The organism is Ectothiorhodospira lacustris (assembly GCF_022227845.1).
GTDB classification, from domain to species: domain Bacteria; phylum Pseudomonadota; class Gammaproteobacteria; order Ectothiorhodospirales; family Ectothiorhodospiraceae; genus Ectothiorhodospira; species Ectothiorhodospira lacustris.
In genome coordinates this window covers 56,860-112,396 of record NZ_JAJNQN010000007.1, presented here as the reverse complement: position 1 = coordinate 112,396, position 55,537 = coordinate 56,860, and the positions used below count along the sequence as shown (strand labels likewise).

Genomic DNA, 55,537 nt, shown 5'->3' with positions numbered 1-55,537 from the left:
ACGAGCGAAACCCTCGTTCCCTGGGTTTTCAATTGGCGGCCCTGGAGTGCCACGGGGCGGCCATGCCGCGCACTGAGCGGGACGAGCGCCTGACCCCGGCGGAGCGCCTGATCTTGGAGGCTCGCACTGAACTGCGTCGCCTGCAGTTGCGCGAATTGACGCAGCCGGATGCGCAGGGGGGGCATCGTCAGGCACTGGATCAGTGTCTGGCACGCCAGCAGCACCTGCTCGGCAGCGCCTCTCAAGCCCTGAGCCGATCCTATTTTGATTTCACACGCAGCCAGCATCTGCTGGTCTCCAATCTGCCGGTACCGGGGATATGAAGTATCGTATCCGGCATGTCACCCATTACCACTATCCCGGTCCCGTGAGCCTGTGCCACAACGAGCTTCATCTGGCACCCCGGGACACGGCCGTTCAGTCCCTGCAGTCGCTGGAAATCCAGGTGTCACCGCTACCGGGTTACCAGGCGGAGCGGCTGGATTTTTTCGGCAACCGGGTCCATTGCTTCAGTATCCGGCAGAGCCATCGCGAACTGGAGATCACGGCCGGCAGTCAGGTGATCCTGCAGCCCTCCGGGGCGGAGCCACGGGGTCTGCAGGCCTGGGAAACGGTGTGCGATCGGCTGTTGCAGGAGAACACGTCCGAGACCCTGGACGCCCGTCAATATGTGCTGCCTTCGCCCCAGGTGCCGCTGTTATCGGAGTTGCATGACTATGCGGCCCGCTCCCTCTTGCCGGGGCGACCCCTGCGCGAGGCGGTGGAGGAGTTGATGGGGCGGATTTTTCAGGATTTCGAATATCGGCCGGGGTTTACTTCCGTGAGCACGGAGCTGTCCATGGTGATGCGTCATCGCTGCGGGGTCTGCCAGGACTTTGCCCACCTGGCGCTGGGCTGTCTGCGCAGTCATGGCCTGGCGGCGCGCTATGTGAGCGGCTATCTGGAAACCCTGCCGCCGCCGGGGCAGAAAAAGCTGGAAGGGGCCGATGCTTCCCATGCCTGGTTTTCCGTGTACATCCCGGGCGAGGGCTGGCTGGACCTGGATCCCACCAACAACCTGATCCCCATGGATCGGCATATTACCCTGGCCTGGGGACGGGACTATACGGATGTGACGCCGGTCAAGGGCGTGCTGTTCGGCGGCGGCGATTCCCACGCCCTGGAAGTCCGGGTGGACGTGGTGCGGGAAGGGTAAGACGGGCACAAAAAAGCCCTTCTCCCCGGAGCGGGGAGAAGGGCTTCATGGTGGCCGCCTTAGTGCTGCGAGGCCTTGTCGATGCCGATACCCGTCTGGGCACGGATGTACTGAGCTTCGAACAGCGCCTTGTCCACCGCCGCCCGCTTGGACTTGTCAAGCAGGGAGAAGATCCAGATGCCCAGGAAGGCAATGGTCACGGTGAACAGCGCCGGGTTGCTGTAGGGCACGATGGCCTGTTCATTACCCAGCACCTGCACCCACACGTTCGGACCCAGGACCACCATCACCACGGCCGAGATCAGGCCCAGGGTGCCGCCCAGTACCGCGCCCAGGGTGGTCATGCCGCCCCAGTACATGGACATGATCAGCACCGGGAAGGTGGTGGAAGCGGCAATGGTGAATGCCAGGCCCACCAGGAAGGCGATGTTCTGGCTCTGGAAGGTGATTCCCAGCAGCACCGCGATCACGCCCAGCACCAGGGTGGCCACGCGGGACACCCGCATCTCCTGCTGACTGGTGGCCTTCTTGTTGATCACGCTGGCGTACAGGTCATGGGAGATGGCCGAGGCACCGGCCAGGGTCAGACCGGCTACCACCGCCAGGATGGTGGCGAAGGCCACGGCGGAGATGAAGCCCAGGAACAGGTCGCCGCCCAGGGCATGGGACAGGTGAACCGCGGGCATGTTGGAACCACCCAGCATGTTGCCGGCTTCGTCGAAGTAGGCCGGGTTGCCCATCACGAAGGCGATGGCACCCATGCCGATGATGAAGGTCAGCACATAGAAGTAGCCGATGAAGCCGGTGGCATAGAACACGGACTTGCGGGCTTCCTTGGCGCTGGGCACGGTGAAGAAGCGCATCAGGATATGCGGCAGGCCGGCGGTACCGAACATCAGGGCGATACCCAGGGAGATGGCGGAGATCGGGTCGCTCACCAGGCCGCCCACATCGAAGATGGTTTCACCTTTCTGGTGGGTCTCCGCTGCGGTACGGAACAGGGTCTCCAGGCTGAAGCCGGACAGGTACAGGGCCATCACCGCGATGAAGGTGGCACCGGAGAGCAGCAGCACCGCCTTGATGATCTGCACCCAGGTGGTGGCCAGCATGCCGCCGAAGGTCACGTAGGCAATGATCAGCATGCCCACGATGACCACGGCCACTTCAAAGCTCAGACCGAACAGGGTCTGGATCAGGGCGCCCGCGCCCACCATCTGGGCGATCAGGTAGAGCAGGACGATGGTGATGCCGGCAAAGGCCGAGAACACGCGGATCGGGGTGCGCTGAAAGCGAAAGGACACCACGTCGGAGAAGGTGAACTTACCCAGGTTGCGCAGGCGTTCGGACATGATGAACATGATCACCGGCCAGCCCACCAGAAAGCCGATGGAGTAGATCAGGCCATCGAAGCCGGAGGTATAGACCAGCGCGGTGATCCCCAGGAAGGAGGCTGCGGACATGTAGTCGCCGGCGATGGCCAGGCCGTTCTGGAAACCGGTGATGCCGCCGCCCGCGGTGTAGAAGTCGGAGGCGGTCTTGGTGCGCCGGGCCGCCCAGTAGGTGACGCCCATGGTGGCGACCACGAAGACCAGGAACATGATGGTGGAGGCATAGCTGATGCCATCCCCCGCGTAGGCGTTGGCCGAAGCCATGAGCAATGCCGCGAAAGACAGGGCTAGCAGGACTTTCATTTGGCAAGCTCCCTTACTTTTTCACTCAGTTTGTCGAACTCGGTGTTGGCCTTGTAGACATAGATGCCGGTGAGCAGGAAGGCAAACACGATGATGCTCACGCCCATGGGCACGCCCAGGGTGACGATGCTGTCACCGAAGGGACGGATGGACAGCACGGACGGTGCAAAAGCCACCAGCATGATGAAGGCGTAATACACCAACAGCATGAGTGCGCTCAGTCCCCAGGCCAGCCTTGACCGCTTCTTGACGAGCTGCTGGAAATTGGGATCCGCCTTGATACGATCGATCGTACTTTGGTCCATGGACCTCCCCTCTATCAGGTTGACTTTGGTTATGATCAAATAACTTTTTGTTGCAGCGCAAAAAGTCTGCTGCGCAGTTTACCCACATGCCGTCGACATGCGAAATAAAAACGGTGCGGATGACAGCGAAAATAGCCGATCAACGCGGGTTTGAACGGATATAGGTCAGGATTTCAGCAAATTGGGGGAGGTGTTGACCGAACGCGGTGCGTCTCAGGACTTTTTCCCGGGCTTCTTGCCGGGTTTGCCCGTGGTGGTCAACTGGCTGCCCCGGTGTCGGCTGCGGCGGGAGGCCTCCCAGTCGAACCGGGGCAGATCCTGGAAGGCGTGCCGGATATTGTCATCCCAGGCGCGTTTGAGATCCATCAGATACTCGTCGTCCGCGTCCAGGCACAGATAATGTTCGAACGTCAGGGCATCGCGCTCGTAGACGATCATTTCGATGGGGGGACCCACGGTGACATTGGAGCGCATGGTGGAGTCGATGGATACCAGGGCGCAGCGTGCGGCATCCCCCAGCGGGGTCTCCCGGGCGATGATACGGTCCAGGATGGGCTTGCCGTACTTGCTTTCGCCGATCTGCAGGAAGCGGGTGTGGCTGGAGGTGGTGATGAAGTTGCCTTGTGGATAGACGAGGTAGATCTCCGGTGTCTGCCGCCCGATCTGTCCGCCCAGGATGAAGGACGCATCGGCGCTGAAACCCGCCTTGGTCAGGGTCTCGTCATGCTTTTCCCGTTCTTCCCGATTGATGCGCCCCAGGTAGGCGGCGGCATCCGACAGACCCCGTACCGAATGCAGGCTTTCCTCGGCTTCGTCCTCAATGTCCCGCTTGATACGGGACAGGACTGCCTGGGAGGTGGCCAGATTGCCCGCAGTCAGCAGTACGAAGACGCGTTCCTTCTCCAGTTCGAAGGTGTGCATCTTGCTGTACATGGAGACCTGGTCTGCTCCCGCATTGGTGCGGGAATCGGAAGCGAATACCAGTCCGTCGTCGAGGGTGATGGCAAGGCAATAGGTCATGAAGGAAGGGAATCCGGCGCAATCGTCGGTAGGCATAGTAGGCGGGGGGGGGGACGGGCGTCAATCACGGCGGTCATGGGCCGGGACGACGGTTTCAGTCGTGGATCACGTCCACGCGCACGAAGAGCGGCATATCCTGCCAGTCCTGCTGACGTCGGGTGCCGGTGATGCGGGCGGCGTCCTCTCTGCCGCTGGTGCCGGTATGGGTCAGGGATATCCATTCGCCCACCGGGCCGGAAAGCGTGCTGTCGACGGCCTGCAGATCCAGACGCCCGCCGCCGGTCGGGCTTTGACGCTCGAATACGGTGCGGATGTCCAGGTGAACCCTACCTGCGGACAGCAGCCGAGGACGGACCAGAAAGCCTCGCCCCAGGTCCCGGTATTCCACCGTTTGCTCCAGGGCAAGGCCGCCGGGCATGGAAATCAGGCGCTGACTGCCCACGGGTATCGACTCGCCGCTGCGAATGAAGGCGACATGCCCTTCAAGGACCCTCAGGGTCTGGTAGTCCCCGCCCCGGTCGGTGGTGGTGCGGCGGGTGATGCGGGCGGTGTCACTGCCGTGACCGGCCTCTCCCCTGCGGACGCTGATGTACAGATTGCGGGGTGGCGTGTCCAGGTCGGCGACCACCTGACGGATCTCCGCCAGGGTCTGGGTGCGGGCACGGACGATGAGCTGAAAGCCGCTGCCGGTGACCACATCCCGGGGTCCCAGCAAGGGCTTGATGAGGGGCAGGATCTCCTCGGCCGAACGATGTTCCAGGGCAATCACCCGGGCGGTGGGGACGCCGGCCCCGGTGATGCCGGGCAGGAGCAGGGCCAGCGCCAGCACCAGGGCTTTGCGCAGTCGTCCGGCGGACGGTGGTGTCATTGGCGGGTCTCCGGGCAGGGCAGTCTGTCTGTTCCGACTGCTCCGGGGCGGGAAGATTCCCCGAAAACAGAAAGACCCGCACGGGGCGGGTCTTTACTGCATGGCGCCCTGCAAAGGTCGCCTACACCATCAACAGTCGTGGCCTGATCAGCCGCGAGCCACGTAGGCGGTACACCAGCCGTTGGCGTTCACCAGCTTGTTGGGGAACACGGCGCAACCGCCCCACTCGGTGGCGGTGGGGTCGGTGTACAGCAGGCAGTTGATGCACTTCTGGCCAGCGGCGTGGGAGGGGTGATCCACGCTGGCGCCGTCGTGCTTGTAGTTCAGGGCCTGGGCCTCGGGGGCACTTTCATCCAGGCGCTCGGCAGCAGCAGCGGTGCTGATACCCATGCTTACGACAGGGATGGCGGCCAGGCCGGCGGCACCGAACTTCAGAAAGCTTCTGCGGCTGAGGTCTTGTTTTTTCATTCCGGTCTTCTCCTAACGTCTCGCGATGGTTACATCATGGGGCGCAGCCGCGGGTACATGGCCCGATCCTGGTCTGTGCCTCAGGAGGTGGCGGAAACCAATTCGCCACCCAAGATCCCGGCAAGAATGTGTGTCGCCATTCCTGATGGGCTTACAAATATAACGGAATATAACGGGCGGTAGTATCCAACATTGTGGTGCCAAGGGCTAGCCCGGAAGCTTGGTCTGTGTCAAAAAAACCGTGGATGTTCCGGATCGGTCATTCCCGCGAAAGCGGGAATCCAGGTGGTGGGTTGAAAGAGTCTGGGCTCCCGCTTTCGCGGGAGCGACGGCACAGAGGGAGCGACTGCGCGGTTTTTCCATTTCACGCAGATTCCGGTTCCCTGTCCTGCTTCTGGAAGAACAGCGTTACTTCCCCCAGGCGGATGCCGAACTTGCTCATCACGGCCCGGTTCACCATTACTCCGTCCTCGTGCATGAACATCCAGTCGTCAAAGTTCACCTTCACCACTCGGGTGCCGATGGGCAGGTTCAGCACGTAACGGAAGTTGAAGGCCTGACCGTAGAGCTTGCCGACGGCCACCCCCTCCACATCGGCGGCGCGCCCTTCATAGGTGTGCTCGTCAAGACGTCGCAGACGCCAGACCCGCCGGTCCTTTTCACCGTCCAGGTAGACGAAGTCCTCTTCCAGCACCAGTTCGTCATCTTCCACATACCCCCGGATATCCACCGTGAACTGTCGCCTGACCTTGCCGAAGCGATCCTGGAACAGTCCCCAGGCGCGCACGTCGCCGGTGAAATAGGCCTCCAGATTCAGGGCCGGTGTGGTGTTCGCATAGTCTTCGGGTTTCATGCTGCACCCCGTCAGTGTCAGAAGGAGAATGAGAAGGGCGATTGCTCGCCCGCACCGGGCCGCAAAACCCTGCCGCGCCATGTCATCGGGCCTCCAGGACGGCGTGCATCAGGTCCGTGTTGCGGGAGCGGAACCCGGCTTCGCAATAGGCCAGATAGAAACACCAGGTGCGCAGGAAGCGCTGGTCATAACCGCCCAGGCCCAGGATGACCGGTGCCTGCTCGCAGACCTGTTGGTACCAGCGGTGCAGGGTATCTGCATAGTCCTGACCGAAGAAGGCGGACTCCCTGATCTGCAGGCCTGCATCGCTTGCGGCCTGCTCGAACGCCGGCACCGAGGGCAGCATCCCCCCGGGGAAGATGTAGAGCTGGATGAAGTCCGCATGGCTGCGATAGTAGTCGAAGGCCTTGACATCGATGGTGATGATCTGGACGGCGGCTCGGCCGCCGGGACGCAGGCATTGCCGCACGGTCTGGAACCAGGTGGGCCACCAACGTTCCCCCACGGCCTCGAACATCTCGATGGAAACCACATGGTCAAACTGTTCGTTCAGGTCACGGTAGTCCTGCAGCCGCAGTTCCACCCGGTCCGACAGCCCGGCCGCTTGCATGCGTCGGCGGGCGTAGTCCAGTTGTTCCCGGGACAGGGTGATGCCGGTCACCCGGTAGCCCTGCCGGGCCGCATGTTCGGCAAAACCGCCCCAGCCGCAGCCGATCTCGAGGATATGCGCGCCGGGCGGGGCCTCCAGGCGCTCCAACAGTCGGGCGTACTTGCGTTCCTGGGCTGTCTCCAGGGACTCTTCCGGCTGCTCGAACAGGGCCGCGGAGTAGGTCATGGTGGCGTCCAGCCACAGCTGGTAGAAGTCGTTGCCCAAGTCATAATGAAAGGCGATGTTGCGGCGGCTGCCGGGACGGCTGTTGCCTCGCAGGCGATGGCGCAGGCTATCCCAGAGATGGGCCGGCCTTGACCCATTGACCAGTTGAGGAATGTGGGGTTGATTCACCGCCCCCATGTTGAGCAGGGCCGGCAGATCCGGGCTGTCCCAGTCGCCCACCATGTAGCCTTCGCCGAATCCCACCAACCCCCGGGTGATCATGCGTCGCACCAGCGCGAACGGACGGTGAATACGGATCTCACCGCTGCCCCCGGGGTGCCTGCCTTCGATGGTCCAGCGATGACCATCCGGTGTTTCGATGGTCAGATCCCCCAGATGCAGGTGCCGAAGATGGCGCAGCAGCAACCGCAGCCCCAGGGAGGGGACGCGGGACGCGAGAGTGGTACTGCCTTGGGTGGGTGTCTGTTCCAGGGACATCGGTGCTTCTCCTCTTCAGGACGGCGTCGGCTTGCTGTAGTACTGTCCGCCCTTCCACCAGATTTTCAGGGCATGCCAGTGGATGGCGGCGAGCACCTTCAGCGTCATGAAGGGGACGGCCGCCGTCGCCTTGAGCAGCTCACCATCGGTGAGGGGGCGGGCATGGCCGGTCTGGGCCGCGGACAGCATGAGTCGGGAATCCTGGTATTCGTGAATCAAGACATTCAATGCCTCATCGGGCTCCGACAGCCGGAACTGATAACGCGCATCCATTTCGATGAAGGGGGAGACGTAGAACAGCTTGTCCTGGGAGGCGCGCACCGGCCATGCCATGGGGGCGCCGTCGGCGTGCAGGAGATAATGGTGATGGTCACCGAGGGTATTGCTGACCTCGCAGATCACGGCCCGCAGGCTACCGTCCCGGTGCCGGCAGTACCACAGGCTCAGCGGATTGAAGGTATACCCGAGCACCCTGGGAAAACACAGGAGCTGCACCTGCCCCCCCTCAAGATCGATTCCGGCACGGCCCAGACAGGCATCTACCCACGGACGCCAGGGGGAACCGTCTCGTGGTCCGTGGTCGCGGGCATTCAGACCCAGCAGGTTGAAACGGTTGACCGAGAGCAGGCGCAGGGAGCGGTTCAGGTCGTCCAGTTTGTCCACGTCCACCAGCAGGCTAAAGACCCGATAGGTGAAACGGTATTCCACCGGGAACAGCCTCCGGTGCATGACCCGGGTACGGTAAAGACGGTCAGGTTGCGTCATGCCTCAGACTGCCTCGACCTGGGGCAAGGTACACACCGGCAGGGTATTTTCGGACTGGAGTGCCGTGGTCCAGGGCGGTATGACACCGAGCTGGCCCGCCACCTGCAGGGCGGAGCGCAGCCCGTCTTCATGGAAGCCGTAGCCGGTCCAGGCGCCGCAGAACCACAGGCGGTCACGACCCTGGATCGTGGGCAAGGCCCGCTGAGCCGCCATGGCGCCCTGGTCGAAGACCGGGTGGTGATAGATGATCTCCTTTATCACCTTCTCCGGCAGGGGTTCTTCCAGGGGGTTGAGGCTGACCAGATACTCCTCCGGCTCATCCAGGGCCTGGAGGCGATTCATCCAGTAGGTGACGGAGACTTCGTTGACCGGCGCATCGGTCAGACGGTGGCGGGCCAGGTAGTTCCACGAGGACCAGACCTTGCGCAGCTTCGGCATCAGGCGGGTGTCGGTATGCAGGATGGCTCGGTTGGACTGGTAGTGGAAAGCATCCAGGATGCGGACTTCATCCTCCGTGGGCGCTTCCAGCATGCCCAGGGTATCGTCGGCATGGCAGCCGAATACCACCTGATCGAAGAAGGCCTCAGCGCCGTCATCGGTGATCAATCGGATCTGTGTCTCCTGACGCTGTACCGCCACCACCCGGCGGGCCACGTGGACATTCTCCGGCAGAGCCTTGAGCATCTTTCTCACGTATTCCCGGCTGCCTCCGGTGACGGTATGCCACTGGGGGCGATCGCGCAGATCCAGCAGGCCGTGATTGGCAAAGAAGTTCAGGAAGGAGAGTAGCGGGAAATCCAGCATCTTGTGGGTGGGACAGGACCAGATGGCCGCCGCCATCGGCAGGAGATAGTCATCCCGGAAGCCGGGTCCATAGCCCTCGTTGAGCAGATACCCCCCCAGCGTCATGTCCGTACTGCTGCCCGCCTGCAACAGGCGCTTGGCGGCTCGGTTGAAGCGCAGGATGTCCGCCAGCATGCGCAGGAAACGCGGATTGGTGAGATTGCGGCGTTGGGCAAACACGGAGTTCAGGTCCGAGCCGGCGTATTCCAGGCGCCCGTTGCCCACTGAGGCGGCGAAGGACATGTCGGTGGGCTGACTGGTGATCCCCAGATGCTGGAACAGCGCGGTGAGGTGAGGGTAGTTGCGATGGTTGAACACCATGAAGCCCGTATCCACGCCGCGGGGGCCATCGCGGCCCGGAATGTCCACTGTGTGCGTGTGTCCGCCGATGTAATCGTTCTTTTCGAACAGGGTCACATCGTATTGACGGCACAGCAGCCAGGCGGCGGCCAGTCCGGCAATGCCTGCACCAACAACGGCGATACGTTCATGGGCCATGGGTTCAGTTCCTCTGATCTGGAATTATTCTTATACATTATATGTACAAAGCTTGTAAAATACTGTACAAGCAATGACGGGGCGATTTTGCACGGCCTGGGCATTTTCCGGCAGGACCTGACAGAGAGGTTCGACATTCGGTGCTTCCGGATCGTTCCTGGTCAGTGCCGGCGACGCCCATACCGTCCATGCCCCCATGGTGCAGCATAGCTGCTAAAACACTGGAGGCCCGCATCAGCAAGGCCGGAAAGGGCAGCGTACCACCTCCTGCGGGGGTGGTCTTTCATGAATCATCAGGAGATCAAGACCATGAAGACAGTTGCACAGATCGCCGGAGACGGCGCCATGAAAGCCCCGCTCAAGCTGATGTCGGCCGATGCTCTGGCGGACCATTACCGCAAGATGCTGGTGGGCCTGGGGGAGGATCCCGAACGTGAGGGTCTCAAGGGTACGCCGCTGCGCGCCGCCAAGGCCATGCAGTACCTGACTCAGGGCTATCATCAGTCGGTGGATGAACTGGTCAATGGTGCCCTGTTCGCCTCCGGCAGCGACGAGATGGTGCTGGTGAAGGATATCGAGCTGTATTCCCTGTGCGAGCATCACCTGCTGCCTATCATCGGTAAATGCCATGTGGCCTACCTCCCGAACGGCAAGGTGTTGGGTCTCTCCAAGGTGGCGCGTATCGTGGACATGTTCGCCCGTCGGTTGCAGATTCAGGAAAGCATGACCCGGGAGATCGCTCAGGCCGTCATGGACGTGACCGAGGCCAAGGGTGTGGCCGTGGTGGCGGAGGCGCGCCATATGTGCATGATGATGCGGGGGGTGGAAAAGCAGAACTCCACTATGGTGACCTCGGTGATGTTGGGCACCTTCCGGGATGATGCCCGTACCCGGTCGGAGTTCATGGATCTGATCCGACGCGGCTGAGCAGACCCATCCTCACCCATGCCCTTCTCCTGCAAGGGGGAAGGGTATCCACGGGAAACACTGAACAATTCCCCCCCTTGCGCCACCCCCGGTTCCCTTGCGTCGCTCCCGGTTCCCTTGCGCCGCTCTCCGGTTCCCTTGCGCCGCTCTCCGGCTCCCCTTTCGTCACTCCCGCGAAAGCGGGAGCCCAGTATTTTCAGCCCATGACTGGATTCCCGCTTGCGCGGGAATGACGGGTTCAGGGCATCCCCGATATCCCGGACCGCGAGAGGCCCTTGAGCTGCTCCCATGCCGCCAGGGCCGCCTTGCGGCTCTCCCCCAGGTCAACCAGGGGGCGCGGGTAATCCTTCGGCACCAGGCCGGCAGGGGCGGTCCAGGGCGCCTGCAGATACCGCTCCGGCAATGTCTTCAGCTCCGGCACCCAGCGCCTGACATAGTCTCCCTGGCCGTCAAAACGCTCCCCCTGCAGCACCGGATTGAATACCCGAAAGTAGGGGGCTGCGTCGGCCCCGCAACCCGCGACCCATTGCCAGCCCAGGGTATTGGCGGCCAGATCCGCATCCACCAGGGTGTCCCAGAACCAGCGTGCCCCGACCTGCCAAGGAATACGCAGGTTCTTGACCAGCAGCGAGGCGGTGATCATCCGTACCCGGTTGTGCATCCAGCCGGTCTGCCACAGTTCCCGCATCCCGGCGTCGACCAGAGGGATACCGGTACGGCCCTGCCGCCAGGCCTCCAGATCCGCTGCGTAGTCCCGGATGTCACGCCAGGGAAAGTCCGCAAAGCGTCCATCCAGCGGCTGTTCGGGGGTATGAGGAAAATGAAACAGCAGGTGGAAGGCAAATTCACGCCAGCCGACCTCCCGCATGAAGGCCTCCACCGAGGCGGTGCCGACGGCGCCCGCTCCCTGGGCCGACAGGTGCCGGCAGGCCCGGATCACTTGTCTTGGGCCGATCTCCCCGAAATGCAGATGGGGAGACAGCCGCGAGGTGCCGGGTTGTCCCGGCAGGTCCCGGTCGGTCTTGTAGGTCAGGATGGGGCCGGTCAGGAAGGTTTTCAGTGCCTGGTGGGCACCGTCCTCGCCCGGCTGCCAGCAGGCGGCCATGCCCTGGTCCCAGGGGACGCGGGGCAGCAGTTCCAATTGATCCAGGGGCACGGTGTCGGGCCAGCGTGCCGGCGGTGTGATGGACCCCGCGGCGGCTTCCACGTCATCGTGCAACCCCATGGCGCAACAGGCCTTCCAGAAGGGGGTGAACACCCGGTAGGGTTCGCCGCTTTTGTTGCTGACCGTCCAGGGTTCGAACAGCAGGGCACTGTTAAAGCTCTCCACCTGCAGCCCCTGATCCTTGAGCGTTGCCTTGATCCGGCGGTCCCGTTCGATCAGGGCCGGTTCATAGCAGCGGTTCCAGATCACCTGATCGGCATCGGTATCGTCGATCAACTGGCGGAGGCTCGCAAGACTGGATCCCCGGCGCAGGATCAAGCGCGAACCCAGCCCCTCCAGGGATCGGGACAGGGCCGCCAGGCTGTGGTGCAGCCACCAGCGGGAGGCCGCCCCGGGGGGCCAGGGAGCCTCTTCCTCCGGTGCATGGATATAGACTGGGATCACCGGCCGCCCTGTCCGCAGGGCGTGGGACAGGGCCGGGTTGTCGGCCAGGCGCAGATCCCGGCGCAGCCACAGCAGGATGGGCTTCATGGGCCTTGCACGACCGAGTTCCGGGAGTGGAGTCGGCGGCTGATCTGTTCGGCGGCCGCCTGCGGGTCTTCGGGCAGCAGGTACACACTGAGGCCGCGCCATGTGTCCGGCCCTTTCTCGGCCCCTGTCGCGGCCAGGAAGACCGGGATATTCAGAGCGATGGCCCATGACTCAACTTGTGCGGTATTTTTTGGAGGCCGCCCCGACAGGACCATGCCCGCCAGGGCGGCCCGGTGGGATACCGTCCCCAGGGATGACAGTGACAGCGGGCCTGAAAACCTGACCACCTGCAGCCCCTGGATGATGAGCAGCAGGGACAGTATGAGCAGTTCCAGATGATCGGTTTCATGGGGGAGGGGGGCGATACCCAGCACGGGACCGGTGCCGTGGTGCAACTCATGACGAAGGCGGGTGCAGAGGGCATGGAAAGCCCAGGCCTGAAAGAACCGATGTTCCGCTTCTGCCGGGCCGCCCTGGTTCGTTTTCTGCGCCAGGTCCAGATGCAGCGGGTGTATCAGGCGGATGATCACGTGCTGGGGGGGGAACAAGGACACGGCATCACCGTAGACCTTTTCCAGGCCGCGGGTGCTGAAATGCCGTACCGCATGCTCCATCCGGTAGCGGTAATCCTGCCAGACATCCGCCGTGACCCGGGACGCCGGTGCCTTCAGGGCAACAGGAGGGGATGACGGTGGGGCGGCCGGGGGCGGGTCCTGTGACAGCACGCCATGAATCCGGCTGATGGAAATTCCCTGTTCCAGCAAGGCCAGTATCTGCTGGATGCGTTCGATGTCCTGCATGCTGTAAAGCCGGTGTCCCTTGGGTGTCCGCTGCGGCATGATCAACCCGTGGCGTCGTTCCCAGGCCCGCAGGGTCACCGCGTTGACACCGGTGACCGAAGACACGGTGCGGATGGGATAGAGTCCGCCTTCGTCGGAAGCGGGCAGGCGCAGGCGGGGGGGCGGAGCAAGGTTCATCTGCAGGATTGTACAACCGTTGTATAATTTTTGTGTAGACCTTTGGGCGACAGGAGAATAGCGATGACGCATCAGACTCGGACGGTAACCCCACAGTCGGTGGTCTGGCTGGTGGGCGCCAGTACCGGCATCGGCAAGGCCCTGGCCCTGCGCCTGGCTGCCACCGGTCGGCACGTGGCGGTGACCTCTCGCAGCGCCGAACGTCTGCAGGCGCTGGCGGACCAGTCTTCGGTACCCGGTGCCATCAAGGCCTTCCCGGGAGACGTCACCGATACCCGGGGACTGGCCGATGTGGTCGCCCGGATTGAATCCCGGATGGGTCCCATCCAGGTCGCCATCCTCAACGCCGGTGACTACGAGCCCATGGCGTTGGAGGACTTCGATCCCGCTCTGTTCCGTCGCCTCATCGAGGTCAACTACCTGGGCGTGGTGAACGGACTGGCGGCGGTAATGCCTTCCATGCTGTCACGTGCAGAGGGCCAGATCCTGGTGACCGCCAGCCTGGCCGGATATCGTGGACTACCCAGGGCCGCTCCCTATGGCGCTTCGAAGGCCGCGGTGATCAATATGGCCGAGTCCCTGCAGCCGGAGTTGGCCATGAAGGGGGTGCAGTTGCGGGTGATCAACCCCGGTTTCGTGAAGACGCCCATGACCGACAAGAACCGCTTCCACATGCCCTTTCTCATGGAGCCGGAGGCTGCCGTGGATGCCATCATGAAGGGGCTGGAGGGCAAAGGGTTTGAAATCAGTTTCCCGCGCCCCTTTGCCTTGATCATGAAAACCCTCAGAATGATGCCCCATCGCCTCTTTCTGGCATTGACCCGACGCATGGTGGACAGCCGATGAGCGAACAAATGGATGGATGGGCGCGGCGGTATGCCGATTTTTTTACCCAACTCAAGGAGCCGGATCTGCAGCGGCTGGATGAGTTCTTCGCGCCGGATGCCCGGTTCAAAGACCCGTTCAATGACGTGACCGGGCTGGAGCAGATTGCCGCGGTGTTTCGGCACATGTTCCGCCAGTGCCCGGCCCCTCGTTTCTATGTGCATTGCTGGGCCACGCAGGGCAATACGGCCTTTTTCCACTGGCGTTTCATGGATCGGGACGAGGGCGCCGACGGCCGGATGTCACTGGATGTGGACGGCATCAGTCGTGTACTGTTCAACGACGAGGGCAAGGTCTTCAGTCATATCGACTACTGGGATACGGCGGAATATCTCTACGATCAGATCCCTCTGTTGGGCGGCATGCTTCGGTTCGTGCGCCGTCGGATCGGGACCTGAAGCCGTGCGATGTTGAATTTTTGTCTTGAATCGACGTCTGAAAAGGCCATACCCTGCAGAAGAATCAAGCCTGAGGCCGGTATCATGTCTGACCGAATCCATTCCCGTTCCCATGCCCTGTCCGGTGACCGTTCCTTTCTGATGGGAGGTCTGGTCATGCTGACCGGACTGGCGCTGACCCTGCAGACGCCCGTGGCGCAGGATGCCATGGCCGATCTCGTCTCCGGCCTGGAGGCGCCCACCCTGGCCCGGACCCTGGAGATGTGGCCGGGCAATCCGCCGCCCTGGATGGATGGCGATCAGCTCATGACGGAAGAGATGGAAGAGCTGCCGGCGCTACTGGGGGCTGATCGCCGTGTCCCGGAGGGGGTTGCGGCCTTGCGTGAACGTCCCGTGAGATAGCCGCACGTCCCGAGCCGTAGCGGTTGCTCATGGGGGCAGTCGTTACGGCTCGTCGGAATGGGACGCTCCCGTTTCCGGGCTGAACAGCCTTTCGCACTGCTCCGGCGGTAGTGGTCGGCCGTAAAGGTATCCTTGCGCCTGCTGGCACCCTCGGGCCTTGAGCCAGGCGGCCTGTGCCGGGGTCTCGACACCTTCCGCCACGCAGATCAGAGACAGACTCCTGGCCATGGCCAACACTGCCTCGGCAACGGTTTCCCCTTCCTCATCGCCCCCTGATTCCAGGTCCTGCACGAAACGCTTGTCGAGCTTCAAGGTGTCCACCGGGAAACGTCGCAGATAAGCCAAGGACGAATAACCGGTGCCGAAGTCATCCACGGACAGCGAGATACCCAGTCCCACCAGTCGCTGCAGCACGGAGGCCGCGGTGTCCATATCTTCCATCAGGCCACCTTCAGTCAGCTCCAGTTCCAGGGCTGCGGCGGGCAACCCCGACTGTGCCAGCGCTTTTTCCACCCTTTCCAGCAGGTCTGCCTGGTAGATCTGTACGGTGGACAGGTTGACCGCCATGGTCAGTGTCGGGTGACCGTGTTCCCGCCAGTGCCGGGCCTGTCGGCATGCCTCGTGCAGAACATAATCCCCAATTTCAATGATGGTGCCGTTGGCCTCGGCTCTGGGGATGAACATGTCCGGGGGCACGTTTCCCCGGTCAGGGTGCTGCCACCGCAGCAGCGCCTCCACACTGACGATACGGCCGGTTTCCAGATCAATCTTGGGTTGGTAGTGCAGGCTGAACTGGCCTTCTTTAAGTCCTTTTTCCAGGTCCTTGTCCAACTGCTTGAGGGTGGTGTGATTGGCCAGCATCGCCGGCTCATACGACCGGATATTCCGGCGGTGGTCGGATTTGGCATGCTCCAGCGCGAAGGCGGCCAAGGCGAGCAGTTCCGCGGCATGTTCGGGGTAGGGGGGGCAGGTTATCAGGCCGGCCTTGCCGGTCACGTCGATCCGCCTTTGTCCCACCTGCAGGGGGGAGCCCAGTGCTTTAAGAATCTGTTCCGCAAAGGCCACCGAGTCCTGCGAACCCAAACGGTGCTCGATGAACAGGGCGAACTGGTCACCATAGATCCGGGCCAGCAGTGTCTCCGCAGGGGTGATGGCCCTGATGTTGTCGGTCACCTGAGTCAGCACCTGGTCCGCCACCGACTCACCCCAAATGCGGTTCAGGTCTGCAAATCCCTTGAGGTCCAGCAGGCAAAGGCTGCATGGGATTTGTGTCGACGTGGCGGATTGTAGCCTTTGCTCCAGCAGTTCGGTGAAGTAACGTCGATTGGGCAGGTCCGTCAAGGGGTCATGACGGGCCATATGAGCGATCCGATCCATGGACGCCTGATACATCCTGTATCGGTGGATGAGATCGCGGGCAATGGCGACCGATAGTCCCAGGCTCAGACCCATCAGCAACAGAATCGTGATCAGCAGGATAATCACCTCATGCTGAGCCCGCTTCCGGGCGTTCCCGGCCTTGGTCATGATTTCTCCGGTCAGAGTTATCTCGAGTTCCAGCAGGGCATTGATCCGTTCGGTGGTGATTCTGAACCAGCGGATGGCGCTCAGATATTCGGGTTTGGCCGCCACGCCGTAATTGAGGATGGCCGCGCGCGTGGCCAGCAATTCCTGATTGGCCGGCTGGGCCTCGATGGTGACGAGGAGGTCGGCCAGATGGGGTGGGGCGAGCGCCATGAACTGGCCGCGATGATTGCCCTGAATGGCAACCGCGCCGACATAATGCTGGAACACCAGCGAATCCGGTGCCCGTGCGCCCAGCCAGGCACTGCCCAGTGCCCGTTCAAGACCCGAATACTCTTTGAGGAGGAGCAATGGCCGGTACGCCGTGATGAGTTTGCGGATATCCGCGTCGGGCAGTGTCTCGGGGATATGGGTGGCGATCAGGATCATCGCCTCCACCAGGCGGTTGTAAAGGAGCAGCGCCTCGATAGGCTCCAGCCCGAGGTGGTCCACTTCGATGCGGTGGTTTTCCAGGTGATCCAGATCGGCCAGCAGCCTTCCCATCAGTTGCTGAAGGACGGGGTCTTCGATATCCGGGGATTGTCTTGCCAGGGGTATGAAACGCGCCATGACGGCATCCGTACTCTGACGCGCCTCTTCCAGAATGATCTGGAAATCGTTGTCCCGGGCGCTCAGAAAGCCCACGGAGCTGCCTCGTTCCGCCTGCAGCGCGTGAATCAGTCGCTTGCCTTCCAGGGCGAGACCGGCGGCAGCCAGGCCCTGGGACACATCATGGCTGAACTGTTGTCGGTCAAAGAGTGCCATCCCGGCTATCACCATGAAAGCGATGATGGGTGCGCCAATGGCCAGGCTGATGCGGGGGCTGAGCCGATCCATGAGCCCTCCGGAGGGGGGATCCAGTGATGCCGACAGTATCCGGTGCCGTTGCCCGACTGTCCATACCGACACCGCTTAGAACGCCAGCGCTTCCCGCACGATCTCGTCCAGCAAGGTATCCACCGCTTCCAGGGCCTCCCGGGATCGGGCGTCCCCCAGCAGGGTGGGACGCCGGTAGGCCAGGTGGATGGTGCCCGGCTCATCCGCCAGTTCGTACACGCTGATGACGTAGGGACAGAAGACGATGTGATGGGGTTCGGCCTCCATCATGCGCCGCGACAGCAGGGCACTGCAGAACTCCAGGGCCTCGGCGTGCAGAAAGATTGCTTCCCCCCCGATGTCCGCCCCGGTGCGGGAGAGCATGGGACCGATGTGGGCCACGTTGTTGATGACGATGCCCCGGTCGATGATGGCCATCTCCACGGCCTCCCGGTACAGGGCATAGTCACCCCCGATGCTGTAGACCTTCAGGTGCTCATTCGCGACCCTTGGTTCCACGGCCTGGGCGGGCAGGCTCAGGGCCGAAGCACTCAGCAGGACGAGGCACAGGGTACGGATGGATAGCGGCATCATGGTCGGGCGCTCCTTCAGGGTGAGTAGAAATGGCCGGCATGCAGGAACCGCCGGCTCCAGTAGGGATGATCCAGATCTTCCGTGGTGACGGGCCGTCCGCTGGAAGGGGCATGCACGAAGCGTCCGTCACCGATGTAGATGCTCACATGGCCGGGGCCGGCACGGCCGGTGCGAAAGAACAGCAGATCCCCCGGGGTCAGTGCATCTGTTGAAATCCGCCGGGCACCCTGACTCTGGGTGGTAGTGGTCCGGGGCACCGGAATGCCCGCGTTGTGGTGGGTAAACCATACCAGCCCGCTGCAATCAAAGCCCTTCTCCGGGGAGGTGCCGCCATACCGATAGGGCTTGCCCACCATGGACAGGGCATGAAACACGACCTGAGATCGCTGGGCATCCAGCACCTGGGGGTCCGCGGGCGGATGCGACGGTGTGGTGCCGCAGGCCCCCAGCAGCAGTGCGGCAAGGGGCAGGGCAAGGCGAAGCCATGGGCTCATCGGATTCGCCCCGTCAGTCCGGTAGGGTAATCAGCAGTCCCCGCATCTCATCCACCGGCGATGGCCGGTCCGCCAGGATGATGATGACAGGCTCATTCGGCTCCAGCGGGTCGTGGTGTTGCAGTTGCATCTCCAGCACCTCCAGATCGGCGTCCGAGGCATCATCGCCCGTAGCCGTGCGTCGGCTGATCCGTGCCCGCAGACAGTCCGGATCCGCCCGATAATCCAGTATTCTGAACGGGACGCCCAAGTGCCGGGCCAACTCGGCGAAGTGGTCGCGGGCGTTCGCCTTGAGAAAGGTGGCATCCACGATTACCGGATGACCGGCCCGGATCAGCAGGCCCGACAGTTCCGCCAGCCGATCATAGGTGCGCCGGGTCAGGTCTTGACCGTAAAGGCCCTGCTGGTAGCTGTTTGTACCTCGATCGGTGGCGGCCATGCCCGCCAGACGTTTGCGCTCCACGTCGGAGCGGATGCGAATGGCGCCGGTGGCTTCCAGCAGGGGCTGACTCAGAGTGGTCTTGCCGCTGCCGGAAAAGCCGTGGTTGATGAACAGGGCCGTCGGGCCGGGTCGGGTGAATCGTTCCGCCAGTTGCAGATACGTCCGGCAGGCAGCCGTGGCTGCCCGGGTCTCCGCTTCAGACAGATCCGACTGTCCCAGGCGGATGGCGGCCACCTTGGCCCGTACCATGGCCCGGTAGACCTGGTAGAAACGCAGCAGAGGCATACCTTCGTAGTCGCCCGTGGACTCCAGCCAGGCATTGAGAACCCGGTGGGCATGGGCCTCGGCACCCCGGTCGATGAGGTCCATGGTGAGGAAGGCCACTTCGCTGATGATGTCGATCCAGCGCAAGGCCGGGTTGAACTCGATGCCGTCGAACAGGGTGGGTTCCCCGTCCACCAGGGCGATGTTGCCCAGGTGGAGATCGCCGTGGCATTCGCGGATGAAACCGTCCCGGCGACGCTGTTCCAGCAGGGGGGTGAGGGCCTGGTGTCGTGACCGGGTCCAGGCTTCCAGCGGGTCCAGTGGCGCAAGGTCCAGCCCGGCCGGTTGCAGATGCCGGATGTGCTCGAAGTTCTGCACCATGGGCGCCAGTACCTGTAGCGGGTGGCCGTAGTCCGTGCTGGCCGGGATTTTGGCATGGAACCGGGCCAGCCGGGCGGCGATCGGATCCATCAGGTCCAGGGACAGCCGGCCCTGTTCCTGGAGGTGATCCAGGGTGTCGGCGGGATCGAAGCGGTGCATGCGTACCGCATATTCAAAGGCGAGGCCGGGGCCGTCGAAGACCGGGTGTTCCGGGCTGCCGGAAAAGGCGACGACGCCATCGTAGACCTTCGGGGCCAGGCGGGTGTTGAGGCGCACTTCTTCTTCACAGTAATGCCGTCTTTGTTCAAGGCTGGAAAAATCCAGAAACCCCAGGCTCACCGGTTTCTTGAACTTGTAGGCAAATTCGCCGGCCAGCAGCACCGTGGAGATGTGGGTCTCGATGCACTGCACCTCACCCACGGGATGGGGATAGGCCGCCGGATGTTTCAGGGTCTGGATGAGCGTCTGCTGCGTCGTCTGATCGGGGGGCATGAGGGTGTGAACAGGCTCCGGATGGGCGACTGGATTCAAGGGTATAGTGTAGGGCACAAAACCGCAGCCTTCCTGTCGATCAATGTCATGACCCAGACCCGCAAGCCTTCCACCTCCCGCCGCCCCGCCCGCGGCAAGACGCGTGCCCGCACTGCGCCCCGCAAAGGAGGCAAGTCCCGGCCGCCCCGGCGATTCCGGCTCTGGCCCCTGCTGCTGGTGATCCTGGTGTTCGGCGGTGTGGTACTCGGGAATCACGCGATGCAGCTGGATCGGCAGATCCAGGCCCAGTTCGAGGGCAAGCGCTGGGCGTTGCCGGCGCGGGTGTTCGCCCGCCCCCTGGAACTGTATGCCGGACTGCCCCTGGATGCCGATTCTCTGGTCAGGGAACTGAGCCTGCTGCACTACCGGGAAGGGGATCGGGAGGGGGAGTACCGGCGCCAGGGGAACAGTCTGGTCATCCGCACCCGGGGATTTCCCTTCGCCGATGGGCATGAGCCACCCCGCCGGGTCCGGGTGGGTTTCAGCGGCGGGCAGGTTTCGGTCCTGGAGGACCTGGAAGCCGGCGGCCCTCTCTCCCTGCTGCGGCTGGAGCCGGTACCGATCGCCAACATCTACCCCTCCCACGGGGAGGACCGGGTGCTGGTGCGTCTGGAAGATGTGCCGGCGGAGTTGATCCAGGCCCTGCTGGTGGTGGAAGACCGCAAGTTCTACCGGCACTTCGGGATCGATCCTATGGGCATCGCCCGGGCCGCCCTGGCCAACCTGCGGGCGGGGCGCACCGTCCAGGGGGGGAGCACCCTGACCCAGCAGCTGGTGAAGAACTACTTCCTCACCGACGATCGTACCCTGGCGCGCAAGTTCAACGAAGCCATCATGGCCCTGCTGCTGGAACGGCGCTATGACAAGAATGAGATCCTTGAGGCCTACCTGAACGAGGTCTATCTGGGCCAGGACGGCGGTCGCGCCATTCACGGGTTCGGGCTGGCCAGCCAGTTCTATTTCCAGCGTCGCCTCAATGAATTGGAAGTGCCGGAGATGGCCCTGCTGGTGGGTATCATCCGCGGACCGAACTTCTACGAACCCCGTCGCCGTCCGGAGCGGGCCATGAACCGTCGTAACCTGGTCCTGGGACTGATGGGGCAGGCGGGGTATCTGAGCGCGGAGGAACTGACCCAGGCCCAGGCCCGGCCGCTTCACGTCAGTGCCCAGGCCCCTTCCGGTGTCAGCCCCTTCCCGGCCTACATCCAGCTGGTACGGGAGCAGCTGCGCCGGGATTACCGGGACGAGGATCTGCGGGAAGAGGGGCTACTGATCTTCACCACCCTGGATCCGATGGCCCAGCTGGCGGCCGAGCAGGCCCTGACCCGGGAGTTGGACCGGCTGGAGCGGGAGCGGCGCCTGGAGGCGGGGAGCCTGCAGGGGGCGGTGGTGGTGACCAGTGCCGACAACGGCGAGGTTCTGGCCCTGGTGGGGGACCGGCAGATGCGTCAGGCCGCCTTCAACCGGGCCCTGCAGGCCCGTCGGCCGGTGGGGTCGGTGATCAAGCCGGTGGTCTACCTGGCAGCCCTGTCCCGGCCGGAGCGCTTTACCCTGGCCACCCTGCTGGATGATGAGGCCCTCACCGTGCGCCTGGAGAACGGCGATACCTGGACCCCGCGCAATGCCAACCGTCAATATCACGGCTGGGTCACCACCCAGGAGTCCCTGGTCCAGTCCTATAACATCGCCACCACCCGGCTGGGCCTGAATCTGGGCATTGCCTCCGTGGTGGATCAGCTCAACGCCCTGGGGCTGGAGCGTCGGGTGCCGCCGTTCCCCTCGCTGGTGCTGGGGGCGGTGGATATGACGCCCCTGGAGGTGACGGCGCTGTATCAGGGGCTGGCCTCCGGCGGCTACCAGGTCCCCTTGCGGGCGATCCGGGAGGTGGTGGACCGGGAGGGTCAATTGTTGCAGCGTTATCCCCTGTCTCTGCGTCTGGCGGCGGATCCCGAGGCGGTCTACCTGGTGACGGCGGCGTTACATGAGGTGACCCGCAGCGGTACCGGTCGCGCCCTGCAGCGGCGGCTGCCGGCGGATCTGCCGGTGGCGGGCAAGACGGGCACCACGGATGAGTTGCGTGATGCCTGGTTTGCCGGTTACAGCGGGGATGTCCTGTCCGTGGTCTGGGTGGGGCGGGATGACAACCAGCCCACCGGGCTGACCGGTGCCAGCGGCGCCCTGCCGGTCTGGGGTGAGGTAATGGCCCGGGTGGCCCGGCGGGGGCTGTCGCAGACGCCGCCGGAGGAGATCGAGTGGCTGCTGGTGGACCCGGCCTACGGTCTGCGGGCAGTGGAACAGTGCGAGACCGCGCGCTGGATGCCGTTCATCCGCGGCTCGGCCCCCCGGGAGTATTCCCCCTGCGGGATGATGCCATAGCCCCCGTTCGCCGGCAGGCCGGCTCCCACAGAGGCTCAATGTGCCATCTTGCGGTCAGTCGATGGCGGCCGGTAGTTGCATGGTGACGCAATGCAGGCTACCGAACTGGTGGATCAGGGGCCGGCAGTCGATACCCACGATCTCCCGGTCCGGGAAGGCCTGCGCCAGCCGGGTGAGCGACACTCCATCGATAGGGTCCCCATAGGTCGGCACCAGCACCGCCCTGTTGATGATCAGGAAATTGGCATGGGTCGCGGGCAAGCGGCGACCTTCCTCGTCGTAGATCGGGGCCGGTAGGGGCAGGGGGATCAGCCGGTAGGGCTCCCCATTCGCGGTCCGGAAGGCTTCCAGCTCTGCCGTCATTGCCGCCAGGGGGGCGTGGTGAGGGTCTTTGGGGTCATCACAGACTACATGGGCAATGGTGTCGGGGCTGCACAGCCGGGCCAGGGTGTCCACATGGCTGTCGGTATCATCCCCAGCCAGATGACCCCGGCTCAGCCACAGGACCCGCTCCACGCCCAGCTCCCGGCGCAACACGGCCTCGATCGCGGCCTCGTCCAGGTCGGGGTTGCGGGTGGGTGTCAGCAGGCACTGGCGGGTGGTGAGTAGGGTGCCCCGGCCGTCCGACTCGATGGAGCCGCCTTCCAGCACGAAATCCACCGTGGCCAGGGGCAGGTTGCCGAAAGCCCCTTGCTGGTGCAGCCGGCGGGTGACCTTATTGTCCGCCTCGGCCGGGTACTTGCCGCCCCAGCCGTTGAAAGTGAAATCCAGCAGCAACGGGGCGCCGTCGGCCAGCACGGTGATCGGACCATGATCCCGAGCCCAGGTGTCGTTGGCGGGAGCCAGCCCGGTGATCACCCGCGTCATGTCCACGCCCGCCTCGGTCAGACGCCGACAGACATGGGCCTCGTGGGCCTCATCCTGACAGGTGACCACCAGGCCCTGGCGCAGGGTGACTTCATGGGCGATCCGGCAGAAGACCGTTTCGGCTTCCTCCAGGATCGGTGCCCAGTCGGTGTCTTCATGGGGCCAGGTGAGCATCACGGCGCTCTGAGGCGCCCACTCGGGGAGCAGGGTGCGGGACATGAATGTATCTTCGGGTTTTATGCAGGGATCAGGGGTGCAGGGCGTCGGTCCGGCTGCCGCGCACCACGGTATGGACCACATGATGGCCCTCAAAGACCACGGCAAAGCCGTCATAGTCCCAGCGGGTGATGGGGGGGGCGCCCACGGTGGGGTGACGGACTTCCGGCTCACCATGGCGATGCAGCACCGTGTTCTTGTGCATGCCACGGGCAGGCTGCTCAGGTTGCTGCACGACCCGGGGTTCGCCGCTGGGCATGACGAGGACATCGGCGGTCGCAGTGGATACCATGAACAGGGCCCCGGCAAGGACTGCGCAGAAGGCGGGCATTCTTGGCATCATGGTCTCCGAACTAAACTATACGAGCTTGAATATAGCACCGCACCCAGGGTGAGGAAATACCGACTGTTCCCGCCCGTTCCCCCGATGGAGACCCTTCGTCCGATGATCTTTTCCCAGCCCCTGACATCCGGCATCCTGCAGCGGCGTTACAAGCGTTTTCTGGCCGATGTCCTGATGGATGACGGTGAGACGATCACCGCCCATTGTCCCAACACCGGTTCCATGCTGGGCTGCATGACGTCGGGGGCCCGGGTCTGGCTCAGTCGTTCCGACGATCCCAAGCGCAAATACCCCCATACCTGGGAACTGGTGGAGGCCGACGGGGTCTTTGTGGGCATCCATACCGGTCGCAGCAATGCCTTGGTGGAGGAGGCCCTCAGGGCAGGACGGGTGCCGGAGTTGGCACACTTCACCGGCCTGCGCCGGGAGGTGAAATACGGCCTGCATAACAGCCGCGTCGACCTGCTGCTGGATCTGAACGGGGTGGATTGCTACGTGGAAGTGAAGAACGTCACGGCGGCCGTACAGGGGGGCGTGGCCCTGTTTCCCGATGCCGTGTCCAGTCGCGGCAGCAAGCATCTGCGGGAGCTGATCGCCATGGTGGAGGCGGGACATCGGGCGGCCCTGATCTTCTGTGTCCAGAGGGAGGATGTCCATCAGGTCCGGCCTGCCGACGCCATCGATCCGGAATACGGGATCTGGCTGCGCCGGGCCCATGCGGCCGGGGTTGAGGTGCTGGCGCTGGGCGCCCGGGTCTCGCCTTGCGGGATTGAACTCATGCGTCCCCTGCCGGTGGACCTGTCGATTCGGGGGCCGTCATCGCCTCTCTGACATGGTGTTTCAGGAACGTCATTCCCGCGCAAGCGGGAATCCAGTCAGGGGCTGAAGATCCTGGACTCCCGCTTTCGCGGGAGTGACGGCAGGGGGGCGGGAGTGACGGCAGGGGGGGTGAGTAGTGACGGCAGGGCAGGGGATGGGGGGTGACGGCAGAGAGATTGTTCAGTGTTTCCACATATGAATTCACCTTGGCCTGTGATTTAATCCGCCCATGTTTCGACCCCTTGAGATCTTCGTCGGCCTTCGCTACACCCGTGCCAAGCGCCGCAACCACTTCATTTCCTTCATCTCCCTCATTTCCATGCTGGGGATTGCCCTGGGCGTCACCGCGCTGATCACGGTGCTGTCGGTGATGAACGGGTTCGAGAAGGAGCTGCGTGAACGCATCTTGGGCATGGCCTCCCACGCCACCATTGCCGAATTCGACGGGCGCCTGCGTCACTGGCCCGAGGTGATGGCCCAGGTGGAAGGGGCCGCCCGGGTCGTGGGCGTGGCGCCCTTCGTGGAGGCGGAGGGAATGTTTTCCAGCGGCCAGCAGGTCAGCGGGGCGATGATCCGCGGCGTCGTGCCCGACCTGGAAGCCCGGGTCTCCCGGGTGGGTGAACACATCGTCCTCGGCAGCATGGATGAATTGCAGCCGGGACGCTTTGGGGTGGTGCTGGGGCGGGAGCTGGCGCTGGCCCTGGGGGTGGGGGTGGGCGACAAGGTGACGCTGATCACTCCCCAGGCGGCGGTGACCCCCGTGGGCGTGCTGCCGCGTATGCGCCGTCTGGATGTGGTGGGGGTGTTCGAGGTGGGCATGTTCGAATATGACCGCAGCAGTGCCTTCATTCACCTGAACGATGCCCAACAGATCTACCGGATGGATGATGCCGTCACCGGCCTGCGCCTGAAACTGGATGACATGATGCGGGCACCGCTGATCGCACGGCAGGTAGCGTCGGAGCTGGAGGGGCGCTTCTGGGTCAATGACTGGACCCGCCAGCACGCCAATTTCTTCCGCGCCGTACAGACGGAAAAGACCGTCATGTTCATCATCCTGTCCCTGATCGTGGCGGTGGCGGCCTTCAATATCGTTTCCACCCTGGTAATGGTGGTGATCGACAAGCAATCGGACATTGCCATCCTGCGTACCCTGGGAATGACGCCGTTCTCGGTGATGCTGGTCTTCATGGTCCAGGGGACGTTGATCGGTGTGGTCGGTGCGGTGCTCGGGGTGCTCGGGGGGATCACGCTGGCCCTGAACGTGGAGACCATCGTCCCCGCCATCGAGTCCCTGCTGGGCCTCAAGTTCCTGTCGCCGGATGTGTACTACATCTCCGACCTGCCGTCCGACCTGAAGCTGCAGGATGTCACGCGGGTGGGCCTGCTGGCCTTCGGTCTGACGGTGATCGCCACCCTCTACCCGGCCTGGCGGGCCTCCCGCACCCAGCCGGCCGATGCCCTTCGATACGAGTAGCGGGAGAACGCATATGGTGGATTGGCAGATCGATACCCGAGGCCCGGTGGTCCAGTGCCGGGGCCTTGGCAAGACCTTCGATGAAGGGGGCCTCAAGGTGGAGGTCCTGAGTGCCGTCGACCTGGAGGTCCAGCCGGGGGAAAAGGTGGCCATCGTCGGTACCTCGGGCAGCGGCAAGAGTACCCTGCTGCATCTGCTGGGGGGGCTGGATCTGCCTACCCAGGGTACGGTGAGTATCTGCGGCCAGGATGTGGCCCGGCTCTCCGACGCCCGACGCGGCAAGCTGCGTAACCGGCATCTGGGGTTCATCTACCAGTTTCATCATCTGTTGCCCGAGTTCACGGCGCTGGAAAACGTGGCCATGCCGCTGCTGATCCGTGGCGAGAACCCGGGGATGGCGGCGGATCGTGCCCGCAGTCTGCTGGAGCGGGTGGGGCTGACCAATCGGGTCGCCCACAAGCCGGGGGAACTCTCCGGCGGGGAGCGCCAGCGGGCCGCTATCGCCCGGGCCCTGATCACCGAGCCCCACGCGGTGCTGGCGGATGAACCTACCGGTAATCTGGACCGTGGGCGGGCGGAGGAGATCTTTCAGTTGATGCTGCGTCTGAATCGCCAGTTGCGCACCGCCTTTGTGGTGGTCACCCACGACATGCAGCTGGCGGAGCGCATGGACCGGGTCATGATGCTGGAAGAAGGGCGGCTAAGGCCCCTGCGCCGGGCACCGGCGCCTGCATAGGCAGGTTTTCGGGAATATCCCGAATCAATCTTTGCCTTATCCCACAACTCTTCCTTCATCTCTCAGGTCATTTCCTTATCTCACAGGTCATTTCCTTATCTCGCAGGTCATGCCCTATCTCACAGGTCATGCCCTTATCTCGCAGGTCATGCCCTATCTCACAGGTCATGCCCTTATCTCGCAGGTCATTCCCGCGAAAGCGGGAATCCAGGTTATAGACTGAAGGCTCTGGGCTCCCGCTTTCGCGGGAGTGACGGCAGGGAGGTACGGGAGTGACGGCAGGGAGGTGCGGGAGTGATGGCAGGGAGGCTATTCAGAGCTATCTTATGGATCGGTGGGGGGAGAAGAGGATTCCCGGCGGCGTCCGAGCCGGGGCAGGCGCCGTCGCTTGAGATCCAGGCGCCGCACGATGTGCAGCCGCCATAGTAGCCGTATGGTGATGTATCCCGCCAGTCCGGCGATCACGCTCATCACCAGACTGCCCAGCAGCAGCGGTTTCCAGATCACCACCAACTCTCCGGTGAACCAGGACAGGTTCAACTCAAAGGAAAAACCCCGCCGTGGCTCACCCATCAGGAACCGCCCGATGGTGTAGGCGGCGTAATAGATGGGGGCCATGGTGAGGGGGTTGCTGATCCAGACCAGCAGCACGGAAATGGGCAGGTTCACCCGCACGATGATCGCCAGAGCGGCTGCTGTCAGCATCTGGGCCGGGATCGGCAGAAAGGCCACGAACAGACCGACGCCGAAGGCCCCCGCCGCGGACCGTCGGTTCAGATGCCACAGGTTGGGGTCATTGAGCACCGCGCCGAAAAAGCGCAGGGATTCATGCTCCCGTACTTTGTGGTAGGTTGGAAACAGGCTCTTGATGAGCTTTTTTGCCATGGATTCTTGCACGGTTCAGGGTGCCGCGGCCCCGCGACGGATGCCACGGGCGGGCCGCCCATTATGGATGCTTTTCCAGGGAGCGGAAGATGCAAAGCCAGGCCTTGGCGTTTCTTCTCGGGGTGGTGGCTCTCCACAGCCTCCCCCATCTGCCCGCGCTTGCGTGGGTCGTTGTCTGCCTGGCCGTGCCCCTATTCTACAGATTCATGCCTTCGGCGCGATGGCCGGCCATCGCCCTGTTGGGCTTTTCATGGGCCTTGTTGCACACTCATCTGGTGGCCGGTCCATGGCTGCCCGCGGGACTCTCCGGACAGGACATGACCCTGATCGGGGTGGTGGATTCCCTGCCGGAAGCACTGGATCGCGGGGTTCGCTTCGGTTTTCGGGTCGAAGGTTGGGCGGACGGCGCCTACGACCCGGACGAGAGGTTGCCCCGGCGGGTGCGGGTGGCCTGGTACGGGCAGTCTCCCGACATGGTGCCCGGGGAGCGCTGGCAACTGACCCTGCGCCTGCGCCGGCCCACGGGGTTTCGCAATCCCGGCGGCTTCGATTATGAGGGCTGGCTGTTTCGCCAGGGTTACGGCGCCACCGCCTATGTGCGAGAGCCGGACTCGGCGCGGCGGCTGGGCATGGATGACCGTCCGATCCATCGACTGCATCGCCTGCGGGCCGATCTGGTCGAGCGGATGGAACTGGTGCTGGACGAGCGCCCCTACGCCGGGATTCTGCGGGCACTGGCGGTCGGGGATCGGTCCGGTATCGGGCCGGAGCAGTGGACCACCTTGATTGATACCGGCACCAACCATCTGATGGCCATCTCCGGCCTGCATGTGGGGCTGATGGCGGGGATGGGGTATGGCCTGATGCTCTGGGGCTGGCGACGGGTGCCAGGGCTGGCGCTGCGGCTGCCCGCTCAGCGGGCGGCGGTGATCGGTGCCCTGATCTGTGCCGCCGGTTATGCGGCCTTGGCCGGATTTGCCGTCCCCACCCAGCGGGCCCTGGCCATGCTCGTGGTGGCCCTGGGTGCCCTGTGGCTCGGGCGCGTGGCCCGGCCGGGCCGGACCCTGGCACTGGCGCTCCTGGTGGTGCTGTGTCTGGATCCGCGTGCGGTGCTGGATGCCGGGTTCTGGCTCTCCTTTGCCGCCGTGGGGGTGATCCTCTATGCCATGACGGGGCGGCTGCAGAGGCCCAGGGGGGTCGCAGCGGTCCTGCGTATCCAGTGGGTGGCGGGGGTGGGGCTGCTGCCCCTGACCCTGGTGATGTTCCAGCACGGGTCGCTGGTCTCGCCACTGGCCAACCTGGTGGCCGTGCCCTGGGTCAGCGTGGTGGTCGTCCCCCTCACCCTGGGCGGCGTGCTGCTGGCTCCGCTGATCCCCTGGGCCGCGCAGTGGTGTTGGCTGGCGGCCCATCTGGCCGTTAGCCTCCTGTGGCCGCTGCTGGAGCACATGGGATCATGGCCCTGGTCCCTATGGCGGGCGGCGCCGCCGTTCTGGACCTTGTGGCCCGCCCTGCTGGGGCTGGCCCTGATCCTGGCGCCCCGTGCCCTGCCCGCCCGCTGGCTGGGGGTGTTCTTGCTGCTGCCCATGCTCTGGCCGATCAGGCCGTCACTGCAGCCCGGTGAATTCCGGCTCACCGTGCTGGATGTGGGGCAGGGGCTGGCCACGGTGGTGCAGACCCGGGACCATACCCTGGTCTACGATACGGGGCCGCGCTTTAGCCCACGCTTTGATGCCGGTTCGGCGGCGGTGGTCCCCTATCTGCGGCATCTGGGAAGGGGGCAGGTGGACCGGCTGGTGGTCAGCCATGGCGACAACGATCATATCGGCGGTGCCCACGCCATCCTTGACAGTCTTGCGGTGGGCGAGGTATTGAGCCGCTCTCCGGTGCGGCTACCCCATGCCCGGAGCCGGGAATGCCTGCGGGGCGAGGCCTGGCAATGGGACGGGGTGACGTTCCGGATGCTGCATCCGCCGCGGGGCTGGGGGGATGATAATGACTCCTCCTGCGTGCTCCATGTGAGCGGCCCCGGTGGTTCGATGCTGTTGCCGGGGGATGTGGAGCGCCTGGGGGAGGCCGTGCTGGTGCGCGGCGAAGGGAAGGGACTGGCCGCGGATGTGTTGGTGTTGCCTCATCACGGTTCCAGCACGTCCTCGTCGGAGGCCCTGCTGGACCGGGTCTCACCCCAGCTGGCCCTGGTGAGCACCGGTTTTGAAAACCGCCTGGGACACCCCCATGACGAGGTCCTGGCCCGGTTGAGGACTCGCGGGATTCAGTGGCTGGACCCGGTCCATGAAGGCGCCCTGCGGGTGGACTTCGTGCCGGGGGAGGGGGTGACGGTGCAGCCGGGCCACCGCCATGCGGCGCGTCGCCACTGGCACCGCTGAGGGGCCGGCACGTCATTCCCGCGCAAGCGGGAATCCAGCAGATGACAGCCGGCAGATACGTCGTTCCCGCGCAAGCGGGAATCCATCGATCGAATACAGGAATAAAAAGGTAATTTGATGATCGCCAGCCTGAGCACCGGGATGATCCTGGGGTTTTCCGCCGGGATGGCGCCGGGTCCCTTGCTGGCCCTGGTGATCTCCGAAACCCTGCAATATGGTGCCCGTGCCGGGATCAAGGTGGCCCTGGCGCCGGTGCTGACGGACCTGCCCATCATCCTGCTGACCCTGTTCGTGCTCAGCCGGCTCTCGGGACTGGATACGCTGTTGGGACTGATCTCCCTGGGAGGCGGGGTGTTCCTGTGTTACCTGGCTTGGCAGGGACTGACATTTTCCGGCAGCCCCATGGGGGCGGAGGCGGCGCCCCGGGCACGGTCACTGCAGAAGGCGGTGCTGGTCAATGTCCTGAGTCCACACCCCTATCTGTTCTGGCTAACCGTGGGAGGCCCGGTCACGGTCAGGGCGCTGGAACACGCCTGGTTTGCCGGCGCCGCCTTCATCGGCAGCTTTTACCTGCTGATGGTGGGTGCGAAGATGGGCATTGCCGTGTTGGTCGGGCGATCAAGGCGGCTACTTTGCGGCAGGCCCTACATCTACACCATGCGTGCCCTGGGTGGGATGCTGCTGCTACTGGCCCTGTTCCTGCTCCATGATGGGTTGGTGCTGATCGGCGTGATCCTGCCCTGACCCGGTACGGGTCCCGGAGCGCGGCTTGTACTGCTGACGAATCTGTCCATGCCGTCGTTCGATCTCCTGGCGCAGTTCCCGGCGCATGGCGGCATTTTCGTACCGGCGTCGCTCGGTGGGGGTCTCGATCTCAAGTGAAGGGACCCGGACCGGGCGACCGTTCTCGTCCACCGCCACCATGGTGAAGTAGGAGGTCATGGCGTGGCGGCTCTGGTGCCGGATGATGTCCTCGGCAATCACCCGGATGCCTACTTCCATGGAGGTCTTGCCGGTGTAATTGACCGAAGCCATGAAGGTCACCAGTTCCCCGACGCGCAGGGGTTCGCGAAAAAAGACCTGGTCCACCGACAAGGTGACCACGTAGTTGTTGGAATAACGCGCCGCGCAGGCATAGGCCGCCTGATCCAGCAGTCGGAGCGTGGCGCCGCCGTGGACATGCCCGGAAAAGTTGGCCATATCCGGTGTCATCAGCACGCTCATGGTGAGGGTCTTCTGCTGTTTTTCCATTTTTCCTTCAAGCCCTTGTTTCAAGTATCATGCCCTCCAGTCCAATCAACCCGGAGTGATGCAAGACGTGTTTGAACTGGTCAAGGCCGGTGGCTGGCTGATGCTGCCCATCATCGCATGTTCGGTGATTGCGCTCTCCATCGTGATCGAGCGCTTCTGGACTTTGCGCCGCCGCCGGGTCATCCCGTCCCAGCTGGTGGTGCAGATCTGGCAGTGGATCCAGGCCGGTGAACTGGATGATGCCCGCATCCGCACCTTGCGGGAGGGTTCGCCCCTGGGTCGTATCCTGGCCACCGGGCTCGTCAATCGGCGCAGCTCGCGGGAGGTCATGAAGGAGACCATCGAGGAAACCGGTCGTCGCGTGGCCCATGAGTTGGAGCGCTTTCTCAATACCCTGGGTACCATCGCCGCCATCACCCCTCTGCTGGGTTTGCTGGGTACCGTCGTCGGCATGATACAGGTGTTTTCCGTCATCACGGCAGTGGGCGTGGGCAGTCCCGGTGAATTGGCCGCCGGTATCTCCCAGGCCCTGATCACCACAGCGGCGGGGATCTCCGTGGCCATTCCCGCCATGATCTTCCATCGCTATTTCCGCGGCCGGGTGGATGAACTGGTGCTGGACATGGAGCAGGAGGCCATCAAGCTGGTGGAAGTGCTCAAAGGAGAACGGGTGGCCGCACCCGGGGTGAAGCCGTCTTGAATTTCCGTCGTCGACAGACCGAGGAGATCGGGGTCAACCTCACACCCCTGATCGATGTGGTGTTCCTGCTGCTGATCTTCTTCATGGTGTCCACTACCTTTGACCGGCATTCCGTGCTGCAGCTGGAACTGCCCCGCGCCGAATCACCGGAACAGGAGAGTCCGCCCAGCGCGCTGGACCTGGTGATTGATGCCCAGGGACGCTATTTCCTGGATGGCGCCGAGTTGGTCAATACTCGCCCCGAGACCCTGCGGGCGGCAATGGTGGAGCTCCTGGCAGGCCGGGCGGATATGCCCCTGGTGATCCGGGCCGATGCCCGCACCCCGCACCAGTCCGTGGTCACCGCTATGGACGTAGCCGGCCGCCTGGGGGTGTCCCGCCTGTCCATCGCCACCCTGGGTGGTGACCCGGAATGAGTCGTCATTCATCACTGCCCGGACAGACCCAGTATCAGATCCCCGGCGTGGAGGTCTATCGTCGGCTGCTGTCCCATTCCCTGAAATACTGGCCCTATCTGCTGATGGCCCTGGTGGCCATGCTCATCACCGCCGCCACCGAGACCGGCTTCGCGGCCCTGATGCGGCCTCTGATGGACGGCAGTTTCGTGGACCGGGACCCGGATGCCATCCGCTGGATCCCCTTGGCCATTATCGGCATCTTCTTCATTCGCGGCGTGGCGGAGTTCGTGTCCAATTACACCATGAAGTGGGTCGGGCGGCAGGTGGTCAAGGAACTGCGCGGGCGCATGTTCCAGCACCTGTTGCAGATGCCCGTGTCCTATTTCGATCGCAACGCCGGTGGCCAGCTTATTTCCCGCCTGACCTACAACGTAGAGCAGGTGGCGGCGGCCTCCACCGACAGCATCACCATCCTGATCCGGGATACGGTCACGGTACTGGGTCTGCTGGGCTGGATGCTGTATTTGAACTGGAAGCTCACCATGGCGGTCCTCATCGTGGCCCCGGCGGTGGCCTTTGCGGTCAGCCGGGTGACCCGGCAGTTTCGCAAGATCAGCCGGCGTATCCAGGCTTCCATGGGAGATGTGACTCATGTGGCCGGGGAGGTGATGGACGGCAACCGGGTGGTCAAGATCTTCGGTGGGGAGGGCTATGAACAGTCCCGCTTCGATGAGATCAACGAACGTAACCGTCGCCTGCACATGAAGATGGTGGCCACCCAGGCCAGCAACCTGCCCATCATCCAGTTCTTCGTCGCCATCGCCTTGGCCCTGATCGTCTGGATCGCCACCCATGAGTCCCTGCTGCAGGACGTCTCGGTGGGAACCTTCGTCTCCTTCATCACCGCCATGCTGCTGCTGCTGACGCCCATCCGCCGCCTGGTGAACGTGAATGCCATGTTGCAGAAGGGTATCGCGGCCGGGCAGAACATCTTCGGTCTGCTGGATGAGCCCCTGGAACGGGATCAGGGCACCCTGTCCCTTGAGCGGGCCGGGGGGGAGATCCGGTTGCAAGGCGTGAGCTTCAGCTACGACGCCGCCAAGGGGGATGTGCTGCGGGAGATCGATCTTGAGGTGGCCCCGGGAGAAACCGTGGCCCTGGTGGGGCGTTCCGGCAGCGGCAAGACCACCCTGGTCAACCTGTTGCCTCGTTTCTATGAACCCCAGCGGGGCGAGGTGCTGCTGGACGGGGTGGACATCCGCCGGTACCGCCTGGCCGATCTGCGTCGCCAGATCGCCTATGTGGGTCAGCATGTGACCCTGTTCAACGACACCATCGCCAACAACATCGCCTACGGTAGCCAAGTGGATCCCTCCGATGAACGCCGGATCCTGGCGGCGGCAGAGGCGGCCCAGGCCATGGAGTTCATCCGCCGTCTGCCCGAAGGGCTCAACACCATGGTGGGGGACAACGGGGTCTTGCTCTCCGGCGGTCAGCGCCAGCGTCTGGCCATCGCTCGAGCTTTGCTCAAGGACGCCCCCATCCTGATCCTGGACGAGGCCACCTCGGCCCTGGATACGGAGGCCGAACGGCATATCCAGAGGGCGCTGGACAACCTGCTGCGCAATCGCACCACCCTGGTCATCGCGCACCGCCTGTCCACAGTGGAAAAGGCGGACCGCATCGTGGTGATGCAGGAAGGACGCATCCTGGAGACCGGGAGCCATCGGGACCTGTTGGCCCGGGACGGCATGTATGCCCGCCTGCATCGCCTGCAGTTCAATGATGTCGGGATGGAATAGGTCTTGAGACGGGGGGCGTGCGGCCGGTGAAATCCCTGGATCATTACTGGAACGACCGCAACCCGGTCGCCCTGGCCCTCTATCCGCTGTCGCTGCTCTACACCGCCGTGGTCCTGCTCAACCGGGCCCGGCATCGCCGCCGCAATCGCTATCGTCCCCGGTTGCCGGTGCGGGCGGTGATCGTGGTGGGCAACCTGACCGTGGGGGGAACCGGCAAGACGCCCATGGTGGTCTGGCTCTGCGGTCTGCTCAAGGACCACGGCTACCGTCCCGGGGTGGTCAGCCGGGGGTACGGGGGGCAGGCCCGGCACTGGCCTCAGCCGGTCACGCTGGAAAGCGATCCGACCCAGGTGGGGGACGAGCCGGTGCTGATCGCCATCCGCGGCGGTTGTCCGGTCTATGTGGACCCGGATCGCAACCGGGCGGCGCGGGCGCTGCTGGCGGCCCATGACTGCGACGTCATCGTCGCCGATGACGGCCTGCAGCATCATGCCCTGCAGCGGGATCTGGAGATTGTCATGGTGGATGGCCAAAGACGCTTCGGCAACGGCCTGTGCCTGCCGGCGGGTCCGTTGCGCGAGCCGCCGGGACGACTGGACGAGGTGGACTTCGTGGTGGTCAACGGCCCGCCCCGTCCCGGCGAGCAGACCATGCAGCTCACCGGCCGTATGGCCCTGTCGGTGCGACGGCCGGAGCAGGTCATGTCCCTGGATGCCCTGGCTGGCCGACGGGTCCATGCCCTGGCCGGTATCGGTCATCCGCCCCGTTTCTTCGACATGCTCGCGGCGGCCGGTCTGGAAGTGATCCCCCACGCCTTTCCGGATCATCATCCCTACACGGTGGATGAGATACGCTTTGATGACGGTCTTCCGGTACTGATGACCGAGAAGGATGCCGTAAAATGCCGGGGCATGGCTGGCCCCGAACACTGGTTTGTACCCGTCAGCGCCGTGCCCGAGCCGGCCCTGGCATCGGCAATACTGCGCGCGGTCCAGGCCCTGGATCGCCTTCACAGCTTGAGGTAATGGAACGATGGACAAACGCTTGCTCGATATTCTGGTCTGCCCGGTCACCAAAGGTCCCCTGATCTATGACAAGGACCGCGGCGAACTCGTCTCACGCGGCGCCCGGCTGGCCTATCCCATCCGCGACGACATCCCGGTGATGCTGGAGGACGAGGCCCGCCGGTTGACGGAAGAGGAGCTGGAGAAGTGGAAGGAAAAGTGACCCGCCCAGGGTCATCGACGGTCGTCGTCACAGGGGGGAAGTACTGAATGTCCTTCAAGGTGGTCATCCCGGCTCGCTATGGCTCCACGCGCCTGCCCGGCAAGCCGCTGGTGGATCTGGCGGGCAAGCCCATGGTGCGCCACGTCTGGGAGCGCGCCCAGGCCAGCGGGGCAGAGGATGTGGTCCTGGCCACGGACGATGCCGGGATCGAGGCGGCCGCCCGGGCTTTCGGTGCCCGGGTCTGCCTGACCTCGGTGCACCATACTTCCGGCAGCGACCGCATCGCGGAAGTGGCGGCGCGGATGGACTGGCCGGATGACGCCATCGTGGTGAACCTGCAGGGGGATGAGCCCCTGACACCCCCCTCTATCGTGCGCCAAGTGGCCGAGAATCTGGCGGCCCATCCCGAGGCCGTGATCGCCACCCTGTGCACCCCTATTACCCGGGCGGCCCAGCTCTATGATCCCCACACCGTCAAGGTGGTGCGGGATGCTCGGGATTTTGCCCTCTATTTCAGTCGTGCCCCGATTCCCTGGGAACGGGATGCCCTGGATATGGAGGTGTCACCGGCCCTGCAGGTCTGTCGGCGTCATATCGGCCTGTATGCCTACCGGGTGGGGTATCTCAAGTGCTTCACCCGCATGGAGAGCTGCGCCCTGGAGCGGATTGAGAGTCTGGAGCAGTTGCGGGCCCTCTATCATGGGGCAAGGATCCACGTGGGCACGGCCCTGGAAACTCCGCCGGCGGGGGTGGACACCCAGGAGGATGTGGAGCGGGTCACCCTGGTGCTGCGCCAGACCTAGTTGGAGGGAGAGGGCGCGTGCAGGCGTCGGGCGCGCCACCACCTTGCCAGCAGGCCATGGCGGGGGGCCAGCAGCAGGCTGACCAGGAACAGGCCCGCTGCCACCAACACGATGGCGCCTCCCGATGCCACGTCCAGCCGGAAGGACAGGTAGAGTCCTACCACCGATGCCGTCACCCCCACGGCCACCGACAGCAGCATCATGGTGGTCAGCCGTTCCGTCAGCAGATGGGCGGTGGCCCCCGGGGTGATGAGCATGGCCACCACCAGAATGATCCCTACCGTTTCCAGGCTGGCGACGATGGTCAGGGTCAGCAGCAGGATCAGCCCGTAATGGATCAGCCCGGTGTTGAAGCCCAGGGCCTGGGCCTGCATCGGGTCGAAGGTGTACAGCAGCAGCGGCCGGTAGAAGGCCCACACCGCCAGCAACGCCACCACTCCCGAGAACAGGGTCAGCAGCAGGGCCGGATACTGGACCCCCAAAACATTGCCGAACAGGATGTGCATGAGATGGGTGTTGGTGGCGATCTTGCTGATGATGACCACCCCCAGGGCAAAGGCCGCCGTGAACATCAGGCCCATGGCGGCATCCGCCTTGAGGCGGGTATGCCGTTCCAGGGCACCGATACCCACGGAGGTCAGGGCGCCGGCGATGAAGGCACCGATGAAGAAGGGCCAGCCCAGCAGATAGGCAATGGCTACGCCGGGCAGGACCGCATGGGAGATGGCATCTCCCAGCAGCGACCAGCGCTTGAGCACCACAAAGCAGGACAGCAGGCCGCAGATGGCACCCACCAGGATGGCGGTGAGCAGGGCGCGCTGCATGAAGCCGTAGCTGAAGGGTTCCGCCAGGGCATCGGGCAGCAGGCCCACCCCCAGCATGAGTACCGCCAGCAGACCGTCGATCAGCCCGATGCCCAGGGTTTCCAGCGTCTCCATCACGGGAAGGCCTCCAGAGGTGGGTCGCGCCGGGCCACCGGCCGCCAGCCGGCCACCGCCGTGCGTGCCAGCATCTCGTCCACCAGCATGTTATCGGGCGCGCCCATACCCACGATGGTGCGATTGATCAGCAGCACCTGGTCGGCATAGCGCCGGGCACTGTCCATGTCGTGGGTGACCATCACCACCGTGCGGCCGGCGGCCCGCTGCCGGGTCAGCAGGTCCAGGATTAGCCGTTCACTGGCGGCATCCACCCCGGCCAGGGGTTCGTCCAACAACAGCAGCCGGGCTTCCTGGGCCAGCGCCCGGGCCAGCAGCACGCGCTTTTTCTGGCCGCCGGAGAGGGCGCCGATGGGGCGGTGGGCGAAATCCTGCATGTTTACCGCCTGCAGGGACCGGTGCACCACGTCCCAGTGGCGGGGGTGGGTCCAGCGGGGGGGCAGCAGTCGGCGCCACCAGGGATCACCGCGCATGTGGCCGAAACGTCCCGTCATCACCGTGTCCTGCACGGAGATGGGGAAATCCCATTCCACCGCCTCCTGCTGGGCCATGTAGGCGATATACCCCAGGCGGCGCTGCCGGGACGGCGCATCACCCAGCACCGTGACTTCTCCGCTCAGCGGCTTCATCACCCCCAGCAGGATGCGGAACAGGGTGGACTTGCCGGCGCCGTTGGGACCGATGATGGCGGTCCACTTGCCCGCAGGCAGGGCGATGTCCACGTCTTCCAGCACCGACTGGCCGTCATAGGCCGCGCTGAGTCCTTTCACTTCCACGGCCATGGGTTTGGAGGGCAGTCTCAAGACCACGTCGATGTCCTCATTGTGCCCCCAGATGCCGACGCAGCAGGGCGGCGTTATGACGCATCATGGCCGCATAATCCTCGGCGCCGCTACCGGGTCCTCCCAGGGAGTCCACATAGAGCGGACCGGCCACGGCGATGCCGGTGTCGGCGGCCACACTGCGCACATACCGATCCGTGATGGTGCTTTCCCAGAACAGGGCCCGTGGCCGGTGTTCGCGCACCCGATCCACGATCCGCATGATCTGCCTGGGGGAGCCCTCGGTTTCCGCATTGGTTCCCCAGACGCCGTCATGCTCGAAACCGTAGGCGGCGGCAAAATAGACGAAGGCGGCCTCGCTGGTGATCAGCAGGCGCTGATCCTCCGGGATGGCGGCCAGGGACCGACCGAGTTCTTCATGCAGGGCCAGCAGGCGTTGTTCCAGCCGGTCGGCCCGTTGCCGGAAATCTTCCGCCCGCTCGGGCCATTGCTTGGCCAGGGCTGCGGCGATGGCATGGCCGTAGGCGGACGCCGCCCGCGGATCCATCCACAGGTGTGGATCTGGCACACCTGCGAACTCACCGGTGATGATGGGCCGGGTCTCGAATCCGGACGCTTCGGCGACGGCGATCACGGGGGTCCGGGTGCGCACGGTGCCTTTCACTTGGGGCATCCACTGCTCCAGATTCAAGCCGTTGTAAAAGACGATATCCGCCCGTTCCAGGGACATGAAGTTCCGTGGGGTGAGTTCCCAGTCGTGGACCTCGGCGCCCACCGGGGTGAGCACGTCAACGGTGATGTCCTCACTGGCGACTTCCCTGACCAGGTCGCCCAGTATGGAGAAGGTGGCCACCACCCGGTCCTCCCGCGCCCCGGCGGGGGCGGTCCAGGCGGCCAGGAGTAGGAGCAGGGTGAGCAGGCTGGTGCGGAACATGGGGGTAATCCTTTTGGGTGGCGTTCTTTTTTGATAATTAGACTTATTCAATATTATAAGTTCCACGTCGTTCCTCTTTTGTCGCCCCAATGCCCCCTTCGTTACTCCCGCGACAGCCAGCGCGGGAATGCCGGATTCGGAGCATCCCCTTCGGGAAAAGGGCTTATCATTTTCCCGTCCGTCTGATTTAGAATCGCCTCCCATGAATCCTCCCCCCATGGCTCGCCACTTTGATGTGGTCATCATCGGCGCCGGTGCCTCCGGGCTCATGTGCGCCGCCGCCGCCGGCACCCGCGGCCGGCGCGTGCTGGTGCTGGACCATGCCAACAAGGTGGGCAAGAAGATCCTCATGTCCGGCGGCGGGCGTTGCAATTTCACCAATCGTCATGTGGGGTCGGACAACTATCTGTGCCGTAATCCCCATTTCGTCAAATCCGCCCTGAGCCGCTATACCCCGGCGGACTTCATTGCCCTAGTGGAACGTCACGGCATCGCCTATCACGAGCGCAGCCATGGACAGCTGTTCTGCGATCATTCCGCCAAGGATATCGTCCGTATGTTGCTGGACGAGTGCGAGGCCGCTGGTGTGCGTGTCGAGACCCGCAGTCCGGTCAGCGACCTGCGGATCGGTGAGCCTCATCGACTGTCGTCTCCCCTGGGCCCGGTGAGCTGCGAGTCCCTGGTGATTGCCACTGGCGGGTGCTCCATTCCCACCCTCGGGGCCACCGACTTCGGCATGGCACTGGCACGCTCCCTGGGCATGAGGGTGCATCCGCCCCGGCCCGCCCTGGTGCCCCTGACCCTGTCCGGACGCACCCTGGAGCGGGTGCGCGATCTCTCCGGCATCGCCCTGGAGGCGCGGGTGACCGTGGCGGGCCACGCCTTCAGGGAAAACCTCCTGTTCACCCACCGCGGACTCAGCGGTCCCGCCGTGCTGCAGGCCTCTTCCTACTGGGAACCGGGTCTGCCGGTGGAGATCGACCTGTTGCCGGATCTGGACCTGGCCTCCCATCTCGACCGGCTTCGCCGCGAGCGACCCAAAATGGCCCTCAAGACCTGGCTGGGGCAGTACCTGACCCGACGGGTGGCCCAGCGCTGGTGCGAGTGCTGGATGGAGGACAAGCCGCTGGAGCAACTCACTGCCGTGGATATCGAGGCGGTGGAGGCCGCCTGCAAGCGCTGGACCGTCTGGCCCTCCGGCACGGAAGGGTATCGGACTGCCGAGGTGACCGTGGGCGGGGTCGACACGGAGGCCCTGTCGTCGAAGACCATGGCCTGCCGGGACCGGCCGGGGTTGTATTTCATTGGTGAGGTGATGGACGTGACGGGGCATCTGGGCGGCTACAACTTTCAGTGGGCCTGGTCATCGGGCCACGCGGCGGGGCAGTGCGTGTAAGGTTCGCCCGGCCCGCCTACCGCCGCCCATAGCGCTGTTCCCTCACCGCCGCCACATGTCCCGACTCATGGCAGGCCGTGCAGCTGCCCGTCGCCGCCATGTAGCCCTCATGCCGGGCCAGGAAGAAGGGCTGATGGACCGCCGCCGTCTCCGTCAGGTGGCAGCCCTTGCAGTTGGCCTGGGTCTTTTCGGGGTATGAGGGTAGCCGGTCGTGGTGGGGGTCCCGCTGTCCTGTGAAGACCAGGAACATCTTGCGCGCGCCTTGCACCTTGTCCCGCACGAAGCCCCCCGTGTGGCAGTCCAGACAACCCACCTCGGGGTGTTGCCCCTGATCCCAGGAGACCTTCTCGTAGGCGTGACAGCTGCTGCAGAAGGCATCGGTGGTGGTCATGTGGTGCCCGGCGGTGCCCCCCAAGGCCAGCAATGCCAACAGGATGAGGAGCGCGGCCATGGTCCGGAACATCTTCATCATTCTGTCCTTCCCGCTCGGGCGGGCCGACCGGCCCGCCGGTGGTCTCGGTCTCAACGCAGACGCTGGTTACCGTCCCAGATCAGCTCTGCTTCCGGCAGCAGGGGCAGATAGCCGAGCCAGGGGTGGCTCTCCAGATGAGCCGGATCCTGCTGCAGCTTGCGGCTGTGTTCCCGGATGGGCGGGACCAGTTCACCGATGGGGCGGTCCATGGATTCGGCAATGGCATGGCCGGTGGCCCGAATCGCCAGCTGTATCGCCTCGTCGCTGTACTGCTGGGAAGAAGCCAGTGTATCCAGGGCCTTCACCGGATTGTGGGCGCCGGCGCTGTTCTCGGCGGAGACGTAGTCCCAGAACCATTGTCCCTTGCGCACCTTTTCCCTGGCCTGAGTCAGCAGGACCTGATCCACACCGGGCCATTCCATGGCCTGACGCACGGCCTCGTGGGCGCGCACGGACTTTTCCTGGGCGATGTTGAGCTGACGCCATACCCGGGCCTGATTGTATTCGGTGCGCTGCTTGAGCTGGGCCGGGGTGAGCTGATCGTGGCAGCCCAGGCAGGCACTGCGGATCATCGCCTCGCTCTTGAGGGGCGAGGTCCAGTGATGGGCGGTGATGGCGGCCGGTCCCACCCGAACCCGGGGCATGTGGCAGTCGGCGCAGCTGACCCCGGCCTGGGCATGGACGCTGTCATGGAACATTTCGTATTCCGGGTGCTGGGCCTTGAGCATGGGGGTTTTCGACACCGCATGCACCCAGTCCCGGAACTGACCGCTGAAGCCGTCCCGGTCCGGGTCCCCGGCGGACTTGAAGCGGTAGATGTCCTCCGGATTCATGCCTTCATCCCAGGGCAAGTGGGGCTTGGCGGCAACCCCGTGTTCGCCGGTTTCAAAGTAGTACTCCACGTGGCACTGGGCGCAGACCAGGGTGCGCATTTCGTCCCGTGAAGCCTGTCGCCAGTCTCGTCCCTGGCGTTCGAGGGCTTCGGTCAGCGGGACGTTGGTGATGACCAGACGCATGTGATCCGACGGGTCGTGGCAGTTGGTGCAGCCGATGGTGTGCCGGTCCGGGTCCAGGACGGTGCGGAAGCGGTGGAAGTTCATGGCCCAGAAGTCGTCGCCGTAACGGGCCAGCAGCTGGGGCATGGCGTTGGTCTTGCAGTTGTAGCAGGTGGCGGGCAGGCCGGCGTGTTCATCGTAACGGTTGACCCGGTCGGTATGGGTGACGTCCTGCAGGGCGAAGGTATGGCCGCGGGCGCGGTCGTAGTGGTACATGAACGGATAGCCCAGCCAGAGGTTCTTCAGGTAGGGCTGAGCGTGCTTGTAGCCCTTGGGAAGGGGATTGAAGTCATCGTGTTTGCGATGGGGGATGGAGCCGCCGAATTCGGTCATCCGGGTGTCGTCCCGGTTCTCCAGGTAGGACTGGTACTGGGGCAGATGCCGGAAGGCGGCATTGCCTTCCCCCGGGTCCAGGTCTTCGGCCGTGAGCCATGGCGGTATGACAAGCAGGCCGGTGACGGCAAGCAGAGTGTTGAGACTGCGCATGACGCCCTCCCCAGGATATACCCGCAGGACCGGCCGGAACGTCTGCCGTCACGGTCGGGTGGATGGATGCCCTTGACCCTGAGGATAGCAGGTGTTCTGGCATGGGACGGGTCAGCGCGGCTTTCGCTGACCCAGGTCAGCGGTCGGTGTCGTCACCACATCAGGTCGTCCGGCACCTCATATCCGGCGTAGGGGTCATCCTCGTCCTTCTCCGTTTTCTGCGCCGGCTCGTTGAGCAGCACCAGCCGTGAGGCATCCCGTTCCCGGATCTTTTCCGCCGCCTCCCTGGGCACGATGTCGTAGTGTTCGTCATCCAGGGTGACGATGCCCAGTCGGCCGTTGCCCAGTCGGTCCCGCTGTTCCCGGGTCACCAGGATGCGCCGGACGGCGCTGCCGTGCTGGAAGTGGTAGGGCAGTTCCGCGTCTTTCCGGGACAGGCGGTGGGTGTCCACCAGCTGCCGGACCTGGGCTTCCAGGGCACGGCGCTCGGCCGCCTCCTTTTGCCGGCGATTCAGTTCCCGGGATCGCTCCGCCTCAAGGCGACGTGCCTCTTCCGCCGCTTTCAGTGCCGGGTCCGGGGCGGCTTCCGTCTTGTCCCTGGGTTGACCCTTGCGCTTGCGGGCCTCGTCGTGCCGCACCTTCTTGACACGCTTCTCGTCCACCAGCCCCGCTTTGAGGAGCTGTTCTTGAAATGGGTTGGCCATGGCAATTCCGGGATTTGGGCGATGGGAGTGGGTGGATTATTCTACCCGCTCACGTCTCAAAGTGCAGATGCACAGGCCCGCCCCATGAGCAAACATCCGTTCTCGCCCCGTCGTCGTCTTTTTCTTCTGTCCGCCGGCGTCTTGCTGGTATCCGGCTGCGCCGGCATGCGGCCCGGCTACGAGACCCCGTCCCTGCTGCTGGACTCCTTCCGGACCCTGCCTTCCGATTCCCTCTCGCCCCGGTTTCTCATCGGGTTGCGGGTGGTCAATCCCAATCCGACGCCGCTGCCCCTGCGGGGCATGAGCTACCACGTGGAACTGGAGGGGCGGCGGCTGATCACCGGCGTGGCCAGTGACCTGAAGACGGTGCCCGCCTATGGGGAGCAGATCGTCGAAGTGCAGGCGGGGATCGATCTCATCAACGGGTTGCGGCTGTTCAATGACCTGCTCGGTCAGACCCAGCGGGATACCTTCCGCTACACCCTGAAGGCCCGGATGGACACGGGGGGACTGAGCCGATTCCTGACTCTGGAGGAGGCGGGGGAGATCTCGCTGGCGGGAGTGCGCCGCTGATGCCCATCCCCACCGGCGAGAGGGCGGGTCAGGGGAACAGGCGACCCTGGTCCGCCTGCCGCCGTCGATAATCCAGCCGTTGATGGAACCGGTCCCGATACACCTTCGCCAGCGGCGCCAGCTCGGCCAGGGCCTGGAGGCCGGCATCGTCGGCCTCGGTGTCCATGTGGACCGCCCAGACCCGGGCGACAGTCACCCGGGCGGGATGGGGCTCGATGCGTTCCAGTGGTGCATTCGGGGCCACCCATCCGGGCTCCAGGGTGCGGTAGAGCCAGCCGATGGCACCGCTGTGGGACATGCGCCGGTTCAGTCTCGGTGCCTCATGACGGGCCTCCAGGGTGCTGCAGGGGGAGCGGGGTTGGCTCACCTGGATCACCGCCTCGCCCCAGCGAAAGCAGTCACCGATGCAGATCTCCCTTTCCGACAGTCCTTCGGTGCTGAGATTCTCGCCGAAGGCACCCGGCGCCAGCTCACCGTCCAGGAAAGGATAGTGCCTGATCCACAGGGCATAGTGCTGGGCCGGGTAATGACACACGGTCCGGTCGGGGCCGCCGTGATGCTGCACATCGACCACCCGATCCCCCTTGAAACCGTCCCGATCCAGCCAGGCGGGGGCATCGGTCGCCTGCTTGTCCATGGCGGAAGGGCGACCGCTGGCTTCCACGATCAGCGGTCGGTCCCGCAGGAAGGGACCCCGGGCGGGCCAGGTCTCGCTCATGCGCCGTTGCCCAGCTTGCCCAGTCGGGCCGGTTCCAGGATCTCGATCCAATAGCCGTCCGGGTCGGTGACGAAGGCCACGTCCTTGAGGGCACCTTCCTCGGGCCGCTTGACGAAGGGGACCCGGTTTTCGTCCAGCCAGCGGACGGCATCATCCAGGTCCGGCACGGCAAAACAGATGTGACCAAATCCCTGCGGTGCTTCATTGCCGTCGTGGTAGCTGAAATCGGGCTGGTCTTCCGTACCCCAGTTGTGGGTCAGTTCCAGAATGCCGCGTTGGCTGAAGGTCCACCGGGTGCGTTCGTCCCGGTCCTCGGGAACGGCTTCGTCCGGGTCCATGCGGGCCAGGAAATAGAGGGAGAATTCCAGTTCGGGGAAGTCCAGCTTGCGCAGCAGACGCATGCCGAATATCCGGCTGTAGAAGTCCAGGGACCGTTCCGGCGCCTTGATGCGCAGCATGCAGTGGTTGAGACGAAAACCCTCGGTCCGGGGCGCGGGCGCGGCCGTCATGCCGGGTTCGTTCTCGGTATCAAAGGCCATGGGATGATGCTCCATCGTGATGGGTGAACAGTGTTGTCGACCACGGAACGGGCGGTATGGTTTCAGGCCCGGGCGCCATGGCCGGCCTCGACAAGTTCATGATGATCATACATAGTTTTATGAACTATCCAGCCCCGGATGCCGCCTGGAACACAAACAAGCATGGAAAACCCACGTTTTCTGGATCTGCTCAAGAACCCCGTCTTCACCCTCTCCGCCACCCTGATCGCCATCCTGGCACTGACCGGCGCCCTGATACCGGAACGCTTCGGTAGCGTGACCGGACGACTGTATCTCTTCACCACCGAGCACTTCGGCTGGCTCTACCTCATTTCCGTTTTCTGCTTTGTCATCTTTCTCGTCGGTCTGGCCCTGAGTCGCTACGGCAACATCCGCCTGGGCCGGGAGGATGAGCGTCCCGAGTTTCGCTTCTATACCTGGGTCGGGATGCTGTTTTCCGCCGGATTCGGCATCGGTCTGGTGTTCTGGGGGGTGGCCGAGCCCATGAGTCACTTCTATACCTCGCCGTTCTCCGGCAACGAGGCGCAGACCACCGAGGCGGCCCGAATCGCCATGGGGTATTCCTTCTTTCATTGGGGCGTGAACCAGTGGGCCATCTTTGGCATCGTGGGCCTGGTGATTGCTTACTTCCAGTTTCGCCGCAAGCAGAACGGTCTGGTGTCCACCGCCCTGGAACCGGTGCTGGGCAAGCATCCCTGGGTCAAGGACGGCGTGGACTCCCTGGCGGTGATCGCCACGGTCATGGGGGTGGCCACGTCACTGGGGCTGGGGGTGCTGCAGATGAACGGCGGCCTGAGTGCGGTCTTCGGCATCCCCAATACGGGCTGGGTGCAGATCCTCATCATCATGGGGATTTTCAGCGCCTATATCCTCTCCACCATCACCGGCCTGGGCAAGGGCATCAAATATCTGAGCATCGTCAACATGACTCTGGTGCTGTTCATGTTGCTGGTGGTCTTCATCGCCGGGCCGACGGTGTTCATTCTGGAAACCTTCACCCTGGGCATGGGGGATTATCTGACCCATTTCGTGAATTACAGCCTGCGTCTCACACCTTATGAAGGCGGGGTTTGGGTCAGGGACTGGACCCTGTTCTACTGGGCCTGGGTGATCGCCTGGTCACCCTTCGTCGGGGCCTTCGTGGCACGGGTGTCCCGGGGCCGGACCATCCGGGAATTCATTTTCGGGGTGATGATCGTGCCGCCCCTGATCGCCTGCTTCTGGTTTGCCGTCTTCGGTGGTACCGCGCTCTACAGCGATCTCAATGCGGGCACTCAGATCGCCGAGGCGGTGAACCGGGACGTGACCGTGGCCCTGTTCGAGTTGTTCAACATCCTGCCGTTTTCCACCCTGTTGTCGCTGATGGCCCTGCTGCTCATCACCACCTTCCTGATCACCTCGGCGGATTCGGCCTCCTACATCCTGGGCAGCATGACCACCCGGGGCAGCCTGACACCGCCGCTGGTGGTGAAGATCATCTGGGGGGTGCTGATCTCGGCCATCGCCGGGGCGTTGCTCTTCGCCGGCGGCCTGGAAGCCCTGCAGACGGCCTCCCTGGTGGCGGCGGTGCCGTTCTGCATCATCATGATCCTGATGGTGGCGGCCCTGGTCCGGCTGCTGCGCCGGGATGTCCTGCCCATCAGCAAGACGGACATGCGACGTTTCCTCAAGGTTCGGGCACGGCTGGATGAACTGGAAGGCAAGAACAAGGATGATGACAAGGTTTCTTAAATCAACGGGCGACTTTGATGATCAAGCTCAGAACCTATGTTTTCATGGACTCCCTGCAGCCGCAGCTGGCGGCCTACATGGCCACGGTCTCCCAGGGTTTTCTGCCGGTGCCGGGAGACGCCTGCTTGTGGATCGAGGTGTCGCCGGGAATGGCGGTGCACCGGCTCACCGACATGGCCCTCAAGGCGACGCGGGTGCGTTTGGCCCAGCAGGTGGTGGAGCGGGCCTACGGCTCGATGGTGATTCACCAGCGGGACCAGAGCGACGTGCGCGAGGCGGGCAGGGTGCTGCTATCCCGCCTCGGGGCGCGCCAGGAAGACCGTGAAACCTGCCGGGTCGCCTGGCAGGAAACCATCCGCGGCATCACCCCGGATCACAGTGTTTTGATCAACCGCCAGAACCGCCGTGGCTCCATGATCCTGCCGGGGGAGAGCCTGTTCATCCTGGAAACGGAACCGGCCGGTTACGTGGTCTACGCCGCCAATCAGGCGGAAAAGGCGGCCAGCATCACCCTCATCGACGTCCGCGCCGTGGGCGCCTTCGGGCGTTTGACCCTGTCTGGCAGCGAGGCGGACGTAGATGCCGCGGCGGAAGCGGCATTGGCGGCGGTGAGATATCCGGCGGGAATCTGAGACGGCGAGGATTTCCCGGTGTGCCTCGGAACACAGTCTTCTCACCGCTCGTTCGGCCTGGCCGGGAGTTCCGGTGCCTTTGAGGTAAGCCAATGTTTTTTCCCCGACTGAGCAGTATTGCAACACGTTGCGTGGTCACGCTCCCCGCCACGGCAACTCTGACCGATGCGATGAACAGTATGAGTCGGCATGACATTCGTACCGTGGTGGTCCTCGGCGCGGATGGCTACCGTCTGATTCTTTCGGGCATGCTGCTCTCATTCCAGGTTAGAGGTATGGCCATGTCCACGCCGCTGGCGTCGCTGGAACTGCCCGAAGCCGTCATCCTTGACCCGGCAGACTCCGTCCTGGATGGACTCAAGGCGATACGCAACCGTTCCGAGCACATCTGTCTGGTGGATCGGGATGGTGAGCTTGCCGGCATCGTCAGCTACAGCGATCTGGCCGCCAGCCTGGATCCCAGGATGCTGGCCGAGACTCAGAATCTGGGCGAGCTGCTGCAGGGCGGTCAGCCGCTGGCGGTGGATGATCAGCTGCCTGCCAGTGAAGTCATGCGCCTGATGGACCTGGGGAAATGCACTGCCACCGTCGCCGTCCGCCACGATAGACCCGCAGGCATCCTGACCCAGCGGGACGTCATCCGTTTGCTGCAATCCGGTGCCGATCTGAACGGGCCTGTCGCTGATTACATGACTTGCCCCGTACTGACCCTGGATGAGCACGCCACCATTGCCGAGGCACTGACGTTTTGCCGTGAAAGACACATCAAGCGGGTCGTTGTCGTGGACGCCGAAGGGCGTCTTAGTGGTCTTGTCAGCCAGAAAGAGCTGGTGAGCCTCTACTACAACCGTTGGTTCAGTTTGCTCAGGAATCATCAGCAGGAACTGGATTCACTCAACCGCGAGCTGACTGAAATCAATCAGGCGCTCAGTACGCTGACCGATGAGGTGCCGGCGGGTCTGGTCGTCGTTGATGCCAAGGGTCTGATCATCAGGATCAATCAAGCGGTCTCGGAACTGTTGGATCATGCGGCCGAGGAGATGCTGGGTCGGCCCGTGATGGATTTCTTTCAATGCGGCAATTACGGCACTCTGGGTCCGTCATCCTCGGAGTGGTTGCTTTGCGACCGGACCGACAGCTTCATTCCGCGGGGACAGTGCCGGGTATTGCAATGCTTGGAACGACGCCAGAGCTATCAGGGTGATGAGGTGATGGTGCGCAAGGATGGGATGGGCGTGGCGGTGGAGCTCAAGGCAAAGCCCCTGGGCGAATCCGGTAACTTCCTGCTGCTGTTTCAGGACGTGACTGCGGCGGTCGCCCGTTCCCGGCAGCTGGAGCGGGAATTGCAGCTGTTTACAGGGGGGCCGGTCATGGTCTGTGTGTGGCTCCCCACGCCTGGCTGGCCGTTGCGTTATGTTTCCACCAATGTGCTGCACGTGCTTGGCTTTTCGGTCGAGTCCATGCTGGCGCCGGATTTCCTGTTCGCGGATCTGGTCCATCCTGACGATCTGCCTCGGCTGGAACGGGACAGAGCCATTGATCTGGCCAATCGTGTCACCGCTATCGAGCAACATTATCGATTGCGTAACAGTGCCGGTCGGTATCAGTGGTTTTATGAACACTCGGTACCGGAGTACGACGATGCGGGCAACCTGCTCGTGCTGCGGGGGTACTTGCTGGATCAGACCCAGGAGATCAGTACCCGGAGGGCGCTGGAGGAAGAGGAGCGCAAGTTTCGCATGCTGTTTGATCTTTATCCGGATGGCGCCTTGTTGCTCGATCCGAAGACCACCCTGCCGCTGAAGTTCAATGCCGCCGCCCACCAGATTCTGGGTTACAGCGCCGAGGCATTCTCCCGTCTGCGTATCCAGGATTATGAGGCTCAGGAGAATCCGGAGGAGGTGGCGGCGCATGTGTCGAAGGTCATGGCGCAGGGGCGGGATGATTTCGGGACCCGGATGCGTCGCATGGACGGCAGCCTGATCCATGCAAATGTTTCCGTGGTGAGCATGGGGCTGAGTTCCGGTCCCTGTCTGCTGGTGGTGTTCAGGGACATCACGGCGCAGAAAAAAAACGAAATGCATCTGCTTGAGAGCAGGGAACGGCTCAAGCTCGCCACCGAGGCGGCCAATATCGGCATCTGGGACTATGACATTGCCAACGATGTGCTGCTCTGGGACGAGGGGATGCTCAGGGTTTATGGGGTGGATCACCAGGCTTTCCGTGGTTGCTTCAGGGACTGGCAGTCTCGGGTCCTGCCCGAATCGCTCCCGGCCGTGCTGGAGGCATTCGAGCGCCTGCTGAAGGATGATGCCCGTTTCGACGTGGAGTTCCAGATACAGAGATACCGGGATGGGGCACACAGGACATTGCGTGGTCTGGCTCAGGTCAGGCGCAACGAGTTCGGCGAGGCGGTACGTGTGGTCGGCGTCAATGAGGACATCACGGATCGGGTCACGGCCGCCCGGGAACTGGCGGCACAGGAAGCCAAGTTTCGTGGTTTGTTCGAACTGTCCCCGGTCGGGATCGCCATGAATGATTACAGGACCGGGCAGTTCCTCGAATTCAACCGGGCGATCAACGAGCCTGCCGGCTATGCCCCAGAGGAGTTCAGGCAGCTCAGTTATTGGGAGCTGACGCCCGAGTGCTACCTGCCCGAGGAGGAAAAGGTACTGGCCTCCCTGGAAGCGACCGGTCTCTACGGACCGTTCGAAAAGGAATACATTCGCAAGGACGGCAGTCGCTATCCGGTGCTGCTCCATGGATTCAAGACCACGGACCAGGAAGGGCGGGAAGTGATCTGGTCCATCATTCAGGATATTTCCCATATCAAGCAGGCACAGGCGGCGGCCGAGCGCGCCAATCGCGCCAAGGGTGAGTTTCTGGCCAACATCAGTCATGAGATCCGGACCCCCATGAATGCGGTCATCGGCATGACCGAATTGTTACTGAATACCCCTATGGATGAGCGGCAGCAGGATTATCTTGTGAAGATACGTGATGCTTCGCGCATGCTGCTGAGTATCATCAATGACATCCTGGACTATTCGAAAATCGAGGCCGGCAGGCTGGAGCTGGACTGTCACCCTTTCCATCTCGATGAACTGCTGGATCGCATGCGTGCCCTGTTCGCCCTCGCGGCGGAAACCAAGGGTATCGAGCTGATCCTGGAGCAGGAGACCGACAGCGGGCTGATGGTGGAGGGGGATTTTCTGCGCCTGTGTCAGGTCCTGAGCAATCTGTTGAGCAATGCCGTCAAGTTCACCGAACAGGGACGGGTGACCCTGGCAATTCATCAGCTTGCCCTGAGCGACGATGATGCCTCGGTGCGATTGCGTTTCCAGGTTCGAGATACCGGCATCGGGATCAGCGAGCCGCAACAGACCAAGCTGTTTCTTCCCTTCTCCCAGGCGGATTCTTCCACCACCCGCAAATACGGCGGCACCGGGCTGGGTCTGGCGATCAGTTGCAGATTGTTGGCCCGGATGGGCGCTGAGCTGGAGCTTCGATCCGTGCCCGGCCAGGGTAGTCTGTTCCAGTTCGAACTACAGCTTCCCCTGTCCAGTGAGGCCCCTGCGGAATCGATGACTGATGGCCTGGCCGGCGGGAAAACCCGGCCACCCTCTTTCCCCGGTCAGACCATACTGCTGGTGGAGGATAATGCCCTCAATCAGGAAGTGGCCACTCAAATCCTCAAAAAAACCGGTGTTCAGATCATACCGGTCTGTAATGGCCTGGAGGCTATCAATCTGCTGGAGCGGCAGCCTGTCGATCTGGTACTCATGGATTTGCAGATGCCGGTGATGGATGGCATTGAAGCGACACGGCGTATCCGGCGGCTTTTTCCGGATTTGCCGGTCGTGGCGTTATCTGCGGCAGCCATGGACGATGATCGGCTGCGTGCCCGGGTAGCGGGTGTGAGCGGCTATCTGACCAAACCGATCGATCCCCAAGCCCTGTTCGCCATGTTGAGGCAGTGGCTGCATGAAGATACCATGCCGGTCGGGGATGACACCGTGTCGTCTTCCCTTCGTGATCTGTTCCCTGGCATGTCTGGGTTTGATCTGGATCGTGGTCTGAAGACTTTTGCAGGAGATGTCACTCTGTATCTGAGTATGCTTCATCGCTTCAATCTGCAATTGCAGTCCGAATTTGCGGATATGGTGACAGTCCTGAACCGCCCCCGGTCTGAAATAATCCAGCGCAAGCTTCACACCCTCAAGGGTTTGGCAGGAACGCTGGGCGCAAGCCGTCTGGAAAAATGCACGAGAGCCATGGAGCAGGCCAGTGCGAAAACCTCGGGTATTCCTGAGCAAATGCGTGCATCGTTCATCGACGCCTTGAGCGAGGTCCGATCAAGTCTGTCCACCTTGCCGGTGGACCCTGTTGTTGAGGATGGCCCGGATGATGATCCCGAATCCGTCAGAAGGGTGATGCGGGCCATGCATGCGTCCCTGCTGGCAGGTGAGTGGGTGGCCGCCAACAACATACGCATGGTGATCCATTATTTGCAGCGACACGTGGATGGAATACAGGTGATCGAGCTGAGGCGACTGCTGGATACCCTCGACCATGAGCCCGCTGCCGATCTGTTGCGAAAAATGGCATCCGACGCCGGTCTGGAGATTGAAGTCTGATGTTGAACGAGGTCAAGGCCACGGTGCTGATCGTTGACGATCAGCCCGCCAACATTCATGTATTGGCCAATCTGTTGAGCAGTGAGTACCGTCTTCTGACCGCGACCCGGGCGGAAAAGGCCCTGATCCTGGCCGGCAGGGAACCGGCTCCGGATCTGATCCTGCTGGATGTACTCATGCCGGACATGGATGGTTATGAGTTGTGCTATCGGCTCAAGGAGGATGCGCGTACCCGGCACATCCCGGTGATCTTCGTGACGGCGCTGGATCATGATGTCAACGAGGAAAAGGGTTTCAACCTGGGGGCGGCGGATTACATTTCCAAGCCTTTCAATCCGGCCATTGTCCGTGCCCGGGTGCGTAATCACATCAATTACAAGCTCAAGGCCGACCGACTGGAGCGGATATCGCTTCAGGACAGTCTGACGGAGCTTCCGAACCGGCGTCATTTCGACCAGAAACTGGCGGAGGAATGGTCACGCCTGTCCCGTCATGTCCCTTCCTGCCTGTCCCTGCTCATGATCGATGTCGACTGTTTCAAATCCTACAACGATCATTACGGCCATGGGGCGGGAGATGTCGTCCTGCGCCGGGTGGCGCAGGTGCTGAAAGACAGTATCGCCAGACCTTCGGATTTTGTCGCCCGATACGGGGGCGAGGAGTTTGTTGCCCTGCTACCGGATACGGATGCCCAGGGTGCCCGGCACGTTGGGGAGTGCATGGTGGCGGCGGTGAGAGACTTGAAGCTCCCCCATGAGTATTCCGGCGTCTCTCCCTGCCTGACCGTCAGTGTCGGTATTGCCACCCGTGCCGCCCCGGCACCGCTGCCGTCCGCGGAAGCACTCAAGCAGGCGGCGGATCAGGCGCTCTATCGGGCCAAGGCCCATGGACGCGACCGGGTGATGGAGTGAGCGCCTGAACGAACGATCCGGGTTTCAGGCTCGCATGCGTTGTTCGATGAGCCCGAAGACCGTCTTGTAATCCTCATTGCCGCGACTGCGGGGCGCATACAGTCGGATGGGCCGCCCGGCGGCGAAGGATTCCGCCAGCTTGATGTCGTTGCGGATCCCCCCCAGCACCCGGTCCTCGCCGAACTGCCGGGCCACCTGATCGCGGACGGTCTGATGCTGCCTGATTCGCATGTCCAGCATCACCGGCAATACCCCCATCAGACGCAGGTTGGCATTGCTGCGCATGGCTACCTTGAAAAAGACCTTCGACAGTTGCCGGACCCCTTCACCGGCCAGGGGGTGCGGCATGAACGGGATGACCGCCCAGTGGGCGGCCGCCAGGGCATTGAGCAGCAGATGATCCAGGGAAGGGGGGGAGTCGATCACGACCTGATCATAGCGGGATGTCAGTGCCGGATCCGCCAGTGCCTGTGCCAGCACCTGCTCGTCATCGGGTGCGCTGCCGTGCTGGAAATCCGGATTGGCGGGGGCCAGGTCCAGGCCCAGGCAGCAGGTGGGATAGCGTGTGTCCAGCAGGCCGATGCCGTTGTCCTGGAAGAGGTGGTGCACCGTGGGTCGGTCAGGGGACGGGGTAACGCCAAGACCCAGGGCGCAGTGCCCCTGGGTATCCAGGTCGATCAAGAGGGTACGACGACCCGCTGCGGCGAACTCCGCCGCCAGGTTGACCGCCGTGGTGGTCTTGCCGGTCCCCCCCTTGCGGTTGCTGACCACCAGCACGGTGGGGCCGGTCCTGTCTGCCGCGCTCATGGATGCAGCGTTTCCTTGAGGGCGATGCGTGGCATCAGAATAGCTCAATGCGCGGTCCCGCATCGGCCGTGGTCGTCTGATGCCGATTGTCGGGGTGACTGTGCCGGGATTCATCCTCCAGGTAACGAGCCAGCAACTGCTGCAGATCCTCGGGGAGCCCCTGGAAACCTGTCGGTGACTGCTCCACGCCGGCGTAGAGCCGGCAGCGTTCCGCCAGGGTATCGGTCATGCGGGTCAGTCGTTGGCCCTCCACGTCTTGATACTGCATCAGGCCCAGCATGTCGGCAATCTGCTCCGCCAGTTCGGTATTGTGCTGGGTGACCACGGAAAACAGGGTTTTGTAGAACTGACGCATGTCCTCGTAGCTGTCCTGCAGCTTCTGGAAGGCATCGACCACCTGGGTGGCCTTTTCCAGATGGTGGTGGGAGTCGCCGAGGTCGCTGGTGGCCAGACTGCGCTCCACGGCTGACAGCGCCTGACTGAGACCGGACTCGATGGTGTCGGCTGCCGTTGAGGCACGGTTGGCCAGGGCGCGTACCTCGGTGGCCACGACGGCAAATCCGCGGCCCGAGTCTCCGGCGCGGGCGGCCTCGATGGCGGCATTCAGGGCCAGCAGGTTGGTCTGTTGGCTGATCTGCTGGATGGACGCGGCCAATCCTTCCAGTTGCTTGACCTCCTGGAGGATATGGTGGATCACCTCGGCGTCCTGGCGGATCTTGTCCGGCAGTTCGCGGACGAAGCCGGCAATCTTGTTCATGTCCTCCACACCCTGCTGGATGTCCACCGCCATGGTGGAGGCATTGGCACTGGAATGGTGCAGGTACTCCAGCAGTTTTCCGGCCGCCTCGTTGAGCCGGCCGGTCCGTTCGATGATGCCCAGGGTGGAGGTCTCGCTGTCCTGCAGGTTCTGCTGCAAACAATCCTGAAAGGCCTGGTCCATGTCGGCGGTGGCGTGCATGGCATTGCGGCTGGCCTGCAGCTGTGTCTCGGTCTTGACGAGTTCATCGTCCAACTCTTCCAGGGTGTGGCCCAGGGAGCCCGCATTGCGATAGCTGGTGCGAAAGAACACCAGGCCGGCGAGGAAATTGGTGCTCAGCAGGGCAATGGCCACCAGGACCGCCAGTACCGTTGCTTCACTGATGCCCAGCCACTGGGACAGCCGCTCCGGCCAGGCGTGGGTGTGATAGACCATGAGAGACAGCAGCAGGGTGCCCAGCACCGTGGAGATCGCCATGTTGCGGCGCAGGGTGCGGGCCTGCCGTACCGATGCCTCGGCCAGTTTTCTGCGCTGCTCCGTCAAGACCGTCATGGAGTGTCCTCAGGCGCCGGGCAGGACTTGCTTGATGACCTTGACCAGGTCGGTGCCACTCACCGGCTTGAGCAACCATCCGGTGGCACCCAGTTTCTTGGCCTCGTCCCGCTTGGCCTGCTGGCTTTCCGTGGTCAGGGCCAGGATGGGAGTGAAGCGCATGCCGGGCAGGGCGCGGGCATGACGGATGAAGTCGATCCCGCCCATGCGGGGCATGTTGATGTCGGTGATGATCAGGTCGGGCTTGACGCCTCCCTTGAGCTTGTCCAGCGCCTGCTGACCGTCATGGGCCGTCTCCACGGTGAAGCCGGCGATCTGCAGGCTGGTCTTCAGACTCATGACCATGGTGACTGAATCATCCACCACAAGGATGGTCTTGGGCATGGAGTCATTCCTCTTGATTGAGTGCGTGCCTGAGCC

The 55,537-nt window shown here is 63.5% G+C and carries 55 protein-coding genes (2 of these 55 running past the window's edge); 24 read left to right on the top strand and 31 right to left on the bottom strand.

Annotation, left to right across the window (positions count from 1 at the left end; translation table 11 throughout):
- Nucleotides 1-323: the end of a circularly permuted type 2 ATP-grasp protein gene (locus LQ956_RS07285; RefSeq protein ID WP_238621421.1), read on the top strand. Its footprint begins 2,239 nt before the window's first position; 323 of the gene's 2,562 nt are visible here — the last part of the coding sequence; the start codon falls outside the window, past its left edge; its stop codon occupies nt 321-323.
- Entirely contained in the window at nt 320-1,195 is an 876-nt protein-coding gene (locus LQ956_RS07280) for a transglutaminase family protein (protein WP_238621420.1), read from the top strand. The genes LQ956_RS07285 and LQ956_RS07280 overlap by 4 nt, the downstream gene beginning before the upstream one ends.
- 59 nt (nt 1,196-1,254) lie before the next feature.
- Here the strand turns inward: LQ956_RS07280 and LQ956_RS07275 are convergent, their stop codons facing one another.
- From LQ956_RS07275 to LQ956_RS07235, 9 genes are all read right to left on the bottom strand, one after another.
- Nucleotides 1,255-2,886, bottom strand: coding sequence for a cation acetate symporter (locus LQ956_RS07275; protein ID WP_255722028.1), 1,632 nt, complete (start codon nt 2,884-2,886; stop codon nt 1,255-1,257).
- On the bottom strand, nt 2,883-3,191 hold the full coding sequence (locus tag LQ956_RS07270) for a DUF485 domain-containing protein (RefSeq protein ID WP_238621419.1): 309 nt from the start codon (nt 3,189-3,191) through the stop codon (nt 2,883-2,885). Before LQ956_RS07270 ends, LQ956_RS07275 begins: the two co-directional genes overlap by 4 nt.
- 213 nt (nt 3,192-3,404) lie before the next feature.
- Nucleotides 3,405-4,211, bottom strand: a complete 807-nt coding sequence (locus LQ956_RS07265; protein ID WP_238621418.1) for a proteasome-type protease — start codon at nt 4,209-4,211, stop codon at nt 3,405-3,407.
- Between the two features lie 94 nt (nt 4,212-4,305).
- Nucleotides 4,306-5,079: a hypothetical protein gene (locus LQ956_RS07260; protein ID WP_238621417.1), complete on the bottom strand. Its 774-nt coding sequence runs from the start codon at nt 5,077-5,079 to the stop codon at nt 4,306-4,308.
- Nucleotides 5,080-5,226: 147 nt separating this feature from the next.
- The gene (locus tag LQ956_RS07255) at nt 5,227-5,547 is read right to left on the bottom strand and encodes a high-potential iron-sulfur protein (protein ID WP_238621416.1); all 321 of its coding nucleotides are present in this window, start codon (nt 5,545-5,547) and stop codon (nt 5,227-5,229) included.
- A gap of 364 nt (nt 5,548-5,911) precedes the next feature.
- Nucleotides 5,912-6,481, bottom strand: a complete 570-nt coding sequence (locus LQ956_RS07250) for a DUF3833 domain-containing protein (RefSeq protein WP_255722026.1) — start codon at nt 6,479-6,481, stop codon at nt 5,912-5,914.
- A gap of 1 nt (nt 6,482) precedes the next feature.
- A complete protein-coding gene (locus LQ956_RS07245) occupies nt 6,483-7,712 on the bottom strand; it encodes an SAM-dependent methyltransferase (protein ID WP_238629672.1) in 1,230 nt (409 codons plus the stop codon).
- 15 nt (nt 7,713-7,727) lie between these two features.
- Complete coding sequence (locus tag LQ956_RS07240) at nt 7,728-8,477, bottom strand: DUF1365 domain-containing protein (protein WP_238629671.1); 750 nt, start codon at nt 8,475-8,477, stop codon at nt 7,728-7,730.
- 3 nt (nt 8,478-8,480) lie between these two features.
- A complete protein-coding gene (locus LQ956_RS07235) occupies nt 8,481-9,818 on the bottom strand; it encodes an NAD(P)/FAD-dependent oxidoreductase (RefSeq protein WP_238621412.1) in 1,338 nt (445 codons plus the stop codon).
- Between the two features lie 345 nt (nt 9,819-10,163).
- Here LQ956_RS07235 and folE point away from each other — a divergent pair, with 345 nt between their 5' ends.
- Nucleotides 10,164-10,745: a GTP cyclohydrolase I FolE gene (gene folE, locus LQ956_RS07230; RefSeq protein ID WP_238621446.1), complete on the top strand. Its 582-nt coding sequence runs from the start codon at nt 10,164-10,166 to the stop codon at nt 10,743-10,745.
- Nucleotides 10,746-10,983: 238 nt separating this feature from the next.
- On the opposite strand, the gene LQ956_RS07225 is transcribed toward folE, so the two are convergent.
- Nucleotides 10,984-12,441, bottom strand: coding sequence for a cryptochrome/photolyase family protein (locus tag LQ956_RS07225; RefSeq protein WP_238629670.1), 1,458 nt, complete (start codon nt 12,439-12,441; stop codon nt 10,984-10,986).
- On the bottom strand, nt 12,438-13,418 hold the full coding sequence (locus LQ956_RS14945; RefSeq protein ID WP_255722024.1) for a MerR family transcriptional regulator: 981 nt from the start codon (nt 13,416-13,418) through the stop codon (nt 12,438-12,440). The genes LQ956_RS07225 and LQ956_RS14945 overlap by 4 nt, the downstream gene beginning before the upstream one ends.
- Nucleotides 13,419-13,481: 63 nt before the next feature.
- Here LQ956_RS14945 and LQ956_RS07215 point away from each other — a divergent pair, with 63 nt between their 5' ends.
- From LQ956_RS07215 to LQ956_RS07205, 3 genes are all read left to right on the top strand, one after another.
- A complete protein-coding gene (locus LQ956_RS07215) occupies nt 13,482-14,264 on the top strand; it encodes an SDR family NAD(P)-dependent oxidoreductase (RefSeq protein ID WP_238629669.1) in 783 nt (260 codons plus the stop codon).
- A complete protein-coding gene (locus tag LQ956_RS07210; RefSeq protein WP_238621409.1) occupies nt 14,261-14,701 on the top strand; it encodes a nuclear transport factor 2 family protein in 441 nt (146 codons plus the stop codon). The genes LQ956_RS07215 and LQ956_RS07210 overlap by 4 nt, the downstream gene beginning before the upstream one ends.
- A gap of 84 nt (nt 14,702-14,785) precedes the next feature.
- Nucleotides 14,786-15,103, top strand: a complete 318-nt coding sequence (locus tag LQ956_RS07205; RefSeq protein WP_238621408.1) for a hypothetical protein — start codon at nt 14,786-14,788, stop codon at nt 15,101-15,103.
- 42 nt (nt 15,104-15,145) lie between these two features.
- Here the strand turns inward: LQ956_RS07205 and LQ956_RS07200 are convergent, their stop codons facing one another.
- From LQ956_RS07200 to LQ956_RS07185, 4 genes are all read right to left on the bottom strand, one after another.
- Complete coding sequence (locus LQ956_RS07200) at nt 15,146-17,503, bottom strand: putative bifunctional diguanylate cyclase/phosphodiesterase (RefSeq protein ID WP_238621407.1); 2,358 nt, start codon at nt 17,501-17,503, stop codon at nt 15,146-15,148.
- Between the two features lie 75 nt (nt 17,504-17,578).
- Nucleotides 17,579-18,076 (bottom strand): DUF302 domain-containing protein, encoded by a 498-nt coding sequence (locus LQ956_RS07195; protein WP_238629668.1) that lies wholly within the window; start codon nt 18,074-18,076, stop codon nt 17,579-17,581.
- A 14-nt stretch (nt 18,077-18,090) separates the two neighbouring features.
- On the bottom strand, nt 18,091-18,570 hold the full coding sequence (locus tag LQ956_RS07190; protein WP_238621405.1) for a C40 family peptidase: 480 nt from the start codon (nt 18,568-18,570) through the stop codon (nt 18,091-18,093).
- Nucleotides 18,571-18,583: 13 nt separating this feature from the next.
- Nucleotides 18,584-20,149, bottom strand: a complete 1,566-nt coding sequence (locus LQ956_RS07185; protein ID WP_238621404.1) for a bifunctional aminoglycoside phosphotransferase/ATP-binding protein — start codon at nt 20,147-20,149, stop codon at nt 18,584-18,586.
- 87 nt (nt 20,150-20,236) lie between these two features.
- On the opposite strand from LQ956_RS07185, the gene mrcB reads away from it, so the two are divergent.
- Entirely contained in the window at nt 20,237-22,564 is a 2,328-nt protein-coding gene (gene mrcB, locus LQ956_RS07180) for a penicillin-binding protein 1B (RefSeq protein ID WP_430733404.1), read from the top strand.
- 54 nt (nt 22,565-22,618) lie between these two features.
- Here the strand turns inward: mrcB and LQ956_RS07175 are convergent, their stop codons facing one another.
- Both LQ956_RS07175 and LQ956_RS07170 read right to left on the bottom strand, forming a co-directional pair.
- On the bottom strand, nt 22,619-23,650 hold the full coding sequence (locus LQ956_RS07175) for an agmatine deiminase family protein (RefSeq protein WP_238621402.1): 1,032 nt from the start codon (nt 23,648-23,650) through the stop codon (nt 22,619-22,621).
- A 28-nt stretch (nt 23,651-23,678) separates the two neighbouring features.
- A complete protein-coding gene (locus LQ956_RS07170) occupies nt 23,679-23,978 on the bottom strand; it encodes a hypothetical protein (RefSeq protein ID WP_238629667.1) in 300 nt (99 codons plus the stop codon).
- Nucleotides 23,979-24,092: 114 nt separating this feature from the next.
- Here LQ956_RS07170 and sfsA point away from each other — a divergent pair, with 114 nt between their 5' ends.
- The 3 genes from sfsA (at nt 24,093) to lolD (ending at nt 27,022) form a co-directional block, all read left to right on the top strand.
- Entirely contained in the window at nt 24,093-24,821 is a 729-nt protein-coding gene (gene sfsA, locus LQ956_RS07165) for a DNA/RNA nuclease SfsA (RefSeq protein ID WP_238621401.1), read from the top strand.
- A 217-nt stretch (nt 24,822-25,038) separates the two neighbouring features.
- On the top strand, nt 25,039-26,286 hold the full coding sequence (locus tag LQ956_RS07160; protein ID WP_238622335.1) for a lipoprotein-releasing ABC transporter permease subunit: 1,248 nt from the start codon (nt 25,039-25,041) through the stop codon (nt 26,284-26,286).
- Nucleotides 26,287-26,299: 13 nt separating this feature from the next.
- Entirely contained in the window at nt 26,300-27,022 is a 723-nt protein-coding gene (lolD, locus tag LQ956_RS07155) for a lipoprotein-releasing ABC transporter ATP-binding protein LolD (protein WP_238629666.1), read from the top strand.
- A 324-nt stretch (nt 27,023-27,346) separates the two neighbouring features.
- Here the strand turns inward: lolD and LQ956_RS07150 are convergent, their stop codons facing one another.
- Nucleotides 27,347-27,907 carry a DUF2062 domain-containing protein gene (locus LQ956_RS07150; protein ID WP_238622337.1) on the bottom strand — a complete coding sequence of 187 codons (561 nt, stop codon included), beginning with the start codon at nt 27,905-27,907 and terminating at the stop codon, nt 27,347-27,349.
- An 89-nt stretch (nt 27,908-27,996) separates the two neighbouring features.
- Between LQ956_RS07150 and LQ956_RS07145 the strand changes: the two genes are divergently transcribed.
- Nucleotides 27,997-30,291, top strand: coding sequence for a DNA internalization-related competence protein ComEC/Rec2 (locus tag LQ956_RS07145; RefSeq protein WP_238629665.1), 2,295 nt, complete (start codon nt 27,997-27,999; stop codon nt 30,289-30,291).
- A 117-nt stretch (nt 30,292-30,408) separates the two neighbouring features.
- The gene (locus LQ956_RS07140; protein WP_238629664.1) at nt 30,409-31,035 is read left to right on the top strand and encodes a LysE family translocator; all 627 of its coding nucleotides are present in this window, start codon (nt 30,409-30,411) and stop codon (nt 31,033-31,035) included.
- On the opposite strand, the gene LQ956_RS07135 is transcribed toward LQ956_RS07140, so the two are convergent.
- Nucleotides 30,976-31,542 (bottom strand): acyl-CoA thioesterase, encoded by a 567-nt coding sequence (locus LQ956_RS07135; RefSeq protein WP_238622340.1) that lies wholly within the window; start codon nt 31,540-31,542, stop codon nt 30,976-30,978. The two genes, LQ956_RS07140 and LQ956_RS07135, sit on opposite strands and share 60 nt — an antisense overlap.
- A 67-nt stretch (nt 31,543-31,609) precedes the next feature.
- On the opposite strand from LQ956_RS07135, the gene LQ956_RS07130 reads away from it, so the two are divergent.
- Genes LQ956_RS07130 through kdsB form a run of 6 tightly spaced genes read left to right on the top strand, consistent with a single transcriptional unit; the run spans nt 31,610 to nt 36,472 of the window.
- Entirely contained in the window at nt 31,610-32,242 is a 633-nt protein-coding gene (locus LQ956_RS07130; protein WP_238622341.1) for a MotA/TolQ/ExbB proton channel family protein, read from the top strand.
- Nucleotides 32,239-32,658, top strand: coding sequence for an ExbD/TolR family protein (locus LQ956_RS07125; RefSeq protein ID WP_238622342.1), 420 nt, complete (start codon nt 32,239-32,241; stop codon nt 32,656-32,658). The genes LQ956_RS07130 and LQ956_RS07125 overlap by 4 nt, the downstream gene beginning before the upstream one ends.
- Nucleotides 32,655-34,442, top strand: coding sequence for a lipid A export permease/ATP-binding protein MsbA (gene msbA / locus LQ956_RS07120; RefSeq protein WP_238629663.1), 1,788 nt, complete (start codon nt 32,655-32,657; stop codon nt 34,440-34,442). Before LQ956_RS07125 ends, msbA begins: the two co-directional genes overlap by 4 nt.
- Before the next feature lie 17 nt (nt 34,443-34,459).
- Nucleotides 34,460-35,467: a tetraacyldisaccharide 4'-kinase gene (gene lpxK / locus LQ956_RS07115; protein WP_238630372.1), complete on the top strand. Its 1,008-nt coding sequence runs from the start codon at nt 34,460-34,462 to the stop codon at nt 35,465-35,467.
- A gap of 7 nt (nt 35,468-35,474) precedes the next feature.
- Nucleotides 35,475-35,669, top strand: a complete 195-nt coding sequence (locus tag LQ956_RS07110) for a Trm112 family protein (RefSeq protein WP_238622345.1) — start codon at nt 35,475-35,477, stop codon at nt 35,667-35,669.
- A gap of 47 nt (nt 35,670-35,716) precedes the next feature.
- Nucleotides 35,717-36,472 (top strand): 3-deoxy-manno-octulosonate cytidylyltransferase, encoded by a 756-nt coding sequence (kdsB, locus tag LQ956_RS07105; RefSeq protein WP_238622346.1) that lies wholly within the window; start codon nt 35,717-35,719, stop codon nt 36,470-36,472.
- Here the strand turns inward: kdsB and LQ956_RS07100 are convergent.
- Genes LQ956_RS07100 through LQ956_RS07090 form a run of 3 tightly spaced genes read right to left on the bottom strand, consistent with a single transcriptional unit; the run spans nt 36,469 to nt 39,126 of the window.
- Complete coding sequence (locus LQ956_RS07100; protein WP_238622364.1) at nt 36,469-37,410, bottom strand: metal ABC transporter permease; 942 nt, start codon at nt 37,408-37,410, stop codon at nt 36,469-36,471. The genes kdsB and LQ956_RS07100 overlap by 4 nt on opposite strands.
- A complete protein-coding gene (locus LQ956_RS07095) occupies nt 37,410-38,219 on the bottom strand; it encodes a metal ABC transporter ATP-binding protein (RefSeq protein WP_238622347.1) in 810 nt (269 codons plus the stop codon). Before LQ956_RS07095 ends, LQ956_RS07100 begins: the two co-directional genes overlap by 1 nt.
- A 10-nt stretch (nt 38,220-38,229) precedes the next feature.
- Complete coding sequence (locus LQ956_RS07090; protein WP_238629661.1) at nt 38,230-39,126, bottom strand: metal ABC transporter solute-binding protein, Zn/Mn family; 897 nt, start codon at nt 39,124-39,126, stop codon at nt 38,230-38,232.
- Between the two features lie 202 nt (nt 39,127-39,328).
- Here LQ956_RS07090 and LQ956_RS07085 point away from each other — a divergent pair, with 202 nt between their 5' ends.
- Nucleotides 39,329-40,522 carry a BaiN/RdsA family NAD(P)/FAD-dependent oxidoreductase gene (locus tag LQ956_RS07085; protein ID WP_238629660.1) on the top strand — a complete coding sequence of 398 codons (1,194 nt, stop codon included), beginning with the start codon at nt 39,329-39,331 and terminating at the stop codon, nt 40,520-40,522.
- Nucleotides 40,523-40,538: 16 nt separating this feature from the next.
- Here LQ956_RS07085 and LQ956_RS07080 read toward each other — a convergent pair whose 3' ends face one another.
- The 3 genes from LQ956_RS07080 to LQ956_RS07070 form a co-directional block, all read right to left on the bottom strand.
- A complete protein-coding gene (locus LQ956_RS07080; RefSeq protein ID WP_238622350.1) occupies nt 40,539-40,994 on the bottom strand; it encodes a NapC/NirT family cytochrome c in 456 nt (151 codons plus the stop codon).
- A 50-nt stretch (nt 40,995-41,044) separates the two neighbouring features.
- On the bottom strand, nt 41,045-42,535 hold the full coding sequence (locus tag LQ956_RS07075) for an ammonia-forming cytochrome c nitrite reductase subunit c552 (RefSeq protein ID WP_238629659.1): 1,491 nt from the start codon (nt 42,533-42,535) through the stop codon (nt 41,045-41,047).
- A gap of 152 nt (nt 42,536-42,687) precedes the next feature.
- Nucleotides 42,688-43,239 carry a DUF2058 domain-containing protein gene (locus LQ956_RS07070; protein WP_238622352.1) on the bottom strand — a complete coding sequence of 184 codons (552 nt, stop codon included), beginning with the start codon at nt 43,237-43,239 and terminating at the stop codon, nt 42,688-42,690.
- A gap of 84 nt (nt 43,240-43,323) precedes the next feature.
- Between LQ956_RS07070 and LQ956_RS07065 the strand changes: the two genes are divergently transcribed.
- The gene (locus tag LQ956_RS07065) at nt 43,324-43,812 is read left to right on the top strand and encodes an LEA/WHy family protein (protein ID WP_238622353.1); all 489 of its coding nucleotides are present in this window, start codon (nt 43,324-43,326) and stop codon (nt 43,810-43,812) included.
- Between the two features lie 28 nt (nt 43,813-43,840).
- Here LQ956_RS07065 and LQ956_RS07060 read toward each other — a convergent pair whose 3' ends face one another.
- Nucleotides 43,841-44,530 (bottom strand): MOSC domain-containing protein, encoded by a 690-nt coding sequence (locus tag LQ956_RS07060; protein ID WP_238629658.1) that lies wholly within the window; start codon nt 44,528-44,530, stop codon nt 43,841-43,843.
- Nucleotides 44,527-45,069, bottom strand: coding sequence for a lactoylglutathione lyase (gene gloA / locus LQ956_RS07055; protein ID WP_430733401.1), 543 nt, complete (start codon nt 45,067-45,069; stop codon nt 44,527-44,529). The genes LQ956_RS07060 and gloA overlap by 4 nt, the downstream gene beginning before the upstream one ends.
- 162 nt (nt 45,070-45,231) lie before the next feature.
- Here gloA and LQ956_RS07050 point away from each other — a divergent pair, with 162 nt between their 5' ends.
- From LQ956_RS07050 to LQ956_RS07035, 4 genes are all read left to right on the top strand, one after another.
- The gene (locus tag LQ956_RS07050) at nt 45,232-46,821 is read left to right on the top strand and encodes a BCCT family transporter (protein ID WP_238622355.1); all 1,590 of its coding nucleotides are present in this window, start codon (nt 45,232-45,234) and stop codon (nt 46,819-46,821) included.
- 17 nt (nt 46,822-46,838) lie between these two features.
- The gene (locus LQ956_RS07045) at nt 46,839-47,453 is read left to right on the top strand and encodes a BMC domain-containing protein (RefSeq protein ID WP_238622356.1); all 615 of its coding nucleotides are present in this window, start codon (nt 46,839-46,841) and stop codon (nt 47,451-47,453) included.
- Between the two features lie 92 nt (nt 47,454-47,545).
- The gene (locus LQ956_RS07040; protein WP_347402064.1) at nt 47,546-52,090 is read left to right on the top strand and encodes a PAS domain S-box protein; all 4,545 of its coding nucleotides are present in this window, start codon (nt 47,546-47,548) and stop codon (nt 52,088-52,090) included.
- Nucleotides 52,090-53,001 carry a diguanylate cyclase domain-containing protein gene (locus LQ956_RS07035; protein ID WP_238629657.1) on the top strand — a complete coding sequence of 304 codons (912 nt, stop codon included), beginning with the start codon at nt 52,090-52,092 and terminating at the stop codon, nt 52,999-53,001. Before LQ956_RS07040 ends, LQ956_RS07035 begins: the two co-directional genes overlap by 1 nt.
- A 24-nt stretch (nt 53,002-53,025) precedes the next feature.
- Here LQ956_RS07035 and LQ956_RS07030 read toward each other — a convergent pair whose 3' ends face one another.
- The 4 genes in view from LQ956_RS07030 to LQ956_RS07015 are tightly spaced (at most 34 nt apart) and all read right to left on the bottom strand, a layout consistent with a single transcriptional unit that may run on beyond the window.
- Nucleotides 53,026-53,808, bottom strand: a complete 783-nt coding sequence (locus LQ956_RS07030; RefSeq protein WP_238622359.1) for a ParA family protein — start codon at nt 53,806-53,808, stop codon at nt 53,026-53,028.
- Between the two features lie 34 nt (nt 53,809-53,842).
- Nucleotides 53,843-55,117: a methyl-accepting chemotaxis protein gene (locus LQ956_RS07025; RefSeq protein WP_238622360.1), complete on the bottom strand. Its 1,275-nt coding sequence runs from the start codon at nt 55,115-55,117 to the stop codon at nt 53,843-53,845.
- A 9-nt stretch (nt 55,118-55,126) separates the two neighbouring features.
- Nucleotides 55,127-55,501, bottom strand: a complete 375-nt coding sequence (locus tag LQ956_RS07020; RefSeq protein ID WP_238622361.1) for a response regulator — start codon at nt 55,499-55,501, stop codon at nt 55,127-55,129.
- A gap of 4 nt (nt 55,502-55,505) precedes the next feature.
- Nucleotides 55,506-55,537, bottom strand: partial view of a hypothetical protein gene (locus LQ956_RS07015; protein WP_238622362.1) — the 3' portion only. The gene runs 211 nt beyond the window's last position; the window shows 32 of its 243 coding nt (coding positions 212-243); its start codon lies beyond the right edge, outside the window — the gene reads right to left on this strand; the stop codon is at nt 55,506-55,508.

Excerpts from the sequence above, each read along its gene's own strand:
- LQ956_RS07050 (WP_238622355.1), top strand. The coding sequence starts at position 45,232 with ATGGAAAACCCACGTTTTCTGGATCTGCTCAAGAACCCCGTCTTCACC.
- LQ956_RS07090 (WP_238629661.1), bottom strand. The coding sequence starts at position 39,126 with ATGTTCCGCACCAGCCTGCTCACCCTGCTCCTACTCCTGGCCGCCTGG.
- LQ956_RS07145 (WP_238629665.1), top strand. The coding sequence starts at position 27,997 with ATGCAAAGCCAGGCCTTGGCGTTTCTTCTCGGGGTGGTGGCTCTCCAC.
- LQ956_RS07040 (WP_347402064.1), top strand. The coding sequence starts at position 47,546 with ATGTTTTTTCCCCGACTGAGCAGTATTGCAACACGTTGCGTGGTCACG.
- LQ956_RS07075 (WP_238629659.1), bottom strand. The coding sequence starts at position 42,535 with ATGCGCAGTCTCAACACTCTGCTTGCCGTCACCGGCCTGCTTGTCATA.
- LQ956_RS07175 (WP_238621402.1), bottom strand. The coding sequence starts at position 23,650 with ATGTCCCGCACCCTGCTCCCCGAGTGGGCGCCTCAGAGCGCCGTGATG.
- LQ956_RS07065 (WP_238622353.1), top strand. The coding sequence starts at position 43,324 with ATGAGCAAACATCCGTTCTCGCCCCGTCGTCGTCTTTTTCTTCTGTCC.
- kdsB (WP_238622346.1), top strand. The coding sequence starts at position 35,717 with ATGTCCTTCAAGGTGGTCATCCCGGCTCGCTATGGCTCCACGCGCCTG.
- LQ956_RS07030 (WP_238622359.1), bottom strand. The coding sequence starts at position 53,808 with ATGAGCGCGGCAGACAGGACCGGCCCCACCGTGCTGGTGGTCAGCAAC.
- LQ956_RS07260 (WP_238621417.1), bottom strand. The coding sequence starts at position 5,079 with ATGACACCACCGTCCGCCGGACGACTGCGCAAAGCCCTGGTGCTGGCG.
- LQ956_RS07080 (WP_238622350.1), bottom strand. The coding sequence starts at position 40,994 with ATGATGAAGATGTTCCGGACCATGGCCGCGCTCCTCATCCTGTTGGCA.
- LQ956_RS07020 (WP_238622361.1), bottom strand. The coding sequence starts at position 55,501 with ATGCCCAAGACCATCCTTGTGGTGGATGATTCAGTCACCATGGTCATG.
- LQ956_RS07265 (WP_238621418.1), bottom strand. The coding sequence starts at position 4,211 with ATGACCTATTGCCTTGCCATCACCCTCGACGACGGACTGGTATTCGCT.
- LQ956_RS07025 (WP_238622360.1), bottom strand. The coding sequence starts at position 55,117 with ATGACGGTCTTGACGGAGCAGCGCAGAAAACTGGCCGAGGCATCGGTA.
- LQ956_RS07085 (WP_238629660.1), top strand. The coding sequence starts at position 39,329 with ATGAATCCTCCCCCCATGGCTCGCCACTTTGATGTGGTCATCATCGGC.
- LQ956_RS07210 (WP_238621409.1), top strand. The coding sequence starts at position 14,261 with ATGAGCGAACAAATGGATGGATGGGCGCGGCGGTATGCCGATTTTTTT.
- LQ956_RS07250 (WP_255722026.1), bottom strand. The coding sequence starts at position 6,481 with ATGGCGCGGCAGGGTTTTGCGGCCCGGTGCGGGCGAGCAATCGCCCTT.
- LQ956_RS07150 (WP_238622337.1), bottom strand. The coding sequence starts at position 27,907 with ATGGCAAAAAAGCTCATCAAGAGCCTGTTTCCAACCTACCACAAAGTA.
- gloA (WP_430733401.1), bottom strand. The coding sequence starts at position 45,069 with ATGGCCTTTGATACCGAGAACGAACCCGGCATGACGGCCGCGCCCGCG.
- LQ956_RS07240 (WP_238629671.1), bottom strand. The coding sequence starts at position 8,477 with ATGACGCAACCTGACCGTCTTTACCGTACCCGGGTCATGCACCGGAGG.
- LQ956_RS07060 (WP_238629658.1), bottom strand. The coding sequence starts at position 44,530 with ATGAGCGAGACCTGGCCCGCCCGGGGTCCCTTCCTGCGGGACCGACCG.
- LQ956_RS07110 (WP_238622345.1), top strand. The coding sequence starts at position 35,475 with ATGGACAAACGCTTGCTCGATATTCTGGTCTGCCCGGTCACCAAAGGT.
- LQ956_RS07245 (WP_238629672.1), bottom strand. The coding sequence starts at position 7,712 with ATGTCCCTGGAACAGACACCCACCCAAGGCAGTACCACTCTCGCGTCC.
- LQ956_RS07275 (WP_255722028.1), bottom strand. The coding sequence starts at position 2,886 with ATGAAAGTCCTGCTAGCCCTGTCTTTCGCGGCATTGCTCATGGCTTCG.
- LQ956_RS07035 (WP_238629657.1), top strand. The coding sequence starts at position 52,090 with ATGTTGAACGAGGTCAAGGCCACGGTGCTGATCGTTGACGATCAGCCC.
- LQ956_RS07100 (WP_238622364.1), bottom strand. The coding sequence starts at position 37,410 with ATGGAGACGCTGGAAACCCTGGGCATCGGGCTGATCGACGGTCTGCTG.
- msbA (WP_238629663.1), top strand. The coding sequence starts at position 32,655 with ATGAGTCGTCATTCATCACTGCCCGGACAGACCCAGTATCAGATCCCC.
- folE (WP_238621446.1), top strand. The coding sequence starts at position 10,164 with ATGAAAGCCCCGCTCAAGCTGATGTCGGCCGATGCTCTGGCGGACCAT.
- LQ956_RS07195 (WP_238629668.1), bottom strand. The coding sequence starts at position 18,076 with ATGATGCCGCTATCCATCCGTACCCTGTGCCTCGTCCTGCTGAGTGCT.
- LQ956_RS07235 (WP_238621412.1), bottom strand. The coding sequence starts at position 9,818 with ATGGCCCATGAACGTATCGCCGTTGTTGGTGCAGGCATTGCCGGACTG.
- LQ956_RS07280 (WP_238621420.1), top strand. The coding sequence starts at position 320 with ATGAAGTATCGTATCCGGCATGTCACCCATTACCACTATCCCGGTCCC.
- LQ956_RS07190 (WP_238621405.1), bottom strand. The coding sequence starts at position 18,570 with ATGAGCCCATGGCTTCGCCTTGCCCTGCCCCTTGCCGCACTGCTGCTG.
- mrcB (WP_430733404.1), top strand. The coding sequence starts at position 20,237 with ATGACCCAGACCCGCAAGCCTTCCACCTCCCGCCGCCCCGCCCGCGGC.
- LQ956_RS07140 (WP_238629664.1), top strand. The coding sequence starts at position 30,409 with ATGATCGCCAGCCTGAGCACCGGGATGATCCTGGGGTTTTCCGCCGGG.
- LQ956_RS07225 (WP_238629670.1), bottom strand. The coding sequence starts at position 12,441 with ATGAAGCCCATCCTGCTGTGGCTGCGCCGGGATCTGCGCCTGGCCGAC.
- LQ956_RS07270 (WP_238621419.1), bottom strand. The coding sequence starts at position 3,191 with ATGGACCAAAGTACGATCGATCGTATCAAGGCGGATCCCAATTTCCAG.
- LQ956_RS07200 (WP_238621407.1), bottom strand. The coding sequence starts at position 17,503 with ATGGATCGGCTCAGCCCCCGCATCAGCCTGGCCATTGGCGCACCCATC.
- LQ956_RS07045 (WP_238622356.1), top strand. The coding sequence starts at position 46,839 with ATGATCAAGCTCAGAACCTATGTTTTCATGGACTCCCTGCAGCCGCAG.
- LQ956_RS07070 (WP_238622352.1), bottom strand. The coding sequence starts at position 43,239 with ATGGCCAACCCATTTCAAGAACAGCTCCTCAAAGCGGGGCTGGTGGAC.
- LQ956_RS07255 (WP_238621416.1), bottom strand. The coding sequence starts at position 5,547 with ATGAAAAAACAAGACCTCAGCCGCAGAAGCTTTCTGAAGTTCGGTGCC.
- LQ956_RS07160 (WP_238622335.1), top strand. The coding sequence starts at position 25,039 with ATGTTTCGACCCCTTGAGATCTTCGTCGGCCTTCGCTACACCCGTGCC.
- LQ956_RS07135 (WP_238622340.1), bottom strand. The coding sequence starts at position 31,542 with ATGGAAAAACAGCAGAAGACCCTCACCATGAGCGTGCTGATGACACCG.
- LQ956_RS07215 (WP_238629669.1), top strand. The coding sequence starts at position 13,482 with ATGACGCATCAGACTCGGACGGTAACCCCACAGTCGGTGGTCTGGCTG.
- LQ956_RS07170 (WP_238629667.1), bottom strand. The coding sequence starts at position 23,978 with ATGCCCGCCTTCTGCGCAGTCCTTGCCGGGGCCCTGTTCATGGTATCC.
- LQ956_RS07205 (WP_238621408.1), top strand. The coding sequence starts at position 14,786 with ATGTCTGACCGAATCCATTCCCGTTCCCATGCCCTGTCCGGTGACCGT.
- LQ956_RS07185 (WP_238621404.1), bottom strand. The coding sequence starts at position 20,149 with ATGCCCCCCGATCAGACGACGCAGCAGACGCTCATCCAGACCCTGAAA.
- LQ956_RS14945 (WP_255722024.1), bottom strand. The coding sequence starts at position 13,418 with ATGAACCTTGCTCCGCCCCCCCGCCTGCGCCTGCCCGCTTCCGACGAA.
- lolD (WP_238629666.1), top strand. The coding sequence starts at position 26,300 with ATGGTGGATTGGCAGATCGATACCCGAGGCCCGGTGGTCCAGTGCCGG.
- sfsA (WP_238621401.1), top strand. The coding sequence starts at position 24,093 with ATGATCTTTTCCCAGCCCCTGACATCCGGCATCCTGCAGCGGCGTTAC.